The sequence below is a fragment of the Brevundimonas sp. UBA5866 genome, from assembly GCF_002432125.1.
In the GTDB taxonomy this organism is placed as follows: Bacteria; Pseudomonadota; Alphaproteobacteria; order Caulobacterales; family Caulobacteraceae; genus Brevundimonas.
Genome location: NZ_DJFS01000053.1, coordinates 1 through 50318, shown reverse-complemented (window position 1 = coordinate 50318; position 50318 = coordinate 1). Strand labels below are relative to the sequence as shown.

General features: G+C 63.8%; 57 protein-coding genes and 1 tRNA gene. 24 read left to right on the top strand and 34 right to left on the bottom strand.

The window, feature by feature from the left end; genetic code table 11:
* Together B3H86_RS06265 and B3H86_RS06260 are read right to left on the bottom strand one after the other, a co-directional pair.
* On the bottom strand, positions 1-373 hold a 373-nt coding region (locus B3H86_RS06265; protein ID WP_292052080.1), incomplete at its 3' end, for a hypothetical protein.
* A complete protein-coding gene (locus B3H86_RS06260) occupies positions 373-828 on the bottom strand; it encodes a hypothetical protein (protein ID WP_292052078.1) in 456 nt (151 codons plus the stop codon). The genes B3H86_RS06260 and B3H86_RS06265, both read right to left, overlap by 1 nt.
* A gap of 377 nt (positions 829-1205) precedes the next feature.
* Between B3H86_RS06260 and B3H86_RS06255 the strand changes: the two genes are divergently transcribed.
* The 9 genes from B3H86_RS06255 to B3H86_RS06215 all read left to right on the top strand — a co-directional run bounded on the left by B3H86_RS06255 (position 1206) and on the right by B3H86_RS06215 (position 8169).
* A complete protein-coding gene (locus tag B3H86_RS06255) occupies positions 1206-1913 on the top strand; it encodes a LexA family protein (RefSeq protein ID WP_292052076.1) in 708 nt (235 codons plus the stop codon).
* Between the two features lie 192 nt (positions 1914-2105).
* Complete coding sequence (locus tag B3H86_RS06250; RefSeq protein WP_292052074.1) at positions 2106-2324, top strand: hypothetical protein; 219 nt, start codon at positions 2106-2108, stop codon at positions 2322-2324.
* A gap of 97 nt (positions 2325-2421) precedes the next feature.
* Entirely contained in the window at positions 2422-4116 is a 1695-nt protein-coding gene (locus tag B3H86_RS06245) for a ParB/RepB/Spo0J family partition protein (protein ID WP_292052072.1), read from the top strand.
* Complete coding sequence (locus B3H86_RS06240; RefSeq protein WP_292052070.1) at positions 4113-4502, top strand: hypothetical protein; 390 nt, start codon at positions 4113-4115, stop codon at positions 4500-4502. Before B3H86_RS06245 ends, B3H86_RS06240 begins: the two co-directional genes overlap by 4 nt.
* A complete protein-coding gene (locus B3H86_RS06235) occupies positions 4502-4846 on the top strand; it encodes a hypothetical protein (RefSeq protein WP_292052068.1) in 345 nt (114 codons plus the stop codon). The genes B3H86_RS06240 and B3H86_RS06235 overlap by 1 nt, the downstream gene beginning before the upstream one ends.
* Entirely contained in the window at positions 4843-5970 is a 1128-nt protein-coding gene (gene dnaN, locus B3H86_RS06230; RefSeq protein WP_292052066.1) for a DNA polymerase III subunit beta, read from the top strand. The genes B3H86_RS06235 and dnaN overlap by 4 nt, the downstream gene beginning before the upstream one ends.
* Positions 5971-5972: 2 nt before the next feature.
* Positions 5973-6101, top strand: coding sequence for a hypothetical protein (locus B3H86_RS06225; protein ID WP_292052064.1), 129 nt, complete (start codon positions 5973-5975; stop codon positions 6099-6101).
* Positions 6098-6385, top strand: a complete 288-nt coding sequence (locus B3H86_RS06220) for a DUF2312 domain-containing protein (RefSeq protein WP_292052062.1) — start codon at positions 6098-6100, stop codon at positions 6383-6385. Before B3H86_RS06225 ends, B3H86_RS06220 begins: the two co-directional genes overlap by 4 nt.
* Positions 6386-6933: 548 nt before the next feature.
* Complete coding sequence (locus B3H86_RS06215) at positions 6934-8169, top strand: tyrosine-type recombinase/integrase (protein WP_292052060.1); 1236 nt, start codon at positions 6934-6936, stop codon at positions 8167-8169.
* 464 nt (positions 8170-8633) lie between these two features.
* On the opposite strand, the gene B3H86_RS06210 is transcribed toward B3H86_RS06215, so the two are convergent.
* Positions 8634-9368 carry an NYN domain-containing protein gene (locus tag B3H86_RS06210; RefSeq protein WP_292052059.1) on the bottom strand — a complete coding sequence of 245 codons (735 nt, stop codon included), beginning with the start codon at positions 9366-9368 and terminating at the stop codon, positions 8634-8636.
* A 319-nt stretch (positions 9369-9687) separates the two neighbouring features.
* On the opposite strand from B3H86_RS06210, the gene B3H86_RS06205 reads away from it, so the two are divergent.
* A tRNA-Val gene (locus tag B3H86_RS06205) sits at positions 9688-9806 on the top strand.
* A 96-nt stretch (positions 9807-9902) separates the two neighbouring features.
* On the opposite strand, the gene B3H86_RS06200 is transcribed toward B3H86_RS06205, so the two are convergent.
* The 12 genes from B3H86_RS06200 to B3H86_RS06145 form a co-directional block, all read right to left on the bottom strand.
* The gene (locus B3H86_RS06200) at positions 9903-11951 is read right to left on the bottom strand and encodes a TonB-dependent receptor (RefSeq protein WP_312821095.1); all 2049 of its coding nucleotides are present in this window, start codon (positions 11949-11951) and stop codon (positions 9903-9905) included.
* 194 nt (positions 11952-12145) lie between these two features.
* A complete protein-coding gene (locus tag B3H86_RS06195; protein ID WP_292052057.1) occupies positions 12146-12430 on the bottom strand; it encodes a hypothetical protein in 285 nt (94 codons plus the stop codon).
* A 159-nt stretch (positions 12431-12589) separates the two neighbouring features.
* Positions 12590-13471: a peptidase gene (locus B3H86_RS06190; protein ID WP_292052055.1), complete on the bottom strand. Its 882-nt coding sequence runs from the start codon at positions 13469-13471 to the stop codon at positions 12590-12592.
* A gap of 122 nt (positions 13472-13593) precedes the next feature.
* Positions 13594-14220 carry a bifunctional phosphoribosyl-AMP cyclohydrolase/phosphoribosyl-ATP diphosphatase HisIE gene (gene hisIE / locus B3H86_RS06185; RefSeq protein ID WP_292052053.1) on the bottom strand — a complete coding sequence of 209 codons (627 nt, stop codon included), beginning with the start codon at positions 14218-14220 and terminating at the stop codon, positions 13594-13596.
* A complete protein-coding gene (gene hisF, locus B3H86_RS06180) occupies positions 14217-14984 on the bottom strand; it encodes an imidazole glycerol phosphate synthase subunit HisF (RefSeq protein ID WP_292052051.1) in 768 nt (255 codons plus the stop codon). Before hisF ends, hisIE begins: the two co-directional genes overlap by 4 nt.
* 31 nt (positions 14985-15015) lie before the next feature.
* Positions 15016-15747 carry a 1-(5-phosphoribosyl)-5-[(5-phosphoribosylamino)methylideneamino]imidazole-4-carboxamide isomerase gene (hisA, locus tag B3H86_RS06175; RefSeq protein WP_292052049.1) on the bottom strand — a complete coding sequence of 244 codons (732 nt, stop codon included), beginning with the start codon at positions 15745-15747 and terminating at the stop codon, positions 15016-15018.
* Complete coding sequence (gene hisH / locus B3H86_RS06170; protein WP_292052047.1) at positions 15744-16349, bottom strand: imidazole glycerol phosphate synthase subunit HisH; 606 nt, start codon at positions 16347-16349, stop codon at positions 15744-15746. Before hisH ends, hisA begins: the two co-directional genes overlap by 4 nt.
* A complete protein-coding gene (hisB, locus tag B3H86_RS06165) occupies positions 16346-17770 on the bottom strand; it encodes an imidazoleglycerol-phosphate dehydratase HisB (RefSeq protein WP_292052046.1) in 1425 nt (474 codons plus the stop codon). Before hisB ends, hisH begins: the two co-directional genes overlap by 4 nt.
* Positions 17767-18462, bottom strand: a complete 696-nt coding sequence (gene hisD / locus B3H86_RS06160) for a histidinol dehydrogenase (RefSeq protein ID WP_292052044.1) — start codon at positions 18460-18462, stop codon at positions 17767-17769. The genes hisB and hisD overlap by 4 nt, the downstream gene beginning before the upstream one ends.
* Positions 18459-19004 (bottom strand): histidinol dehydrogenase, encoded by a 546-nt coding sequence (locus tag B3H86_RS06155; RefSeq protein ID WP_422653073.1) that lies wholly within the window; start codon positions 19002-19004, stop codon positions 18459-18461. The genes hisD and B3H86_RS06155 overlap by 4 nt, the downstream gene beginning before the upstream one ends.
* A 107-nt stretch (positions 19005-19111) precedes the next feature.
* Positions 19112-19990, bottom strand: coding sequence for an ATP phosphoribosyltransferase (gene hisG, locus B3H86_RS06150; RefSeq protein WP_292052040.1), 879 nt, complete (start codon positions 19988-19990; stop codon positions 19112-19114).
* 24 nt (positions 19991-20014) lie between these two features.
* Complete coding sequence (locus B3H86_RS06145) at positions 20015-20326, bottom strand: YerC/YecD family TrpR-related protein (protein ID WP_292052038.1); 312 nt, start codon at positions 20324-20326, stop codon at positions 20015-20017.
* A gap of 172 nt (positions 20327-20498) precedes the next feature.
* Here B3H86_RS06145 and B3H86_RS06140 point away from each other — a divergent pair, with 172 nt between their 5' ends.
* Both B3H86_RS06140 and B3H86_RS06135 read left to right on the top strand, forming a co-directional pair.
* Positions 20499-22763, top strand: coding sequence for a TonB-dependent receptor (locus B3H86_RS06140; protein WP_292052036.1), 2265 nt, complete (start codon positions 20499-20501; stop codon positions 22761-22763).
* Positions 22764-22843: 80 nt separating this feature from the next.
* Positions 22844-23521 carry a Fe2+-dependent dioxygenase gene (locus B3H86_RS06135; protein ID WP_292052035.1) on the top strand — a complete coding sequence of 226 codons (678 nt, stop codon included), beginning with the start codon at positions 22844-22846 and terminating at the stop codon, positions 23519-23521.
* On the opposite strand, the gene B3H86_RS06130 is transcribed toward B3H86_RS06135, so the two are convergent.
* The 6 genes from B3H86_RS06130 to B3H86_RS06105 form a co-directional block, all read right to left on the bottom strand.
* Positions 23518-24876 (bottom strand): sulfite reductase subunit alpha, encoded by a 1359-nt coding sequence (locus B3H86_RS06130; protein ID WP_292052032.1) that lies wholly within the window; start codon positions 24874-24876, stop codon positions 23518-23520. The genes B3H86_RS06135 and B3H86_RS06130 overlap by 4 nt on opposite strands.
* 19 nt (positions 24877-24895) lie before the next feature.
* Positions 24896-25969, bottom strand: a complete 1074-nt coding sequence (locus tag B3H86_RS06125; protein WP_292052030.1) for an FAD:protein FMN transferase — start codon at positions 25967-25969, stop codon at positions 24896-24898.
* Positions 25970-25971: 2 nt separating this feature from the next.
* Complete coding sequence (locus B3H86_RS06120) at positions 25972-26772, bottom strand: DUF4198 domain-containing protein (protein WP_292052028.1); 801 nt, start codon at positions 26770-26772, stop codon at positions 25972-25974.
* A gap of 10 nt (positions 26773-26782) precedes the next feature.
* Positions 26783-27295: a DUF2271 domain-containing protein gene (locus B3H86_RS06115; protein ID WP_292052026.1), complete on the bottom strand. Its 513-nt coding sequence runs from the start codon at positions 27293-27295 to the stop codon at positions 26783-26785.
* Between the two features lie 13 nt (positions 27296-27308).
* Entirely contained in the window at positions 27309-27974 is a 666-nt protein-coding gene (locus tag B3H86_RS06110; RefSeq protein ID WP_292052024.1) for a PepSY-associated TM helix domain-containing protein, read from the bottom strand.
* 81 nt (positions 27975-28055) lie between these two features.
* Positions 28056-29453, bottom strand: a complete 1398-nt coding sequence (locus B3H86_RS06105; protein ID WP_292052021.1) for a glutamate ligase domain-containing protein — start codon at positions 29451-29453, stop codon at positions 28056-28058.
* Positions 29454-29534: 81 nt separating this feature from the next.
* Between B3H86_RS06105 and B3H86_RS06100 the strand changes: the two genes are divergently transcribed.
* Positions 29535-30371 (top strand): LD-carboxypeptidase, encoded by an 837-nt coding sequence (locus B3H86_RS06100; protein WP_292052020.1) that lies wholly within the window; start codon positions 29535-29537, stop codon positions 30369-30371.
* 3 nt (positions 30372-30374) lie between these two features.
* Here the strand turns inward: B3H86_RS06100 and B3H86_RS06095 are convergent, their stop codons facing one another.
* Both B3H86_RS06095 and B3H86_RS06090 read right to left on the bottom strand, forming a co-directional pair.
* Positions 30375-30896, bottom strand: a complete 522-nt coding sequence (locus B3H86_RS06095; RefSeq protein WP_292052018.1) for a retropepsin-like aspartic protease family protein — start codon at positions 30894-30896, stop codon at positions 30375-30377.
* 76 nt (positions 30897-30972) lie between these two features.
* Positions 30973-31185: a DUF1289 domain-containing protein gene (locus B3H86_RS06090; protein ID WP_292052016.1), complete on the bottom strand. Its 213-nt coding sequence runs from the start codon at positions 31183-31185 to the stop codon at positions 30973-30975.
* A 188-nt stretch (positions 31186-31373) separates the two neighbouring features.
* Between B3H86_RS06090 and B3H86_RS06085 the strand changes: the two genes are divergently transcribed.
* Together B3H86_RS06085 and B3H86_RS06080 are read left to right on the top strand one after the other, a co-directional pair.
* Complete coding sequence (locus B3H86_RS06085; RefSeq protein WP_242914469.1) at positions 31374-31532, top strand: hypothetical protein; 159 nt, start codon at positions 31374-31376, stop codon at positions 31530-31532.
* 135 nt (positions 31533-31667) lie between these two features.
* On the top strand, positions 31668-32465 hold the full coding sequence (locus B3H86_RS06080) for a crotonase/enoyl-CoA hydratase family protein (protein ID WP_292052013.1): 798 nt from the start codon (positions 31668-31670) through the stop codon (positions 32463-32465).
* A gap of 6 nt (positions 32466-32471) precedes the next feature.
* Here B3H86_RS06080 and B3H86_RS06075 read toward each other — a convergent pair whose 3' ends face one another.
* Genes B3H86_RS06075 through B3H86_RS06060 form a run of 4 tightly spaced genes read right to left on the bottom strand, consistent with a single transcriptional unit; the run spans position 32472 to position 36497 of the window.
* Positions 32472-33521, bottom strand: a complete 1050-nt coding sequence (locus B3H86_RS06075; protein ID WP_292052011.1) for a hypothetical protein — start codon at positions 33519-33521, stop codon at positions 32472-32474.
* 23 nt (positions 33522-33544) lie between these two features.
* The gene (locus B3H86_RS06070; RefSeq protein WP_292052008.1) at positions 33545-34555 is read right to left on the bottom strand and encodes an HlyD family secretion protein; all 1011 of its coding nucleotides are present in this window, start codon (positions 34553-34555) and stop codon (positions 33545-33547) included.
* A 23-nt stretch (positions 34556-34578) separates the two neighbouring features.
* The gene (locus B3H86_RS06065; RefSeq protein ID WP_292052006.1) at positions 34579-35328 is read right to left on the bottom strand and encodes an ABC transporter ATP-binding protein; all 750 of its coding nucleotides are present in this window, start codon (positions 35326-35328) and stop codon (positions 34579-34581) included.
* The gene (locus B3H86_RS06060) at positions 35325-36497 is read right to left on the bottom strand and encodes an ABC transporter permease (RefSeq protein WP_292052004.1); all 1173 of its coding nucleotides are present in this window, start codon (positions 36495-36497) and stop codon (positions 35325-35327) included. Before B3H86_RS06060 ends, B3H86_RS06065 begins: the two co-directional genes overlap by 4 nt.
* 212 nt (positions 36498-36709) lie before the next feature.
* Between B3H86_RS06060 and B3H86_RS06055 the strand changes: the two genes are divergently transcribed.
* From B3H86_RS06055 to B3H86_RS06045, 3 genes are all read left to right on the top strand, one after another.
* Positions 36710-38806 (top strand): S46 family peptidase, encoded by a 2097-nt coding sequence (locus B3H86_RS06055; RefSeq protein WP_292052001.1) that lies wholly within the window; start codon positions 36710-36712, stop codon positions 38804-38806.
* 91 nt (positions 38807-38897) lie between these two features.
* Positions 38898-40973, top strand: coding sequence for a S46 family peptidase (locus tag B3H86_RS06050; RefSeq protein ID WP_292052000.1), 2076 nt, complete (start codon positions 38898-38900; stop codon positions 40971-40973).
* An 11-nt stretch (positions 40974-40984) separates the two neighbouring features.
* Complete coding sequence (locus B3H86_RS06045; protein ID WP_312821112.1) at positions 40985-41506, top strand: GNAT family N-acetyltransferase; 522 nt, start codon at positions 40985-40987, stop codon at positions 41504-41506.
* A 39-nt stretch (positions 41507-41545) separates the two neighbouring features.
* On the opposite strand, the gene pgsA is transcribed toward B3H86_RS06045, so the two are convergent.
* The 5 genes from pgsA to B3H86_RS06020 form a co-directional block, all read right to left on the bottom strand.
* Entirely contained in the window at positions 41546-42178 is a 633-nt protein-coding gene (gene pgsA / locus B3H86_RS06040) for a CDP-diacylglycerol--glycerol-3-phosphate 3-phosphatidyltransferase (protein WP_292051995.1), read from the bottom strand.
* 87 nt (positions 42179-42265) lie between these two features.
* A complete protein-coding gene (locus B3H86_RS06035) occupies positions 42266-42886 on the bottom strand; it encodes a carbonic anhydrase (RefSeq protein ID WP_292051993.1) in 621 nt (206 codons plus the stop codon).
* A gap of 56 nt (positions 42887-42942) precedes the next feature.
* Positions 42943-44808 (bottom strand): excinuclease ABC subunit UvrC, encoded by a 1866-nt coding sequence (gene uvrC / locus B3H86_RS06030; RefSeq protein ID WP_292051990.1) that lies wholly within the window; start codon positions 44806-44808, stop codon positions 42943-42945.
* A gap of 16 nt (positions 44809-44824) precedes the next feature.
* A complete protein-coding gene (locus B3H86_RS06025) occupies positions 44825-45271 on the bottom strand; it encodes a DMT family transporter (protein ID WP_292051988.1) in 447 nt (148 codons plus the stop codon).
* Between the two features lie 7 nt (positions 45272-45278).
* The gene (locus tag B3H86_RS06020) at positions 45279-45752 is read right to left on the bottom strand and encodes an NUDIX domain-containing protein (protein WP_292051986.1); all 474 of its coding nucleotides are present in this window, start codon (positions 45750-45752) and stop codon (positions 45279-45281) included.
* Between the two features lie 154 nt (positions 45753-45906).
* Between B3H86_RS06020 and B3H86_RS06015 the strand changes: the two genes are divergently transcribed.
* The 6 genes from B3H86_RS06015 (at position 45907) to B3H86_RS05990 (ending at position 48888) form a co-directional block, all read left to right on the top strand.
* Positions 45907-46311 carry a dihydroneopterin aldolase gene (locus B3H86_RS06015; protein ID WP_292051984.1) on the top strand — a complete coding sequence of 135 codons (405 nt, stop codon included), beginning with the start codon at positions 45907-45909 and terminating at the stop codon, positions 46309-46311.
* Positions 46308-47078 carry an SDR family oxidoreductase gene (locus B3H86_RS06010; protein WP_292051982.1) on the top strand — a complete coding sequence of 257 codons (771 nt, stop codon included), beginning with the start codon at positions 46308-46310 and terminating at the stop codon, positions 47076-47078. The genes B3H86_RS06015 and B3H86_RS06010 overlap by 4 nt, the downstream gene beginning before the upstream one ends.
* A gap of 97 nt (positions 47079-47175) precedes the next feature.
* Positions 47176-47712 carry a 6-pyruvoyl trahydropterin synthase family protein gene (locus B3H86_RS06005; protein WP_292051980.1) on the top strand — a complete coding sequence of 179 codons (537 nt, stop codon included), beginning with the start codon at positions 47176-47178 and terminating at the stop codon, positions 47710-47712.
* Positions 47709-48098, top strand: a complete 390-nt coding sequence (folB, locus tag B3H86_RS06000) for a dihydroneopterin aldolase (RefSeq protein ID WP_292051978.1) — start codon at positions 47709-47711, stop codon at positions 48096-48098. Before B3H86_RS06005 ends, folB begins: the two co-directional genes overlap by 4 nt.
* Positions 48099-48166: 68 nt before the next feature.
* On the top strand, positions 48167-48538 hold the full coding sequence (locus B3H86_RS05995; protein ID WP_292051976.1) for a serine/threonine protein kinase: 372 nt from the start codon (positions 48167-48169) through the stop codon (positions 48536-48538).
* Between the two features lie 62 nt (positions 48539-48600).
* Positions 48601-48888: a GNAT family N-acetyltransferase gene (locus tag B3H86_RS05990; protein WP_292051974.1), complete on the top strand. Its 288-nt coding sequence runs from the start codon at positions 48601-48603 to the stop codon at positions 48886-48888.
* A 15-nt stretch (positions 48889-48903) separates the two neighbouring features.
* Here B3H86_RS05990 and B3H86_RS05985 read toward each other — a convergent pair whose 3' ends face one another.
* Both B3H86_RS05985 and B3H86_RS05980 read right to left on the bottom strand, forming a co-directional pair.
* Positions 48904-49227 (bottom strand): hypothetical protein, encoded by a 324-nt coding sequence (locus B3H86_RS05985; RefSeq protein ID WP_292051972.1) that lies wholly within the window; start codon positions 49225-49227, stop codon positions 48904-48906.
* Between the two features lie 145 nt (positions 49228-49372).
* Positions 49373-49585: a hypothetical protein gene (locus B3H86_RS05980; RefSeq protein WP_292051971.1), complete on the bottom strand. Its 213-nt coding sequence runs from the start codon at positions 49583-49585 to the stop codon at positions 49373-49375.
* Between the last annotated feature and the right edge of the window lie 733 nt (positions 49586-50318).

The window sequence follows — 50318 nt, the reverse complement described above, 5'->3', positions numbered from 1 at the left end:
CGCCGGGACATCGCGGCGCGACGTCCAGCATTCGGACAATGATGGTCGCATGGTCCAGCGACATGCCGGCTGCGACCAGCACGGTCCGCAGACGGCCATCGTCGCCATAGCGCACACGCGGTTTGCGCCTGGGCGCGACCTCGATGACCTCGGCGGACTGGCGCGGCTTCGGTTGCGTGGTGGCCACCCTTGCAGGCGCTGCCTTCTCCCTGACGCTCGGAACCCCGGACGCCGGGTCCAGATCCAGCCCGTCGTAAAGGCGGCGCAGGTCGATTTCGGTCGCGCCGGTCATGCGTGCGACTGCCGACCACGAATAGCCGCGGCCGCGCAGGTTCAGCACATAGTTGGCGCTGATCTCGGATGCCCGAACCATCAGGCCCCCCGCTTCAGCAGGGGCTTCAGAGAGGCCTCGACATCGGCCAGATGGCCCATGCCCTCGCGCACGACATCCATCAGATGTGCCGCCTCGACCGGATCGATCTCCCCGTCATTGGCCAGGGATTCGCGGATGCGCCGTTGCAGCAGCGCGGCGGTTTCGGTGACCTCGCTGGATTCGTCGCGCAGCTCGCCCACCGTGCCGGTATGGGGCCGCGCCACGGTCAGCGCCTGGCTGATGACCGGACGGCCGCAATAGGCCTCCAGACAGTCCTGGATATCCAGCGGCAGCATGTCCGCAGCGCGCGGGTTCTGACAGCGCGACAACTGCTGGACCGAATAGGGCCGACACTCTTCCTTGCAGGCCGCCGCGGCTTCCTCCAGCCCGCCGCATTCGGCGATCAGCTGACGGGTCTTCATCTTCAGCCAGTTTCTGCGGGCCTGCGGGTTCATGCTGCCACCCCCGACGACGAACCGGGTTCGTCCGTTCGCGAGACGTTCTGCCCGGCTTTCTCGTTCGCGCCAGTTGCATCGTGCGCCACAGTGCAACCCGCACTTGCCGAGGAGGTCACCATGTCCGCCAGTGCTGCGCGGCAGGCTATGAAGTTCCGGACGGTCGGGGAGCTTTCACCCGACTTCCAGCGTTGCCAGTTGCTGCGATGCAATCCAGCCCTGGCAAGCACGGCGACCGGCTGAAGGTCGTGCGCCTCGCACTCGCTCTCGAATTCAACGATAGGATCTAGCATGTGCGCAGAATGTTCAGGAATGCACACAAGGTCAAGTGCATTAATGCGCATTTCCTCGCGTGCATTTTTGCGGGATGTTCGCGCATGACGACTGCTGCCGATATTCGTGCGTGGATGCGGGACACGATGACCGCGACCGGACTGACCATCCGGGAATGGGCGAGCCGCTCTGGCGTGGCTCCCTCCACCATCAGCCGCGCCCTCAATGCTGACTACGAGTTCGTCACTTCCGGACGTACCCTCGAAAAACTGGCCCGTGGGGCGGGTGTCAAAGCCATGCCGTTTTCGGCTATCGAGGCTCCCCCACCGGCGCTGGGACTGCTTCCGATCCGGAGCACGGTCCAGGCCGGTGCATGGCTGGAGACCGATTTGTCAGATCAATCAGAGGCAGAGCACTATCCCGCCGCTCCTGACCCCCGATTCCCGTTGCAAACGCAATGGCTGTCGAGAGTTCAGGGCGAATCCATGAACGCACTGGAGCGCAACGGACGCCCGGCAGGACTCTATCCTGGTGACCTCGTTCATTGCGTTGACGTCGAGGCGATCGATTACCGACCGCGCACTGGCGATATCGTCGAAGTCGAACGAATACGCGCTCAGGGCGGGGTCCGGGAGCTCACCCTCAAAGAGGTCGAGGTCACGCCAAGGGGGCTCCTGCTCTGGCCGAGATCAACCCTCGCAAAATGGTCCAGCCCGATCGAGCTGGCCCCCGTTTCGGCCAACGATCACAGCGATCCGGACATCGAAGTCCGCATTCGCGGATGGGTCATCGGCGTCATCAGAAGGTTCTGACGAGCCGGGGCCTGATCGCAAGGTAGGGTGCCCCCATGTCTGCATTGTGCGCATTTATGCACTTGACTGCATTCGTGCAGTTATGCACACATAGGGCGTCCGCAGCGGTCGAGCGCCTTTTCCCGACCCCTCCCGCGCCGCCGTTTCCCTGACGGCACTGCTGCGGACACCCCTTTCATGGAGCGTGTCCGCATGACCACCCTCTCAGACCAGCGCAACATCCAGTCGGCCCGCGACAGCGCCTTCTGTGCCGCGCACAACCTCACGAGCGCCGATGCCTTCGCCGGCTGCTCGCCCGTCCGCACGGCCCGCTATCTGGCCGATGCGGAAGCATGCCTTCAGGCTGCGCTGGACCGCGTGCGCGAGATGCGCCGCATCCGCTCCACCCACAGCGATCTGATGGCGGCCTGAGCCATGAACATGCTGGTGGGCCTGCACGGCGGCCATCTGCTGCTCGCCCTGGTCGCAGCCCTGTTTCTCCTCAACATCCCGCAACGGAAACGCTGACATGACCTCAGCCCTGTCCCTGCTTGCCGTCCAGAACGCGCCGGTGTTGCGCGCGCTCGACCGCCGCCCCGAGGGCGGATGGACCCTCAGCGACCTTGCCGCACACATCGGACGCGACAAGTCCAACCTGTCCAAGACCCTCTCCAGGCTGGAAGACGAAGGGCTGGCCAGGTCCAACCCTCTGACGTTCGGCCTGACCGACGCGGGCCTCGCGCAATTGACGATGATCGACCGGGCCGAAGGCGCGACGAGTGACGAACCCGGTTCGCCTGACGGACTGGTCTGGTTGCGCCACGCCCAGATCCAGCCCGACCCCGACAACGCCCGACGCGACTGGGACAGCTCTGAAGCCGTCGAGGCGCTCGACGCCCTGCGCGCCGACATCGTCGCCAATGGCCTGCTGCAGAATCTCGTGGTGCGTGGCCCTGACGCGAACGGCCAATACATCCTGGTCGGCGGCGAGCGCCGCTGGCGCGCGATCGGCGCGGCCATCGCGGACGGCGACATCGAGTTCGACACGCCGTTCGCCTGCCGCCTGCTGGAAACCGATGACCTTGGCTACCGGCTGGCCGCACTGGCCGAGAACCTGCAACGCCGCAACCTCAATCCGCTTGAAAAGGCGAAGGCTTACGAGGGGCTGGCCGAGGCGGGCCTGTCCAACAAGGACATCGCCGACCGCATCGGCGCGACCCCGGAACACGTCCAGCAACACCGCCGTTTCCTGCAGCTGGACGAGGCCGACCAACTGCGCATGACCCTGCCCAGGGACGATCCGCGCCACCTGTCGGTCCGTGATGCCCGCCAGAAGCTGGCGAACGNNGCGAACAGGGCACAGGACGCCGAGTCCGCAGCCGCACAGGCCGAGCAGGACGCCAGGATCACGCCCGAGATCAGACTGGCCATGGCCGAGTTTGCGCACCGCCTCGCCGGCGAAGCCAACTACACCTATGCCGATCTTGCCGTGGCCGCCGAGGCTCGAAGCCATCCGGTCGCGATGGCCCTGTCCGAACTGGGATGGATGCTCTTTAGCGAAGCGCCGAACACCTATGGCAACGCCCTGGGCTATCATTCGGCGCGCATCAGCTACACGGCGGTGAACCATCTGCCCGCATGGCGCAACTCTACGGATGTCGCGCAGCGTGATGCCGGCCTGGCCGATGCCTATGCGGCGCTGGGCATCGATGCGCCGTCGACGGGTTACGTCACCGCATGGCTCAATCCGCCGACCGAACCGACCCCCGAAGGCGCAGTCATCATCGCCGAGGCCAGGGCGCGCGTGCGGGCCGCCGAGGCGCGGACACGGCAGGAGGAAGAGGACCGCAAGGCCCGCGCCGCGCGCTGGGCCAGGGCGCGGCAGACCCACGCCGCCCTGCTGGCCGCGAAGAGCGCCGAGGCGGCTGACATCACCCGGACCACGAGGGACGTCGCCGAAGCTGTCGATCATCCCCTGCCATGGGCCATGACCGCATCGGGCGTCATTCAGGATGCCAATGGCGAGACCGTGACCCGACTGGTCCAGTGGGGCTTGCCCGACGATCAGGACATGACAGTGGCCCAGATCATCATCCTGTCGGTCAATCACGCTGCCGGCCTCGAGACGCCTCCGGTCATCGCCGCGCAGGAGACCGCCGACGCCGAAGAGAACGGCGCTGCCGAGGAAGAGGACGGACACGAGGACGGGGACGCAGACCAATGAACCGCCAGACCGTCCAGTCGACCCTTCCGGCCCCCGCCATTCCCGCCCACATCATCAGAGGACCTGCCGTGTCGCGCGACATCCGCTTTGCCCTGCTGCCCTCGCTCGCCCCCGGCGCCAGGGCGACCGTTTTCGCCACGCTCGAAGCGATGGAATCCAGCATCCACCGTCGCCGTGACGGTCAGGCGATCGAGTTGTCCGAGATCGAGGACGTCGAGACGACGCACCGCTCGGACATCTCGCGCGTCATCGAGATCTGGGCGCTGGACGTCGGCAACGACCGCGACCGCCTGATCGGGTTTGCCTATCTGGCCGAGAAGGGCAGGGCGGCGCTGGAAGCGGCCCTGCACAAGACGCGCAACGCCTATGCGCAGGTGGCCGCCTGATGTCCGCGCTCGTGACCAGCAACCGCGACCTGTCCGATCAGGGAAACCGTACCCAGGCCCGCTACGAGCTGAACCGCGCGCTCGACCGCAACGACGCCAGACTGCTCGCCGACTGGGCCAGGGACTGGGGAGAGGCCGCGCTCGGCATGTCCGATGTCGGGGCCGCCTATCAGACCCCCGCTGTTGTGACATTGCTTGCCAACCAGCTCGCGCGGGACGCTGAGCGGTTGCTCGCAGCATCCGCCAAGGAAGGCACGACCGTCGCTGACCTGGCTGACGACATCTTGCGCAACTTTCGCGCAGCCGATGGCCTCAAAGACACTCTCTCAGGATACGAAGAATGAAGATCACCGTCGAGAAAGCCGACCTTCATCGGGCGACGGGCCGTGTCGCCAGTGCAGTCGAGCGCCGCACCACCATTCCGGTGCTGGCCAATGTCAAGCTGGCTGCCGACAAGGGCGCGCTGACCATCACCGCCACCGATCTGGACATCGAGATTGCCGAGACCGTTCCGGCCCGGATCGATGTGCCGGGCCAGATCACGGTCAGCGCCGGCACCCTGTCGGAGATCGCCCGCAACGCCCCCAATGGCGCAGAGATCGCCATCAGCTGCAACGAGGCAGAGGACCCGCGCGCGACCGTTCGCTTCGGTCGATCGCGCTACCAGCTGCCGGTCCTGCCCGCCGCCGAGTTCCCGACGCGCGAGGGCATCCAGGGCATCCGCATCACCCTGCCTGCGGCCGAGCTTTTCCGCCTGTTCGACTATGTGCATTTCGCCCAGAGCAACGAGGAGACCCGTTACTACCTCAATGGCACCTATCTGCATGCCTGCACCGACAATGGCGGGGTGATGCTGCGCACCGTCGCCACGGACGGCCACCGCCTGGTCATCAACCAGACGCCCTGCGACGCCGCCAGGGACATGGCCGGCGTGATCGTGCCCCGCAAGGCAGTCAGCGAGATGCGCCGCATCCTCGGCGAGCTGCGCGAGGACGTGACGCTCTGCGTCAACGCCCAGGGCGTGCAGCTGCTGACCGAGACCGGCCACCTCATCACCAAGACAGTCGACGGGGCCTTCCCGGATTATGCGCGTATCGTGCCGATGGACTGGAAGCATGAGACCGAGGTCGATCGCGCCCTGCTGAAGGAGGCGATCAAGCGCGTCTCCCTCATCACGGCCGAGAAGTCGCGCCCGATCAAGTTTACCATCGATGACGGCCTGCTGACCCTGACGGTCCGCAACATGGAGGCCGGGGCCGCCCACGAGGAGCTCGAGGTCACAAGCGAGGCCATCGGCTTCGAGACCGGCTTCAACGCCAAATACATCCTCGACATCCTCGACCAGACGGACGCCGACCGCATGCTGCTGCGCCTGTCCGATCCGGCTTCCCCCGCCCGGCTGGACCCGATTCCGGGGACCAAGCACGCCGACCACCTCGTCAATGTCGTCATGCCGCTGAGGGTCTGACCATGCGCCGCATCACCAGGGACCTGCTCGCAGGCCTCGCCACACTCGCCTTCATCAGCACCGCCTTCGTCGGCGCTGCCCACATCCAGCCCCTCGCGGAAGCGACCGCTCACGAGGCTCGCCAGGCATGACCGGACACCCGATCTCGAACGAAGCCCCGTTTGAAAACCCGGACGTCATGACGGCTGCCGCCCAGGGCCGCCTGCGCACCATCATCGAGCGCATCGAGCGGCTCGAGGAGGACAAGAAGGCCGTCATGGAGGACATGAAGGCGGTCTTCGCCGAGGCCAAGGGCGAAGGCTACGACGTCAAGGTCCTGCGCAAGGTCATCCGCATCCGCAAGCAGGACCGCGCCAAGCGTCAGGAGGAAGAGGCCATCCTCGATCTGTACCTCTCGGCACTGGGTGAAACCTGATGCTGCACGCCAATCACGCTGAGATTCGGTTAGCTAACTGCGTTACAGCCTCCGCCTCCTGCTTCCATCCGCTTCGGATAGCGTCTTGCGCTATCTGCTCGAACTGGCCTTTCAGATCAGAAGCAATCTCTGGCCTGTCTTTTGTAATCGCAGCAACGACAGCCGCAATTACTGCTGTTGTAATAGTCTGGTTCAACTTCAAATTCTCCGCGAGAGTGGACGAATGGAACACTAAGCACTTCAGCTTGGAGAGCAATACAACTCGGACTGGTCGGTCCCTGACCCAGTTGAGCGAGGGCAGCCATGTCTGAGGTACGAAACCCGAAACCTTTGCGAGCCAGCTTGAGGCCCAGTCCCGACCAGTGGACTGACGACGAAGCCATGACCCTCGCAGAAGCTGTGGCTGTCTTCTTTCCCAACGGCCCGCTGACCATTTCCAGCCTGCGTACCGAGATCCGCAAGGGCCGTCTGTTGACAGCCGAGGTGGCTGGACGCCTCTATGTTACCCCCGCCCGCATCAGGGCACTTTTCGAGCCTCGCCCGACGTCATGCCAAGACCCACAAAAGGACCACGGCTGTTCCTCCGCAAAGCCCGCCCCGACAAGCGGCAGGCATCCGTCTGGGTTATCCGAGACGGAACGAAGGAGATTGGCACAGGATGCGGCCCGAGCGAGGTTGAAGCAGCTGGGCTCAAACTCGCCCAGTACATCCAGTCGAAGTGGACGCCGCAGCCCGCCAGCGGCACCAACGGTCCTGCCGATCCGTCCGACGTACTCATTGCAGACGTCATAAGTCTCTACGCCGAAGGCAAGGCCGCCAAGGCTCCGGACCCCAGGGCGGTCCGCGCCCGCCTTTCGGCCCTGCTGGAGTTCTGGGGCGACAAGACGGTCGCGGACATTCGCCGCTCTTCGTGCGAAGCCTATGTCGCCCACCGTATCCTCCAGCCGATCAAGATGGCGAAAGACCCGGCCACGGCGCGTCGGGTCACCGACCAGGGCGCGCGCCGCGAATTGGAAGACCTTTCAGCAGCCATCGGTTACTGGCACGACGAGCACCCGCTGACGCGCCGGCCCAAGGTCGTGCTGCCGCCCAAAGCCGAAAGCACCAGAGACGCGCTATCGCGCAGCGAGGCAGCGCGGTTGCTGCTGGCATCCATGGGCTGGCGCTACAATCCGGCCACCGGCAAATGGAAGCGCCTTCCCAAGTCCAGCCGCCTCAACCGTGCGCACCTGCGCCGCTTCATCCTGATCGGCCTCTATACGGGTACGCGGCCGGGGGTGATCCCCAAGCTGTTGTGGTCGGAATCGCCGACGCAGGCCTGGGTCGATCTGGAAGAGGGGATCATCTATCGCCGCGGCAAGGCCGAGCGAGAGCAGCGCACCAAACGGCGACCGCTTGTCATGATCCCCGGACGCCTGCTGTCGCACCTGCGCCGCTGGCATGACCTGGACATGGCCGCGAATGCCCAGCTGCGCGAGAACCACCTCAAGGCAGGCGGCAGCCCCGCGACTGTACCGACCATCACCAGCGTTCTGCACCATGGCGGCCGACCGCTGGCCGGTCGGGTGCGAACCGGGTTCGAGGGCGCAGTACGCGACGCCGGTCTGTCCGAGGACGTTACACCACACTGGATGCGCCACACCTGCGCCACCTGGCTCATGGAGCGTAACGTCCAGACCTGGGAAGCCGCCGGCTACACCGGCATGTCGGTCAAAACGCTCGAAGATTGCTACGGCCACCACAGGCCGAATTATCAAGCAAACGCTCGCAAAGCATTGCGTTAAGGTCTAGGACGCGGACTAAAATATGCGCGAGAAACTCTCCGCGAAACGAATCTACATCAACGGTAAGTCGTAACACTCGATAACATAGCAGTGTCTTGGTATGGACACCGGAGTGATAGTGTGATTCAAGAAGATGTGGGTGGCACTCGCCGCTCTCAGTTTACCGTTCCGCGTCAACGAACTGGGTAGCTGCGGCAGTGAGAGACCACAGTCTCCCACCGGCCGAACCGATAGCGCCTATAAGAGCAAACGCTCACCGCTCTCGGCCAAGAACAAGCAACACGTGCCATCTTGATTCTCCTTTAGGAACCCGGGTGAAAGCCCGGGGCTCCGAGGACGCTCCATTACGCCTCGTATTCTGCGACATTGGAGCATTGGAGAAAAAAGCGGCGAGTGCCTAAGTTAGGTAATCATGCACATCGAGCGCGGAGTCAACTGGGCGTGCCACGATTATTTATAGTTCATCAATCTTTGTGAGAATTTCCTCCGAGAGGCATGTCTTTTGCAGCTAATAAGGCTTCGTCCAGCGAAGTACTTCGACGAGCCTTTTGCCTCTCGCGACTGCGCCGCTGCTTCTCTCGACGTCTTTCCTCGGGCGTCGGGATAGGTGACAATCGCAAGTCACTGTGTTCAATCAGCTCTGGGCGACAGGGGCGTCCCATAGTGTCCAGATAGACGCGAATGCCTTCACGTCTTGCAAATTTGAAGGCGGGGACAAAGTCCGCATCTGCAGTCACCACAACTAGCGAACGAACGGTGTCCTTTAATGCTAATCGAGCGATATCCAGGCCGATCCGGATATCAACGCCCTTCTGTCGTAGGTTCGGCTTCAGATCTGAAGCCGCGAGCGACCGAGGTTCCTTGCTGATCTTGCTGATTGACGAGTCGCTTACTCGCCAACCGCTAGATAGTACATCACCCATCCTGAGTGCGAAATCAGGCGTAGCTTTCAGCTCCGCCTGCAATTTGACAGACGAAGCATAGGTATCTGTGGCTTGCAAATCGAGCACTGACCCGTCGATCGGGTTGACCAGCTGTGCTTGAGAAGGAGGTGCGTCATAGAAATAAATGCGCAGAAGATCGCACTCGGCAAAAGCCGGGTGCGCCCGTATCCGCTCGCACTCGGCGATGATATCGGCCGAGGTGGGGGCACGCTTTTCGCGTGCCCAGATAACTTTTTGGACGAACCCGCCGTCCATGCATATAGCGAATCGAGGCTTGAACACCTGATTCAGCTATCACGATTTTTTGGGAAAGTAACGACCGCCCGCCCGTGGCGTCCCCGTAGGTGCGCGCTTCATATGTTTGACGGGCGAGCGATCTGTTTACACCGCGTGTTTAGGCGGTACGCGCGGTCACTGTCAATGCATGTGGATAACATTGGGTTTCACTGATTTAACGTTTTGTGCTGAGGGGGCCCACTCCGTGTTAGACGAGTCAATGCGGAGTCGCTTCCGCATCAGTTGCGCTGGCTCCCCCTCCAGCCCCCCCCAGAAACCCCCCAGAAACCCCTGAAAAGAACGTGAACGTAACTGGGGGGCATTGAACGAGAAGTGCCGATAAACACTGGATTTGACGCGGTGTGCCTTTCGTTGACATCGTAGGGGTCACAGGTTCAATCCCTGTCGCGTCCACCATTCTCTCCACACAGTTCCGATCGGCTTCACAGCGCGTACTGGCGCGTGGAACTGCGATTACGAAAAAGCCCGCTGTTTCCGGCGGGCCTTTTGTTTTCAGTATGTCAGCCGCACTCCGGCACGCCAGGTCCGCGGGGCTGTATATCCAGCGATGCCGGTAGCGGTTTGGGATGTCTGGACATCCTCATCCATCAGGTTGTCGACGGCGACCCAGAGCGCGGCATGGTCCAGAGCCTGCCATGCGGCGCGGGCGTCCAGTGTCCATGCCGCCTTCAGGACACGGCTGTTCAGATCGTCGTCAAAGCGGTCTGATTCGTAGCGGCCATCCACGCCAAGATGCAGACGCTCCGCCGCCTGCCAGTCCAGACCCAGCACGGCACTCCATCGAGGCGCTTGGGCGGGGCGCAAGCCTGTGAGTTGGGGGGCACTGTCGTCACCGTCCATCTCGGCATCGGTCCATGACACTGCACCTCTGGCGTCCAGTCCTTCGGCCAGTCTGGCCTTGAGGCTCAGTTCAATACCGGTCGCATCGATGGTGCCGGCATTCTGGCGCTGGCGCAGGACGCCGCCTGCGGGCACAAAACCCGCGCGCGGGAAGGTACCGGGTCCTTGTGCTAGGGTCACATTGACGATGGCGTCCTCGATCCGGTTCCAGAACAGGCTGGCATTGGCTTCGATGCGATCATTGGCAAAGCCCAGTCCCGCTTCCACACCCTTCAGGGTTTCGGGCGACAGGGCGGCGTTGGCCTCTGTCAGATCGTTCCCCACGCGGAATGGCCTGTGCAGTTCATTCAGGCTGGCCGGACGGAAACCAGAATAGGCCGCGCCGCGCAGGCTCCAGCCTTGGCCCAGGGCGCGGCGCGCGGCCAGTCGGGCGCTGAATACGGTGTCCGAACGCTTGTCTTCCGTTTCGTCCAGCGTGACAGAGCCGTTTTGCAGGTCATCCTCGAAGCGGAAGCCCGCGTTGTTGGTCCATTGATCCACGCGGATGCCGCCGGCAAGAAGCCACGGCCCCTTGTCCCACGATCCGTCCAGATACAGTCCCGCGACGGATGCCTCGCCCCCGGCTTTGCGGCCACGGGTGAAGACACCATTCATGAACCGAAAGCGCTCCTGGGTTTCGCCTTCGAAAAAGCGGGCATCGGCACCGATTTCCCATTCCAGACGCCCGCTCAAGACGTCGTCCTGACGGCGCAGGGCGACATTGGCCCCGCGCCCTCGCGCAGGTGTGCGGTATTGTTCATTGGCGGGGGTGACTGCGTTGCGGTCAGCGGACACGGCTCCCGAACTGTTGAACAGGTTGCTGTGGTTCTGCCATGCCTGAAGCCGCCATCCCGAGCGGCCATTGGCGGGGGCGCGGGCCAGTGTCGCCGACAGGCTGTTGCCTGAAGCATTGGCGCGGTTGTTGCCCAGCCCCGATCCGCGGTCCTCTTCCCATGTGGCCGCCCGGACCGACAACCGGATATTGTCGGTGACATTGACATCCAGACGCCCGGACAGAGCCTCGGCGGTGAGATCCATAGGAACATCGGCGCGCCCGGCCTGCGTGCCCCGGACCGGCACATAGCCATCCGACGTCTCGTGCAGACCCGACACCGTCAGGGCAAACCGTTCGTTGCCGACCGAGGCCGTGCCGGATGCCCGCAAACCGCCGCGTTCGGCAATGGAAATATCCAATACCCCGCCATCGGCATCTTTCTCGCGAAGGGCGACCACACCCGTCAGCGTCCCTGCGCCATAGGGGCCTGCGCCTGCGCCACGGATCACATCGATGCCGGACAGGCTTTCCGGGGCGGACTGGGCCCAGATCACCCATCCTCCAAAGGGATCATTCAGCGGCACGCCATCCAGTGTCACCAGCGCGCGACCCGCACCGCTTGGGGCGATGGCTCTCAGGGACAGGCCCTGGGTCGTCGGGTTCGCGCTCAGGCTAGTGGTGCGGCGGAACAGGGAAACGGCAGGGATGGCGCGCAGGGCCTCGTCGGCACGTACGCTGGCCGCGATCTCGGACTGCCCCAGCCGCACCACGGAAAAGGCTGCCTCGGACGCTGCCGGAGGCAGGCGGGCGGCTGTAACGACCACATCGGAAACCTGTACCGCTTCGTCCTGCGGTGACTGGGGCGGGATGGGGAGGTCAAACAACACAGCAGTCTCCGGTAAACTCTGAACAGGCCACAGTGGGGGTATCATTCCACTGTTCTGTATCGGCCAATACGCAAAACTGATGGCATCACCATCTCGTATGGCGGGCAAAAACGCACAGGGTTCAGGCATGAAAAAGCCCCGCTGACAAAAAGTCGGCGGGGCTGATTCTGGACCTTTAAGGTCCGGCGACCCGATTAGTGGGTAGCAGCCGGAGCTTGCGGGTTGTTGGCGTTGTCGCGGATAGCGTCAGCCTTTTGTTCGGCGTTGGCTTCAACAGCGTCAGCCTGGGCGTTCAGAGCGTCCGTAGCAGCTTGGGTGCTGGCAGCGTCAGCCTGGTTTTCCAGTTGGGTCACAGCCACATCGGCTTGTGCCTCAACGGCGTCGGCCTTGGCATCGGCTTCCTTCTCGGCAGCGTTCTGGCAGGCGGCCAGGCCGGTCATGGCGGCGACGGAGATGGCGGCGAGTACGATCTTGCGCATAGGAGCTCCTTGCGGGTTGAAAGGCAAAAAAGATAAACGCCGATTTACCGGTTCGGTTCACGCGGGCGTGATAAGTTTTTTACTTCCTGACCCGAACTCGCCCCAAATACGCCACTGTAGAACCGTTGTGACCCTTATGGGGCGAGCCGTTTAACGCCCTTATTGAACTTCGCTGATCGTCAGACGGCCCGGGATCATTTCGCCGCTGTAAGAGCCAACCCAGACGTCATAGACGCCGTCGGAAGCATCGCTGAAGACGACGCGCGGATTGCCGTTGCCACCGCTGTCGTCGTCGCAATACCACGAACCATCGGGCCCATTGATCATCAGGGTGGTGTCAGCCTTGGCCGTGAAGGCAAAGGTCAGGGGGAAGTTACCCGCATCGCGATAGGTGACCTCATAGTCCGGCGACGAAGAGACAAAGCCCGCGCAGGAACCATCCACCGAGGCAGCCTGGATATTGCCGCCCGCAGTCATTTCGATCGAGTGCGGATCAGGCGTGAAGCCCGACCGCAGAATGATCTCGCCGAAATTAGCCTGGGCGCTCATGTCGATGGCCGCCGAGGCACCCGTACCTTCCGAGATTTCGGAAATGTGCAATTCGGCGGCGACCGAAGATCCGCCGACTGCGCCCACCCAGATTGCATAATTGCCCGAGCGCGGATTCTCGAAGCCGATTTCAGGATCAAGGCCATTGGTGTCGTCATTGCACTGCCAGCGACCCTGCGGATCACGAACGACCAATGAGGTGTCCTCGTCCGAGGTGGCGCGGATGTACAGCGGCATCTCACCGGCGGTGTAGTTCAGGACATAGTCGGGATTGCCGCCGATCTGACCTATACATCCCGTAGCATTCACGCGTGAGGCATCGATGGCACCGCCCGCCGTCACGGACAGCTTGTGCGGATCGGGGGTGAAACCGGAGGACAGGCGTACGCTGCCGTATACGGGCGTACCGCGCGAGTCCTGAGCCTGAACCGACGTTGCCAACGGTGCCAATAGAATGGCAGCAGCCAGCACAGGACGGATCAATCGCGACATATCTTATCTCCGAGACGAACAATTATGTTCGAAAACGGACTCCTATTAGTCTGAACCGTGTGCGGGCTCAAAACACGCCAATGTTACCGCTGATCTCCTAGGGACCCGGACGGGCACCAAGCCTATTTTTCGCGGGCGTGAAGAACGTCGAGCACGTCCTGCAGCTTCATGCCGCGCGCATACAACAGAACCAGCAGGTGATAGATCAGATCGGCGGCCTCGCTGGCGACTTCCTCGTCGGGACCCGCCGTGGCGGCAAGGGCGGTTTCTACACCTTCCTCGCCCACTTTCTGCGAAATCCGCTTTACCCCTTTTTCGACCAGTCGCGCGGTCCAGCTTTCAGCGGGATCTGCCTTTGCACGCACAGCGATCGTGCGTTCCAGCTTGGCCAGTTGCCCGACGCCAGGCGCTGCCTCGTCGCCAAAACAGGAGACGCGGTTCAGATGGCAGGCGTTGGCGTTGACCGGGCGAACCTTCACCACCACCGCGTCGGCGTCACAGTCGGGCGTCACCGACACCACATTGAGAAAGTCGCCCGACGTCTCGCCCTTGCGCCAGCGCCCGCCGCGCGAGCGCGAGAAGAAGGTCGCCTGACCGCTCTCCAAGGTTTCCTTCAGGGCTGCCTCGTCCATATAGGCGAGGGTCAGCACCTGAAGGGTATCCGCATCCTGCACCACGGCGGGGATCAGACCGTTACCCTTGGCGAAGTCGATGGCGGACACATCCACACTGTTCTTGAGTTCGTTCATATCCGTACCTCCACCCCGTTCCGGTCGAGGTAGGTTTTAAGATCGGGAATGGCGATGGCACCGGAGTGGAAGACACTGGCGGCCAATGCGCCGGAAACATCGGCATCCTTGAACGCCGACAGGAAATGTTCGGGCGCGCCCGCTCCGCCGGATGCGACCAGCGGAATGGTCAGACGCTCGCGGGCGACGGTCAGTTGGGCGATGTCATAGCCTTTGCGCACGCCGTCCTGATCGATGCAGTTCAGCACGATCTCGCCCGCGCCGAGGGTCTGCGCCTCGATGATCCAGTCCATCGTCAGCTTGCCCGCGCCGCGGCGGGCGTTGGGATCGCCGGTGTATTTGTGGACCTTCCACTCGCCGTCCTGAAACGCGCTGTCGACGCTGACGACCACGCACTGGCGGCCCAGCCTTTCGGCCATTTCACCGATCAGCTCGGGGCGCTCCAGCGCGGGCGAGTTGATCGACACCTTGTCCGCCCCGTGGTCGAGGCAGCGCGCGGCCTGTTCGACCGTGCGGATGCCGCCCGCGACACAGAAAGGAATGTCCAGCAGGCGGGCGATGTCCTGCACCCACGAATAGTCCAGGGTGCGGCCTTCGGGACTGGCGGTGATGTCGTAGAAGACCAACTCGTCCGCGCCCGCATCGCGGTAACGGGCGGCCAGTTCGGCGGCGTCGCCCATATCGCGGTGGCCCTCGAAGCGGACGCCTTTGACGACACGACCGTCCTTCACATCAAGGCAGGGAATGATACGGCGGGCGGTCATTGAACCCCGCTCCTATAGAAAAGTCCGGTCATCAGGCCACGGCCTTGATGGCTTCGGCCACGGTGAACCGGCCTTCATAGATGGCGCGTCCGGTGATGGCCCCGTCGCAGCCGATGTCGCGCGCGGCCTTCAGGTCCTTCACCGTGGCGACACCGCCCGAAGCCTGCAGCTTCAGATCCGGACGGCGGCGCAGGGCCTCGCTCAGCAGGTCGGTGTTCACACCCGTCAGGGCACCATCACGGCTGACGTCGGTCATCAGCACATGGCGCAGAAGTTCGGGCGGATAGCGGTCCAGCACCGTCCAAAGATCCACGCCCGCCGACTGGGTCCAGCCCTTGAGCGCGGGCACGGGCAGTCCGTCCTCGTATTTGACGTCGAGGGCGAGGGTGATGGATTCCGGACCGAACTGGTCCAGCCAGGCCAGCACCTGATCGGTGTTGGTTACGGCCAGCGAGCCGACCACAACGCGGGTGACGCCGTTGTCGAGAAGGCGTTTCACGTCGTCTTCGGTGCGCACGCCGCCGCCGCACTGGATCTTCACATCCACGGCCTTGGCCATCTCACCGACCAGTTCGTACTGGCGGGCGGCACCGGCCTTGGCCCCGTCCAGATCGACGATGTGGGCCCATTCCGCGCCCTCGGCGGCGAATGCGGCAAGGCGGCTGGCGGGGTTTTCGTCGTAACGGGTGACCTTGTCGAAATCGCCGTGCATCAGACGCACCGCGACACCGTCTTTCAGGTCAATGGCGGGATAGATGATCATGCGGGCAACCCGAGGAAGTTTTTGAGGATACGCGCGCCGGTCTTGGCCGAGCGCTCGGGGTGGAACTGGCAGCCCCAGCGGTTCTTGTGGTTGATCACGGCGGGGACAGGCAGGCCGCCATAGTCGGCGGCTGAAATGGTCGCCTCGCCATCGGGGCAGACGAAGCCGTGGACGAAATAGGCCCATTCGCCATCCGTCACGCCGTCCAGGACTGGATCGTCGCGGCGCTTGCTCAGGCGGCTCCAGCCCATGTGGGGCGAGGGCAGGGAGGGGCGCGGCGCGATGGCCGTCACGCGGCCGGGGATCAGGCCCAGCATCGGCACGTCGCCGTCCTCGTCGGACGCCTCGAACAGCAGTTGCTGGCCAAGGCAGACGCCCATGAGCGGGCGCTCGAAGGCGCGCAGGGCATCGACAAGCCCCAAAGCCTCCAGCCGCTTCATGGCATAGCCCGCAGCCCCAACACCCGGCAGGATGACGCGCTCGGCATCCGCCACGTCCGCCGGATCGGCGGTCACGCGCACCCGTGCGCCCAGCCGCTCCAGCGCGAAACGCACCGAGGCGACATTGCCCGAGCCGTAACCGATCAGGGTGACGTCGCTCACAGGACACCCTTGGTGCTGGGAATGGCGTCGCCCTCGACCTTGATGGCCTGACGCAGCGCGCGGCCAAAGCCCTTGTAGCAGGCCTCGGTCTTGTGGTGGTCGTCGGAGCCGGTGACCTTGATGTGGACGGCTGCCCCCAGATGCTCGGCCAGCGAGCGGAAGACGTGGGCCGTCAGGTCGGTGCGGTATTCACCGATGTAGGGCGTATCGAACGTGCCCTCGAACACCTGATAGGGACGGCCCGACAGGTCGATGGAGACAACCGCATTGGCCTCGTCCATCGGCAGGACAAAGCCATAGCGCTGGATGCCCTTGCGCTCGCCCAGCGCCTGTTTCAGCGCTTGGCCGAGGGCAATGGCGCTATCTTCGATCGTGTGGTGCGGATCGGTGAACAGGTCGCCCTCGCACTTGAGGCGCAGCGAGAAGCCGCCGTGGGCCGCGATCTGCTCCAGCATGTGGTCAAAGAAACCGACGCCGGTCTCGATCTTCACCGGACCGGCTTCATCAAGGTTCACCGTACAGACGATGCGGGTTTCCTTGGTGTCGCGGACCGACTGGCCGATACGCGGGGCGCGCACCTTGCCGACATTCATGCCGAAGGCGGCCAGCAGGCGATCATTGATTTCGGCCTTCAGCGATACAGGCAGGCGCAGGCGTTCTTCCGACACATCGGCGGCAATGCCGAAGGTCTTGAGTTGGGCCAGCGCCGCTTCGATGTCTTCGGGGCGGGCGATGATCACGGGGCCGACGCCCTGATCCACCGGCATGATGCGCGACAGCTCGCGCACCAGACGGTCGCGCTCGCGGCGGACACCGGCGATGCGCTCGGCATTCTCCAGCATGCGCGACGGGTCCAGCGCCTGCTGCGCCAGTTTCACCAGCGGGGCGGGCAGGGCATAGGGCTCGATCACCGAGGCCAGACGGTCCAGCGTCTGCGGCTGGGCCAGGGCGGCCCCCACGCGGGCACCGGCTAGACCGTAGGCCAGCGACAGGCTGCGCAGGACGATCAGGTTCGGCACGTCCTTGATGATGGTGGCGGCGGACGGAGCGTCGGAAAACTCGATCACGCCCTCGTCGATGACCAGCAGGGCCGGAGCCACGCGCCGGGCCATCTCGGCGATGGCTTCGACCGAACCGATGGCGCGGGCCACCACGGCGATGTCATCACCCTTGGCCGGATAGATGGATTGCAGGCGGGCATAGGGCTCGGCCTTGGGGGCCTCGACCGAACCGCCTTCCTTCAGCGCCAAACGCCAGACCAGCTCCAGTGCGTGGGTCAGGCCACGCACCGGCAGGACCTGATCGGTCTCTACGCCATAGATTTCGGCCATGCGCGCGGCCAGAGCCGACGGGCTGGACGGATAGTTGTCGAGACCGTCATTGGCCGCGACCAGCGGGGCAAAGGGGGCAGGCAGGCTCATGCCTCGCTCCTGTAATCTGCGGCGCGGGCGTGGGCTTCCAGCCCTTCCAGACGCGCGAGGCGGGCGGCGATGGGGCCGAGGGTGCGGGCACCCTCCTCATTGACGTACTGCACCGACATGGAGGTCATGAAGCTGGCGGTGGTGATACCGCCCAGCGTACGCGCCCCGCCATCGGTCGGCAGGACGTGGCTGGGGCCAGCGGCATAGTCGCCCAGCGTCTCGGCGGCCCAGCCACCGACGAATATGGCACCTGCGGCCTCGATACGGTCCACCAGATCACCGGCATCTTCGGTCTGGAGCGCAAGGTGTTCGGGGCCGTACATGTTGATGGCCTCGATCACATCGTCCGGATTGCGGGCCAGGATGGCGCGGGCTTCACCCAGAGACGCGCGGGCGATCTCGGCGCGCGGCAGGGTGGCAACCTGTTCCTCGACCTCTTCCAGAATAGCCTGAAGGGCGGTCTTGGTGGTGGCGACGAGGATGACCTGCGCGTCCTTGTCGTGTTCCGCTTGAGACAAGAGGTCGGCGGCGGCAACGACCGGATCGGCGGCGCTGTCGGCCACGACCATCAGTTCGGACGGACCGGCGGGCATGTCGACGGCAGGACCGGCGGGAAGGGCGTTGGCCTGTTTCTTGGCCTCGGCCACATAGGCATTGCCGGGGCCAAACAGCTTGTCACAGCGCGGGATCACGCCGTCCTCAAGCTCGACNNCGTCAGTCGAACGATCGACCCCCCCCCCCCCCCTTCCCGGGGGGGGGGGGGGGGGGCTCCCTCCCCCCCTCCGATGGCCCAGAGGGCATCGAGGCCCGCCTCTGCGGCGGCGAGGATCATGGCGGGGTGAACACTGCCGTCCTTCGACGGCGGGGTCACGGCGACGCGGGTCTTCACGCCCGCCACCTGCGCCGGAATGGCCTGCATCAGCAGCGACGAGAACAGAGGCGCGGTACCGCCCGGCACATAGATGCCCGCCGCACCGATGGCGCGCCAAGCGAGCTTGGAGCGGACGCCCGCGGTGGTTTCCACCAGTTCGGTGTCCGAAGGCTTGGTGGCCTGATGGAAGATACGGATGTTTTCCGCCGCCATGCGGATGGCGCGGGTGTCGGCAGGGGCCAGCTGGTCGCGGGCCGCGCTGATCGTCTCGTTATTGATCGGGATACGGCGCGGGGGTGCGCCATCCAGCTTCACGCACCAGTCGGTTACGGCGGCACCGCCACGCAGGGCGACGTCCTGCATGATTTCGCGCACGACACTGGTGACGTCGGCGGCGACGCGCTGTGCGGGACGGGCCAGAGCCTCGTGCTTCTGCGCCTCGTCCAGTTGGGACCAGTCGAACGTCTTCATCACATCATCTTCTCGATGGGCAGGACGAGGATGGCCGAGGCACCGACGGCCTTCAGCTTCTCCAGCGTTTCCCAGAATACGGCTTCCTGACAGACGGCGTGGACGGCCACGGCGTCGTCACGTCCGGCCAGCGGCATGATGGTCGGCGACCCAGCCCCCGGCAGGATGGCGATGATCTCGTCCAGCGCCGCGCGCGGGGCGTTCATCATGACGTATTTGGCACCCGAGGATGCAATCACGCCCGACATGCGTTCCATGACGCTTTCCAGAAGGTCGGCCATTTCCGGCTCGGGAGCCTTGGGCGACTTGATCAGGACGGCTTGGGAATCGAACACGGTGTTGCGGGCGACAAGGCCGTTGGCCTCCAGCGTCGCGCCGGTCGAGACCAGATCGCAGATGGCGGCAGCCAGCTTCATACGCGGGGCGACTTCCACCGCGCCGCGCATCAGCACTACGTCCGCCTTCACGCCCTCGGCTTCCAGATAGCGTTTCAGGATGTTTGGATAGGAGGTGGCGATACGCTGGCCTTCCAGATCCTTCGGACCGTTCCACTCACCCGGCAGGGTCGCCAGCTTCAGTGTGCAGCGGCCGAAGCCCAGCGGCATGACCACTTCGGCGTTCGGGCCGCCGTTGCGGCCTTCCTCCAGAACGTTCTCGCCCACGATACCCAGATCGCAGACGCCATCGGCCACGAAGGTGGGGATGTCGTCGTCACGTACGCGGATCAGGTCGATGGGATAGTTTTCGACGCGGTACAGCAGCTCGTTATGCCCCTTCACCCATTTCAGACCCGCATCGCGGATCAGATCGAGCGAACGGTCGGCCAGACGGCCGGATTTCTGAATGGCGATACGGAGCCGTCCTTGTTGGGTGCTCATGGGATACTCTTTCGGGGCAGGAATTCAGTCAGCGGAGGAAATGCGGTCCAGGGCGATGCGGTAGCCCTGATGCGGCATGTCCTTCAGATAGCGGGCGACGCGGACCACTGTGGTGGGGCTGGCCCCCGCCTCGGCAGCGATCTCGCGGTATGACTTGCCCCCTGCATCCAGAAGGCGCGCGACCTGTAGGCGCTCGGTGAATGCGCGCAGTTCCGCAGGCGTGCAAAGATCAGCCAGCAAGGCTGACATTTCCTCGCGCGTCTGCATGGCCAAAAGGGCGTCCAGCAAGGCGTCGCGTGCGGCTATCTTGGGGTCGTTTACAGCAGGGGCGGTCATTTCGGCTGTTTCACTATGCTGTAACAGTGGAACAGTCAACCGCCGATCTCTCACATGCGCCGAAAAAAGTTCACCGGATAATGAGAACAATTATCAATTAAGCTTGCGACAGAATGCCGCTGTGTTATTGCGAGCGCCTCTCATTTTTAGCGCAACGTGAAGGCGACCCCCGATGACCGATTCCCGTGCTTTGGCGATCAAGGCCCTGTTCCTGGCAGGGGGCGCTGCGGGCGTTCTGGGTGCTGCGCCGGCGATGGCCAATGACGTGACCGATGTGGCGGGCATCAGTCAGGACGCGACCGATCTGGGCACCATCGACGTGCATGGCCGCAAGGTGAAGCGCGAGCCGCACGATCCGCAGTTCGTCGCGCCGCTGGTGGATACGCCGCGTGCCGTGACCGTCATTCCGCAGCAGGTGATCGAACAGTCGGCGGCTATGTCGCTTCAGGACATTCTGGCCAACTCGCCCGGCATCACGATGGGCGCGGGCGAGGGTGGACAGCCGCTGGCCGACCGTCCGGTCATCCGGGGGCAGGCCTCGGGCAACAACATCTTCGTGGACGGCCTGCGCGACAGCGGCGGCCAGCAGCGCGAACTGTTCAACCTCGAACAGGTCGAGGTGGTTAAGGGGCCGGACGCCGTCTATTCGGGCCGTGGCTCGGGCGGGGGCAGCATCAACCTTGCCACCAAACAGCCGCGCCTCAGCAACTTCACCAACGGCTCCATCGGCGTCGGCACCGACGGCTATGTGCGCGGCACGGTCGACGGCAACTGGAAGGTTTCGGACAATGCAGCGCTGCGTCTGAACATCATGGGCGCGCAGGGCGATGTCGCGGGCCGCGACAGCGTCGACTACGACAAATGGGGTCTGGCGGTCGCCTTCGCGGCGGGCCTTGGCACCGACACCACCTTCACCGCCAGCTATTATCACCTGACGTCGAACCAGATGCCCGACTATGGCATCCCGCTGTTCACCAAGACCGGCATCAGCGACGATGACAGCGGCATCCTGAACGTCGACCGCAACGCGTTTTACGGGGTGAAGGACCGCGACTATCTTGAGAACACGGTCGATACCTTCTCGGCCATCTTCCAGCACGAGTTCGACAACGGCCTGCGCCTGCGCAACATCAGCCGCTATTCGGAAACCCTGAACGACTATGTGGTCACCAATCCGGGTGACGGCGGCAATATCACCAATGGCGGGGTGCGGCTGATCGACGGCGTGTGGTGGATGAAGCGCGGCACCAAGTCGCGCTGGAACCCCGTCACCACCATCGCCAATGCCACCGACCTGACGGGCAGTTTCCAGACCGGAGCCATCACCCACAATTTCAATCTGGGTGTCGAGCTGTCGCGCGAGAAGAACCGCAACGCCTCCTATGCGATCACGACCACGGGCGGCTCGGCCTGTCCGTCGCCGATGACGGGCTTTGACTGCACCCCGCTCTATGCGCCCAACACCTCGGACCGCTGGCAGGGCACCATCGAGCGCAATGTCGTCAGCCGCAATACGACCGATACCGTGGCCCTCTATGGCTTTGACTCCATCAACATCGGCGAGAAGTTCATCGTGAACCTCGGCCTGCGCTACGACGACTATTCGGTCGAGGGCGTCGATGCGTCGGGCACGGTTAACGCCCCGGTCTATACCCCGCGCAAGGGTGACTGGAGCTTCACCAACTATCAGGTCGGTCTGGTCTATAAGCCGACCCAGAACACCAGCCTTTACGCCTCGTGGGCCACGTCCTCGACCCCGCCGACGATTTCTGCGGGTGACCAGAACACCGGCAACGGTCAGGGTTCGGGCAATCTGGCAGGACAGCTGCTGGAGCCGGAAGAGACCGAAAGCTTCGAAATCGGTGCCAAGGCCAATCTGTTCGACGACAAGCTGTCGCTCGGTATCGCCGCCTTCCAGCTGACCCGCGAAAACGCCGCCATCCTTGTGGCACCGGACGTCTATGAGCAGGCGGGCGAGGTCGAGGTTAAGGGCGTCGAACTGTCGGTCGCCGGCAACATCACCGACAAGTGGCAGGTGTTCGGCGGCTATACGTGGCAGGATTCCGAACTGGTGAAGGGGGCCTACAACAGCACCGTCGTCGGCGAGCAACTGGCCAATACCCCCGAACATTCGGCCAGCCTTTTCACCACCTACCGCCTGCTGCCCAAGCTGACGGTCGGCGGCGGTGTCTACTACGTCTCCAAATCGTGGGGCGGGAACCAGAACGGCGCAGGCGGCGGTGCCAACCGCGTCTATGCGCCGGAATATACCCGCGTCGATCTGATGGGTTCGTATGACATCAACGAGCGCGCCTCGATCACGGTCAACGTCAAGAACGTGGGTGACGAACGCTACATCATGCGGACCAATGGCGTGCACCACGCCGATGTCGCGCCAGGCCGTTCGGCTCTGGTGACGCTCAACCTGCGCTACTGATACCCCTCAAGTGTCGTGAACTGTGGCCCTGTCATCCATTGGATGGCAGGGTCATTGCTATCGAGAAGGAAGCCTGCGTCATGCTGCTGCACATCCCCGGCGTATTCACCAAGGACGAAGTAAAGGCCTTGCGCGCCATTCTGGATCGCGGACCGTGGGCGGACGGCAATATGACGTCCGGCCACCAGTCCGCGACGGCCAAGCAGAACCTGCAACTGCCCGAGGACAGCGCCGAGGCTAGGGAGGTGCAGGGCATCATCACACAGGCGCTCTACGCCAATCCGATGTTCATGTCGGCGGCTCTGCCGCACACCATCTTCCCGCCGCTGTTCAACCGCTATGAGGGGGGCGGAAACTTTGGCACCCACGTCGACAACGCCATCCGTCAGCGCGGCAATGTGCGTATCCGCAGCGACCTGTCGGCGACCCTCTTCCTGTCCGAACCAGAGGATTATGACGGCGGAGAACTGATCATCGAAGAGATGTACGGCGAGCAGAGCGTGAAACTGCCCGCCGGAGACATGGTGCTCTACCCGTCAAAGAGCCTGCACCGCGTCACGCCCGTGACGCGCGGTGCACGGGTTTCCAGCTTCCTCTGGCTACAGAGCCTGATCCGCGACGATGCCGACCGGGAAAGCCTGTTCCGTATGGATGTGGCCATCCAGCGTCTGAACATCGAGCGCGGTCCCAAGGATCAGGCGGTCATCGAACTGACCGGCGTCTATCACAACCTGCTGCGGCGCTGGTCCGAGGTTTAATAGACGTCGCGGCGATAGCGGCCCGCATCGGTCAAGCCCTGCAGACGCTCTTCGCCCAGCACGGTTTCCAAGGCGGCGTGAACGCCCTTGGACATGCCCTCAAGGCTGCCGCACACGAAGATATAGGCCCCACGGTCGATCCAGCGTTCGATGTCGCGGGCGTTCTCCGAGATCAGGTGCTGGACATAGCGGCCATCGCCCTCGTCACGCGACCATGCTTGATCGACGCGGGCCAGCATCCCCGCAGCCTGAAGCGCCTTCAATTCTTCGCCAAAGAAGTTGTCATGGGCGCTTGTGCGCTCTCCAAACAGCAGCCAGGCCTCGCCTTTGCGCGGTGTTTTCAGATGGGCGCGCAAGCCCGCGATGCCTGTACCGTTGCCGATCAGCAGGATGGGGCTCTGGGCCGGGGCAGGACGGAAATTGCGATTGGCACGGATGCGCATCTGGACCTGATCGCCGACCTCCAGCTGGCGGATCAGCCAGCCGGAACCCCGTCCCGCTTGCCCTTCGGGCGTCGTCATCAGGCGCACACAGAACTCGGCACCGTCATCCGACGGGATCGAGGCCAGAGAATATTCGCGGACAATCCGCTCACCGCTGCCGTCATCCGGCAGGACAAACTCGGCGATATCGCCCGCTTGCCAGTCCGGGGTATGGCCCAGCGGCTGGAAAACCAGATGCCACGCTTCGCCACCGGGGCTGCCGGGGTTGAGGTGTTGGCGGTGAACAAGCTGCCAGGGCTCGTAGCGGGCCGGTCCCCAGACCTGGAGATCGTCGGTTCCGGCAATGGCGGCTAGCTGGTGCTGCCACAGGGCCAGCGACGCCACATCCCCGTTGTCCACATCGATACGGGGATACAGCGCGCTGGCACCGTTTGCGGCGGCCCAGTGATCGATCTGGCGACCGAAGGCGCAATATTGATCGTAACTGCTGTCACCAAGCGCCAGCACGGCATAGCTCAGGTGCGACAGGTCCATCGTGCCCGTCATCACACGTCGCAGAAAACCGGATCCATTATCCGGCGCATCGCCTTCCCCGGTGGTCGAGGCGATGAAGAGTATGCGCCGGGCATTGCCCAGTAAGCTGTCATCCAGTTCCGAAAGGGGCAGGGGCCGCGCCGCCGTTCCCGCCTCCGACAGCGCGCTGGCGGTTTGCCACGCCAGTTCTTCAGCCGTGCCCGTCTGGCTGGCATAGGCTACCAGAACCGTGTCGGCGGCCAGTTGGCCCAATGCTCCGGCGCGCGCGTGCGCGGCACCTTTTTCCCGCATGACCTTGTGCAGGGTCCAGCCGACAAGGGCCAGCCAAAGGCCGACACAGATTGCGGCACCTAGCCAGTGCATGGGGTTATGGGTCACGGACGATATCGAAGGGCCGTCAGGCCTCTTCCTCCATCATAGCCGCATAGGCCGGTGTCATATGCTCGACCGGTCCGTCCGCGGTACGCTCGATAAAGTGGACGGCGATGCCCATTGCCGTCGCCAATTCCGGTCCGTCCCGCGGTCCAAGAACGGTGAAGGCGGTCGCCAGTGCATCGGCCATCATGGCCGAAGCATGGAAGACCGTGACCTGCGCAAGGCCGTTGTCAAGCGGACGCCCCGTCGATCCGTCTATGGTGTGGCTATAGCGGATGCCGTTGTGACTGAAGCTGCGCCGCCAATCGCCGGATGTGGCTACAGCCAGATTGTAAAGTGCCGCCACAGTGCGCGGGGCCGGAGAGCCTTCGACGGCCTCGATCTCGACCCACCAGGGCTGGGCATCGGGCTTGACGCCGACGCCCTTCAGTTCGCCGCCGATCTCGACAAGATGGGAGGTGGCTCCCATCGCCAGCAATCGGTCTGAAACACAGTCTACGGCATGACCCTTGGCGATGCCGGAAAAGTCCAGTTTCATACCGCCCGGCTGCATGGCCGACCGGGTCTCGCGGTTCAGGCGCAGACGGTTCCAGCCGCACAGCGCACGGGCCGCCTCGATCTCGGTATCGGAAGGAACGGGCAAAAGAGCTGGACGTGGGCCGGGCGGACCGAAGCCCCACAGATCGACCAGTGCACCAAGTGTCGGGTCCACGGCACCATTCACATCGTCGGCCACATCGAGCGAGCGGGTCAGCAAGGCCCAGAACGGCTCGGACAGGGACACAAAGCCCGAAGGCGCGGCATTGAAGCGGCTGATCTCGCTGTCATCCACCCAGGGGCTGAACAGGGCGACAATCCGATCCAGTTCCTGGGGGATGGCGGCGCGGAAGGTTTCCAGATCGCTGGCGGGCGGGGCAATCAGGCGCACCTGCCAGCTGGTGCCCATGCTCTCGCCGTCCAGCGACCATATCAGGTCGCTGGGTGGACGCTCCGGCCCCCCGTCGACGCGCGGGATCAACACGCGGTTTTCGCCAAAGTCATTGGCGACAGGATCACCAATGACGATCGGCGCAGGCGTGGAGCTGGAGCGCTTCATGGTTACGGCAGGACTTCGATCGTGCCGTTGTAGGAGGCGTTGGTGCCCGGCTGGCCGTTGGCACCGGGAGTGCGGACCGACGCACCGATCCAGTGCAGACCCGAGGCGGCCCACGTCACCGTGAAGGTGCCATCGGCAGCGGTCTTGGCCGTGATCTCTTCAGGGTTCGAGCGGTAACGCAGGCCTTCGCGGGCGATAGTCACTTCTACGTCGGCTGCCGGTTGGCCGTTCAGCAGCAGTTTGAAGGACGAGGCCTCACCCTCTGCGGCATCGTTCGGGTGTGAAACCGGCACAAGTTCCAGACCCTTGCCCGTTGCAGCCAGAGCCGTCTCGTTCGGGTTGCCGAGCGTCACAAAGGTCTCGGTGCGGGTGAAGGTGCGCACCGGTTGGACATTGGTGGCGTCCGCCGGAATGCCGGTGGCGAACTCGGCTTCCGAGCCACGGAAACGCTTGCGCTCGCCGCCCTGTTCATAGGTGGCCATGAAGCCTTCGACCACATTGGCGACGCGATAGGTGCCTTCCTGCTTCAGTTCGATGTCGAACATGGAGCGGTAGCGGCCCTGGGCGCTGTTCCGGGCTTCGATCCTGGAGCCGTCCGGTGCGATGATTTCCAGACCCGACAGGCGCATGGCGGCGTGATCCGGCTGGAACACGACGTTGGACATGCCGGCGTCAAAACCGACCCAGGCGTCATTGCCCGACAGGACGGTCGAGGTCGGGGCCAGCCATGCGCGGTGGGCCTGTGCGGCCATCGGGGCGGCGAGGGCGGCGGTCAGGGCCAGAAGGGCGAGGGTCTTTTTCATCATCAGATCCTTAGCGGGTCACGGCGACGCGAACGGCGCCCAGTTCGGAAGAGCCCGAGGCATTGGCCGTGTTCGGCCCGCCCCAGCGGAAGGGGACGCGCACGACTTCACGGCCGCCCAGTTCGCGGGCCGCCTCGACAACGATGGTGTAGTTGCCCGCGGGAAGGTTGCGCAGGCGCGAGGCCGGAACCGTGACGGTATGGCGGCCCGGGGCCTTGGTCGGGCCGGACACCCCGTCAGCCGGCAGGGGCATGGCGCGGCCGCCCTTGCGCCACCAGGTACGCATGTCCTTCAGCCAGTCCTTGCCATCACCCTCGGCGTTTCGGGTCTGTTGGTACCAGACGGCCAGAGAACGGTTCATAGACTGGTCCGGATTCTCGATCCAAACCGCCACATAGGGGCGGTGATAGGACGCGCTGGCGATGCGCGGCAGATCGACTGTCACGGTCAGGTTATTGGCCAGTGCCGGAGCCGCTGCAGTCGTCAGTGCGGCAGTGGTCAGGACGAGGGGAAGCTTACGCATGGGAGGGGACTCGTCAGTGAATGAACAACAGGGCGATGATGACGGGGATCAGCAGGCCAAGTCCTACCAATGGCCATGAAGAGGGGCGGCTGCGGGCATGCAGCCAGACCAGCGCCAGACCCGTGACGGTGAAGATCACACAGGCCACGGCGAAAATATCGATGAACCAATACCAGACCAAGCCGCTGTTCCGGCCTTTGTGGAGGTCGTTGAGATAGGCAACGGGGCCGCGGGTCGTCTTTTCATAGACGGCCTCGCCGGTCGTGCGATCCAGCGTCATCCATGCGTCACCGCCGGGCATCGGCAGGGCGACATAGATTTCTTCAGCGGTCGTTTCGGTCGCCTTGCCCGCGATGTTGACGTTAAAGGCGTCCTTGGCCCAGCGGACCATTACATCGGGGGCCGGATCGGTTGTCTCGTCGGGGAAGTCGGCCAGACGCGCCACCAACGGCGCGGGCATCTCGGCGGTGGTTTCCTTCACCACGGGCTCGGCCGGAATCTGGGCGGCGTGGTTCAGGGTGATGCCGGTGATGGCGAACAGCATCATACCGACCATGCTGACGGCAGCCGAAATCCAGTGCCAGCTGTGCAATTGCTTCAGCCAGAAGGAGCGGCGCGCGTTCGGAGCCGCAGTAGTGCGGTCCGGTGCAGCGTTTACGATATCGGCATTCTTGTTCACGGCATGGCCTTGCCATAAGCTGCGAACGATTTGCAATAGTAAATTCGACCTAATCGCCGAAGTGCTGCCTGCCGTTGTGGACTACAGCCGTTTCAAAAGGTCAGCCGCATAGGATGAGAGGGTGTCATCCCGTGCCCCCATCACCAGAATCCGGTCATCGGCCTTGGCCAGCTCGACGATCCGGTCAGCGCACAGGTCGCGGGTGGCCAGCGCCTCGGCCTGGCGACCGGCTTGGCGGATGCCCTCGGCAATGTCGCCTGAAGACACCGAACGGTCGGTGGTGCCGCCGTAATAGACAGGCTCGGGCATCACCAGCACATCGTCAGGCTTCAGCAGCGTGGCGAAGGTGTCGATGAACTCCTGCCTCATCAGCTTCAGCGGGCCAAAGCCGTGCGGCTGGAACATCACCAGCAGTCGCCCGTCGAAGGCGTGCAGGGTTTTCAGCGTGGCGGAAATCTTGTCGGGGTTGTGGGCAAAGTCGTCGATGACAGTGATGCCCTTGGCCGAGGTGCCGACCGTTTCCAGACGGCGGCGGATACCCGCAAAGCTCTCCAGTGCCGTGGCCGCCTCGTCGATGCCCACGCCCAGTGCATTGGCGGCGGCGATGGCGGCGATGGCATTGGCGACATTGTGCGCACCCGGCACCTTCAGGGTGACGGTGCGGGACAGTCCGGCAGCGACCAGTTCAAAGCGGATGCCGTCGGCCAGCGGCTGGATGGCGCGGGCCGCGATGTCGGCCTCGGCCTCACCGAGGGTGAAGGTGCGGACCTTGGTCTCGCCGCTGTCCGCGAGCTGTTGGGCCAGTGCGGCGGTCTCGGTGTTGTCGAGGTTCAGCACTGCCGTATCGGCGCGGCGCACGAAGCCGCCGAACAGGTCGCGTAGCTCTTCCATCGACTTGTGGTCGAGCGAGATGTTCGACACCACGGCGACCGTCGCATTGTAGCGGGCGATGGAGCCGTCTGATTCATCGACCTCGGCGACAAAGGTGTCGTTGCCGCCGACAAGGGCTGAGGCGAAGGGCTGGTCGTCGGTGACGAAATTCTTCATCACCGCCCCGTTCACGACCGTCGGCCTATGGCCGGTCTGGTGCAGGATCCACGCGACCATGCCGGTGATGGTGGATTTGCCCGAAGTGCCCGCCACGCCGACCGAGATCGGGCTGGCGTTGAACAGCTGGCTGAGGAACTGCGGGCGGGTCAGGATGGTGGCCCCGACGCGTTTGGCTGCGGCGATATCGGGCACGGTGTCTTCGATGGCGCCCGATGCGATGACCGTCTGTTCGGCCGAGGTCACGCCTGATCCGTCCTGTGCGAACAGGCCCACGCCGTGGGCGCGCAGCCAGTCAAACTTCTCGGGCGTGCGGCCCTGATCCAGCGCGCGGTCCGATCCGCTGATGCGGTGTCCCTGCGACTGGACGATGAGGGCCAGCGGCATCATGCCCGAGCCGCCGATGCCACAGAAATAATAGTCTTTGTTCATCGGCTTGATTTTGATGCACGAAAACGGGGAATGTCAGATTGTCTGACTAGCACTTCAGACGCCCGAGGCCAGCCCCGACCAATGCATTCTCCGACTTTCCGTATCGGCGTGGTCAACGCCAGTTCCCGACTTGCCCCCGAACGCGGGCAGGCGATCAGCGACTGGGCGGCCCGCATGTGGCCCGATGGCGAGGTCGAGCTGGTGATGCATCCGTCCCTGTATGAGGTGCACGGCCATTTCGGCGGTGACGATGCAACGCGCGCGCAGGCCCTGATCGACTATGCCAATGATCCCTCGCTGGATGCGATCTGGTTCGCACGTGGGGGCTATGGCTCATGCCGGATCGCCGAGGCGGTCATTCCGCACCTGAACGACAACGCCCGCGCCAAACGCTATCTGGGCTATTCGGACGTCGGTACGCTGCTGGCGGCCTTCTACAAGCACGGTATCGGTATCGTGGCCCACGGGCCGATGGCGGCGGACGGATCGCGTAATGACGAAACAGGCCTGCGGGCTGTGAACTGGCTGCGAACGGGCGACACCACGTCCTTAGAGACCAGCCTGCTGGACGACCCGCGTCCGGCGGTGGCCTTCAACCTGACCATCCTCGATCAACTGATCGGTACGCCGGTCGAGCCGGACCTGAGCGGCCACGTCATCATGGTCGAAGAGGTGTCGGAGGCCATGTACCGGATCGACCGGATGATGTTCCACCTGACGGGGCAGGCGTCGGTGCGCCGGTGCGCGGGCATCCGCATGGGGCGTGTGTCGGATGTGACCGAGAACGATCCCGATTTCGGCATGAACGCCCAGGAGATCGCCCGCCATTGGTGCGACCGCGCGGGCATAGCCTATCTGGGCGAGGCGGATATCGGCCACGACCGGAACAACAAGGTGGTGCCTTTCGGTCCGCGCTGAACCTTAGCCCTTCAGGACGATGCCGTCAGGCCGCGCCTCGAAAGCAGAGAGGCGGCCCAGAAAGCTCATGCCCAGCAAGGGCGCAGGCAGTTCACGGTCAACCACCACAGCCTCGACGTCGTTCAGGCGTACGCCCGCGATTGATACATGGCTAAGGATGACAGGCGCAGCCCGGACCGGACCTGCGGCTGTCATCAGGGTTTGGGAAAACTCGCTGTCGTGGGGCGTGACCCCAAGCGTGCGCGCATCCTTGCGACCCAGGGTTACGAGGCTGGCACCGGTATCCACCAGCATGCGCATCTTGCGACCTTCCACGGCGGCTTCGGCCCAGTAATGACCGTCCGCAGCGCGTAAAACGGCAGGCTGCGCCATTGGCGAAGCAGGGTTGGCTGTCAGCGGGACCACCAGCACGGGATCCTGTGCCTGTTCGGCGCTATAGGCCATGCGCAAGGCCCCGACGCACCCCAGCGATGTGATGGCGGCGGCCAGAAATACAACCAGTGAACGCGAGTCGATGCGGATCATGGGGGTGACCCTGCCAGTGGGGGGTTCTTATGTTGTGAACCGACGTGGCGAACAAAAGGTTGACGCCGGATCGGCGTTACCCGCGTAGCGCCGGATCAATCCGTGAAGCTCTTGCAGGCAGAATCTTCATCAGCCGCTCGCGTTCGGGGGCGGGCAGGCGGCTCCACTCGCTGATTTCCTTGAGGGTACGGTAACAGCCCAGACACAGGCCGGATTTGCCATCCACGGTACAGACCATGATGCAGGGCGATGTTACCGGCGGCGGGGGCGAGGGGCGGCTGTCAGGCATGTGCGCCGTCAGTGTGAACTGCTTTTATGACAGCCATGCGACACATGTTCAGAGTCCAGACTATTTTTCTTGACTTTCTCAACCTTGGGTTTATATAGGCTGCATTGACACGAACTGACTTCACAGGGTGAGAGTCCCAAAAAGCAAGCGTGTCTTTCTTTCTCGTTCAACGAAAGGAAGGCGCTCAAATGAACGATAAAAACCGTAAACTTCAGCATGCCATGATGTCTTTTGCATTGTTTGGCGGCATGTTTGTAAACACCAAGCACGTCAACGGTGCCGGCGATCGCGTGATCAGCCATCCATCGAACTTCGTGCCCATCCGGATCAACAAGGCGCGCGCGTAGCCGCGAGACCGTTGATCTGGCATCCGAACCCCGGTCTTTTGGCCGGGGTTTTGTCATTTAAGGGTGGAACCCCTTGCCCCGCAGGCGCGGCTATCCCAAACCAGCGCACCAGTCGTTTTTGCGGAGAAACCAAGCGTGGCCCTGATCCAAGAACAGCGCGAAGGCGCAATCCTTATCTGGACTTTCGTACGTCCCGAGCGACTGAACGCCCTGCCGGACCTGACCGACGGGGATGAAATCGCCGCCCTGTGCGAGCGGGCCAATGCGGATCCGAGCGTCAGCTGTATCGTGCTGACCGGAGAGGGCAGGGCCTTTTCTGCCGGTGGCGACCTGAAGGCGATGAAGGAGCGACGCGATCTGTTTGCCGGATCGGGGGCGGCCATTCGCGAACGTTATCGCCGCGTCGTTCACCGTATCGTCCGCTCGCTTTATGCCCTCGAGATGCCACTGGTTACGGCGGTGAACGGTCCGGCTATGGGGCTGGGCTGCGATATCGCCGGCCTGGGCGATATCCGCATCGCTTCGGACAAGGCCAGCTTCGGCATCCCCTTCATGAAACTGGGGATCATCCCGGGTGACGGCGGTTCATGGCTGCTGCCGCGCAATGTGGGCTATAACCGCGCCGCCGAAATGCTGTTCACGGCCCGCAGCATCGATGCGCAGACCGCGGACCGTTGGGGTCTGGTCAATCGTGTTGTTCCGCACGACACCCTGATGGACGAGGCCATGACCACCGCCCGCCAGATCGCGGCCCAGCCGCCGCAGGCCCTGCGTATGGGCAAGACCCTGCTGCGTCAGGGGCGCGACACCAATTTCGATCAGATGCTGGAAATGAGCGCGGCCATGCAGGCTCTGGCCCATCTGACCGACGACCACATCGAAGGTGTCACCGCCGTTCTGGAAAAACGTCCGGGGACCTTTTCCGGGCGGTAAAGCACGCTATTGCGGGCGGGTGTCGGCGGCCTTGCGCCTTGCCGTGTCCGCCCGCAGTGCCGCATCGGCGGCTTGCCGGATCAGGTCTGCATCCAGGGTAACGGGATCGAAATCGCCGGCCAGATCCAGCCGCTCGGACAGCGCCTTGATCACCTGGCCGTTGGCATAGGAATGCGGCTCGTTGGGATCGTCTGACCGATTGCGCGCGAAACGGCTGACGATGCCGGCCCCCGTCGTGCGGGCCATAGCCAGTTCGGTCAGCTTGGCGCGGTATTCCAGTTCCCAGGGCTTCAGATCGGGAAACACGCCATAGTCGGCGAAATGCTGGGTTTCGTGGGCCAGATAGTTGATCTGGAAATTCTCGTCTTCAAGAGAGCTATAGGCGGGGACGATCGCGTAAATGCCCTCGCTTTTGGCCCATCCCCCCGTGCTGGAACGCTCGCAGGTCATGAAACCGCTCCACCCCCGACTGACGAAATCGTCCAGATAGAAGACAGTGACCTCGTGGGGGCCTTCGGGCAGCTCGACCTGATGGCGCTTTTCGGTCTGGCTCTTCCAAAGCATCAGCTCCAGCAGGCGGCCCGTGCGGCCGCCCAGCGCATAGCCGCCTTCGGACTGTATGCGCGTTATAACGGCCCGCCCCACAGCCGAGGCATCCTCGGGAGCGTCTGCCCCCAACAGATCGGAAAGGCGCTGAATGAGGGCCACCTCTATTTCCGTGCGCCTCGAAGGATCGTTCGTGGCGGCCAGCCAATAGGCGCGATATGCCGCAAGAGCCTTGTCGGCAAAGGGGGCTGTGACTGCTGCATCGAACGTATCATCTGCCGCTGCGAGCCGTGTGCTGACGCAGTCGCGCCATTGCCGATCTTTAAACGACAGTGCGTCGGGAGACAGGGATGCGAGTCCCTGACGGGCTTGTGGCCCGTCAGCCTGAAGAAGCGCCCCATTGATCGCCAGGATGGAAGCGCGCGCCTCGGCCGTGGTTTCGGCGACCGGCTGGGAACTGGCCGGCGTACTCAAGGCCCATGTGGCCAGAAATACCCCCCATAGTTTCATGGCGCGCTCTCTATGTCCTTTGTCTAGCGGCGTGAGGCGGGCTGCATGGCGCGGCTGGCGGGAACACCAGTGCTGGTCTCACGCTTTGCACCGGCGGTCTCGCCCGGCTTCATGAATTTCACCAGCACGCGCTGACCGATCAGCAGCGGGGCATCGCCGACGTCCACGACCACTTCGACCACGCGTTCATCGGTGCGTTGCGACGGATCGTCCGAGGCCAGTTTGCGGGCGCCGAAGACGGCGGCGCGGCGCAGCACCTTGCCGACATAGACCTTGGACGGATCGCTTTCCGGCGTGACCTCGACCTGCTGGTCGGTGGTCACGTTGGGGATGTCGGCCTCGACGATCTCGGCGCGGGCGATGCGCGGGGCTTCCGGCTCCAGATCGAACATGTTCGACACGTTCAGGGTCGAGGCACCGGCACCGGGATTGGCATAGCGGCGCACGATGCGACCGTTGGCGGGGGCGCGGATAACGGTCAGTTCGACGTTATAAGCCGACTGGTCACGACGGGCGCGGTTGGTTTCCACCACAGCCTGTTGCGAGGCCAGACGCGCGCGGGCGGTGGCCACGGCGTCGCGGGCCTGATCCAGACGCTGGGCGGCGACGAAGTTGGTCGCGGCCAGCTGCTCCATGCGGGCCAGCTCGCGCTCGGCGGCGCGGATATCGACCTGAATCTGGTTCAGCTGGCTTTGGGCGCTGGCCAGATCGGCGCTGGCGGTTTGCAGTTGCAGGCGCGGTTCGTCGTCTTCCTGACGGGCCAGAATCTGGCCTTCGGTGACCATGTCGCCTTCCTGCACATAGACGGCGCGGACAACGCCGCCGCGACGGGCCGCGATCTGGATGATGCCGCCCTCGACGTCGATCTTGCCGTTGGCGATGGCAGCATAGGGATTCTCGACCTTGACGGCGGCTTGTTTGGCCTCTTCGGCCTTCTTGGCCTTGGCACCGCTGAACGCCATGAAGCCGACGGCCAGAAGGACGACGAGGACCAGACCGATCCAGAGCCATTTGTTTTTCAGAAAGGCGGGCATTTGGGTTGGTTCCAGAAAGAAAATCAGTGCGAGGCCAGAGCGGCGTCAGGATTGGGTGTGCGACGCTGGTCATCGATGATGACCCCGTCTTCGATATCGATCACGCGGTCGGCCCAGGCTTCGAGGCGCGGGTCGTGGGTCACGCAGATGACGGCGGCCCCGTGTTCGGTCGCGGCGCGGCGCAGCAGGCGGATCACGATCTGGCCGTTTTCGCCGTCCAGCGCCGAGGTCGGCTCGTCCGCGAACAGGATCTGCGGGTCCTTGGCAAGGGCGCGGGCGATGGCCACGCGCTGTTTTTCACCGCCCGAAAGCGCTGCGGGGCGCAGGTTCAGGCGGTGGCCCAGACCCACTTCCTCCAGCGCCAGCTTGGCGCGGGCCTTGGCGGCGTCTGGCGACAGGCCCTGATATTTCAGGACGGTGGTCACCTGTTGCAGGGCCGTCAGCGACGGGAAGAGGTTGAAGCCCTGAAAGATGAAGCCGCAGTGCTCCAGACGGAATTTGTCGATCTGGCCGCCCGACAGCTTCCATAGGCTGGGCTTGTCCAGCGCAGCCACCGTGCCTTCATCAGGGCGCAACAGGCCCGACAGGGCGGCGATCAGCGTCGACTTGCCCGAGCCGGAGGGCCCCATGATCATGGTCAGGTCGCCGTGCTTGGCGTCGATGTCGACGTTCTTCAGCACTTCGATCATGCCGCGGCCGGACTTGTAGCGTTTGACGATGCCCTTGGCCTCGATGGCGGCGTCGCCGTGTTTTCCGTGGGATTTCGTAATCATCGCAGCAGGTCCGCCGGTTGGCTCTTCTTGAGGATGCCCATCGACAGGACGCCGGAGAGCATGGCGATACCGATGAGGAAGGCACCGACGATAAACAGCAGGACGGGGTGTAGCACGATCAGGACGGCCCCCATGCGGGCCAGAGATGACAGGCCCCAGGTCAGCAGGATGGCCGCTATGACGCCGACAATCCCGACCCAAAAGCTGAGCTCGATCACGATCAATCGCAGACTGCCCATGCCGACGCCGAGCGCCCGCAGGGAGGCGAATTCCTTGATGTTGGCCATGATGGCACCGCGCAGGGTCTGCCATGTGATGGCGACACCGATGATCAGACCCATGACCGCACAGCCTGCGACGATGATGACGAGGATACCTTCCTCGAATAGGGCTGTGGCGTTGGCGTCGGCCAGTTGCTGGCGGGTCCAGACCTTCCATTGGCCCTTGCCGAGGTCGTTCAGCTGTGCGGCGACGATGCTGGCGCGGGCCGGGTTTTTGAGTTTGACCATCAAGGGGCCGACGCGCGGTCCGGTATCGGCCTGACCCAGCATACGCAGGGTGTCGCGGCTCATGACGATGGTCGGCTGCATCATGCTGGGATAGCCACGCAGAATGCCCACAACCGTGACGGTCTTTCCGTTGTACAGAGCCTTGTCACCCAGTTTCACGCCCAGCTTGGGAAGGGTCGTCTCGTCCATCGCCACGGTAAAAGGCTGGCGCAAGGCGTCGATCAGTTCTTCGGAATAATCGATGGGGATGGTGACTGCGCCCGGTGTGGTGTCGATGATCTGGGCGGAAACCCAGTTCATCTTGGGCGCGCCCATCTTGGCGCGATCCGCCTGTGACAGGGTCGGGTCCACATCCTTGACCGACTGGAAGCTGCCACCGGCCATGTCGAAGGGTTGGACTTCCTCGACCTCGGGGTGGTTGTACACCTGCGGGATGAAGCGGCGCGGAACGCCGGACGGTCCGCCGAACAGGCTTTTCGCCCCCGGCTGCATCACGATCAGATCGGCGCTGGAACGCTCGATCTGGGCGGTGAAACCCTTGCCGATGCCCAGAAACACGCCGGTCATGGCCAGCACCAGCAGGCCGGACAGGGCAAGCGCCATGACGGCGGCCATATATCTGCGCCACTCGAACAGCAGCGTGGATAGAGCAAGGGACATTCGGTGACAGACCTCGGTAATGTGAGATGATGTCTGGAGGCTGGATGGCTTTTGGCCAAGTTAAATCGAGGTAAGGCTAGGCTTTCATCCCCAAAGCCGTTGGATAAAGGGACTTGGAGCCGGCTGCGAGGTGTGGTTCACCACCACTTACGAGTGAATTCGACACGCGACAGGGCGCTGGGCTCTGTTCCGTTCGTCTGAGGGAGCCCCTTATGTCTCTTCGCCGTAATGTTACCTTCTCGGCCTCGCTGGCCGTTCTTGGCATGGCAATGGCTATGGCCAGTGTCCCGGCGGGTGCTGCCCGCGCCGAAGAAGGTATGTGGACCTTCGACAACTTCCCGATCCAGACCGTAAACCAGACCTATGGCACCCGTATCGACCAGGCATGGCTGGACCGCGTGCGCGAGTCGGCTGTGCGCCTGCAGGGCTGCTCGGCCTCGTTCGTCTCGGGTGAGGGCCTGATCCTGACCAACCACCACTGCGTGGTGTCGTGCATCCAGGACCTGTCATCGGCTGAAAACGACTATGTGAAGAACGGCTGGGTGACGGCCAACCGCGAGGAAGAAAAGAAGTGCCCCGGCCAGACCGCCGAGGTCCTGACCGAGATCGTCGATGTGACCGACCGCGTTCTGGGGGCCGGTGCCGGACTTGAGGGCGGTGCCTTCGTCCGCGCCCGCTCGGCCGAGATCGAAAAGATCCAGAAGGAAGCCTGCGGTGACGACACCAAGCGCACCTGCCAGGTGATCAGCTTCTATCGCGGCGGCCAGTACAAGCTCTACAAGTTCAAGAAGTACGACGATGTGCGTCTGGTGTTCGCACCGGAATTCCAGGCCGCCTTCTTCGGTGGTGACCCCGATAACTTCAACTTCCCGCGCTATGCCCTGGATGCCGCCTTCCTGCGCGCCTATGAGGACGGCAAGCCGGTGTCCTCGCCGGTCCACCTGAAGTGGAACGCCGATGCGCCCAAGGAAGGCGATCCGGTTTTCGTCGCCGGTAACCCGGGCACGACCCAGCGCCTGCTGACCGTGTCGCAGCTGTCGCAGCTGCGTGACCAGCAGCTGCCGGTGACCCTGATCCAGTCGTCGGAACTGCGTGGTCGCCTGACCGAATACGCCACCACCTCGGAAGAAGCCCGCCGCGTTTCGGTGGACCCGATCTTTGGCCTCGAGAACAGCTTCAAGGTCTTCTACGGTCAGGTGGGTGCCCTGACCGATCCGAACTTCTTCGGCAAGAAGGTGGCCGAGGAAACCGAACTGCGCGAGCGCGTGGCCGCCGATCCGGCACTGGCCGAGCGCATTGGCAACCCGTGGGCCGACATGGACGCGGTTGTTGCCACCCAGCGTCGCCTCTACCTGCCGTACCGCCAGCTGGAAGCGGCTGCGGGCCAGCGTTCGTCGCTGTATTCCTATGCCCGCTCGATCGTCCGCGCCTCCAAGGAACGCGCCAAGGAAGCCGGTGAGCGCCGCGCCGGTTACTCCGACGCCGACATCGCCGCGATGGGTCGCCGCCTGTCGCAGGACGTGCCGATCGCCAACGACGTTGAGCGTATCGCCCTCAGCTTCTGGCTGACCAAGACCCGCGAATACCTGACCGCCGACCACCCGCAGGTGAAGGCCCTGATCGGTGCCGAAAACCCCGAGGAACTGGCCACCCGTCTGGTCACCGGCACGCGTCTGGCCGATCCGGCCTTCCGCGCCGAGGCCCTGAACTGGACGCCGGAACAGATCGCCGCTTCGGATGATGCCCTGCTGAAATTCGTCCTGGCCAACGATGACGCCGCACAAGCCGTCCGCGCCCAGTATGAAGCCGAGGTTTCGGCTCCGTCGGCCCGCGCCGCCGAAAAGATTGCCCAGGCCCGCTTCGCCGTTTACGGCACCAACCTGTATCCGGACGCGACCTTCTCCTTGCGTCTGTCGTACGGCTCGGTGAAGGGCTGGACCGAAGGCGACACGACCATCACCCCGTTCACCAACATCGGTGGCCTGTACGAACGCCAGACCGGCGCATCGCCCTATGATGCGTCTGAGCGTTTCATGGCCGCGCGTGACCGCGTGAACAAGAACGCCGTCTACAACTTCGTCTCGACCAACGACATCATCGGCGGCAACTCCGGCTCGCCGGTGATCAACGCCAAGGGTGAGGTGATCGGTGCCGCCTTTGACGGCAATATCCACTCGCTGGGCGGCTCGTTCGGCTATGACGGCGAACTGAACCGCACGGTGACGGTCTCGACCGCCGCCGTCACCGAGGCGCTGCGCAACGTTTACAACCAGCCGCACCTGCTGCGCGAACTGGGCGTGCGTCGCTAAGACGTCCATATAACGTCAGAATGATGCGGAGGGGGTTGCCATTGGCAGCCCCCTCTTGTCTTTTCGGCGCAATTCAGAGGGACACCCTGCCATGCGCCACCTTGCTTTCTTTGCTTCCGCTGCTGTTCTCGCCTTCGCCGCATCGGCGGCCCCGGCCTCTGCCGAGGAGGGCATGTGGACCTATGACAACTTCCCCATCGCCAAGGCCAACCAACAGTTGGGGACCCAAATCGATCAGGGCTTCCTCGACCGCCTGCGCCTGTCGTCGGTGAAGTTCGGGGGATGCTCTGCCGGTCTGATCTCGGGCGAGGGCCTGATCATGACCAACAACCACTGCGTCGCCACCTGTGTCGCCAACCTCTCGACTCCGCAGGTCCAGTATGCCGAAACCGGCTTCCTACCGCGTTCACGCGAGGAAGAGCTGAAATGCCCGGGGGCGACGGCCGAGATCCTGACCGACATTTCCGACGTGACCGAACGCGTCAACAAGGCCGCCGAGGGCCTCGAAGGCCAGGCCTTCACCCGCGCCAAGGAGGCCGAGGCCGCCCGCATCGAAAGCGAAGCCTGCGGCAACGATCCCAAGGTCCGCTGCCAGGTGGTCAGCCTTTATCGCGGCGGCCAGTTCAAGCTGTACACGTTCCGCAAATACGATGACGTGCGTCTGGCATGGGCACCGGAAGACCGCGCGGCGACCTTTGGCGGTGACCTCGATAATTTCTCCTTCCCGCGCTACGCCATCGATGCGGCCTTCGTGCGTGCCTACGAGGACGGAAAGCCGGCAGTGACGCCGATCCACTTCAAGTGGAACGCCGAGCGTCCGGTCGAAGGCACGCCCATCTTCCTGTCGGGCAATCCCGGCTCGACCCAGCGCCTGCTGACGCAGGCCCAGCTGATGACCATCCGTGACGTGGTCCTGCCGATGGACCAGCTGATCGCGTCGGAGCTGCGTGGTCGCCTGATCCGTTATTCGGAAGAGGGCGAAGAACAGGCTTTCATCGCGATGGACCCGATTGTCGGCATCGAGAACACCTACAAGCGCGGTCGTGGCCGTATGGCTGCCCTGATCGATCCGGCCTTTATGGCGGTCAAGGCCGAGGCCGAGGCCGACTTCCGTGCCCGCGCCGCCTCGCAGGAGCCGTGGGCCGCGCTGGAAGCGGTTCAGCCGATTGCCCGTGAGCTCTATGCCCCGATGGCGCTGCTGGAAGGCGGTACCGGCATGGGCACGACCTCGGTCGCCGGTGGCTCCAACCTGTTCAGCTATGCCCGCACTCTGGTCCGTGCCGCCCAGGAACGCGCCAAGCCGTCGGCAGAGCGCCTGCCGGAATATTCCGACAGCCGCCTGAGCGGCGTTCAGGCGCGTCTATTCGCCGAGCGTCCGACCTATCCGGAACTGGAGCAGATCCGTCTGGAATGGTGGATGTCCAAGACCCGCGAATGGCTGACGGTGGACAGCCCCTACATGGCGGCCCTGCTGGGCAAGGAAAGCCCCGAAGGTCTGTCGGCCCGTCTGGTCGAAGGCTCCAAGCTGGCCGATCCGGCTGTGCGCCGCGCCCTGTGGGAAGGCGGTCTTGAAGCCATCATGGCGTCGGACGATCCGATGATCCAGTACGCCCTGCGTGTCGATGCCGACGCCCGCGCCATCCGCACCGACTGGGAAAACCGCGTGCAGGCCCCGACCGATAAGGCCTCCGAGCAGCTGGCGAATGCCCGCTTCGCCGTCTATGGCGACGCCGTTTATCCGGACGCCACCGGCACCCTGCGCCTGACCTATGGCAAGATCGAGGGCTCGGATGTTCCGGGCCAGCGCTTCGGAGCCTTCACCACCTTCTCGGGCCTCTGGGATCGTGCGACGGGGGCCGAGCCTTTCGTCACCACCCCGCGCCTGCAAGCCGCCAAGGACCGGATCGATCCGAACGCGGTCATGAACATGGCGGTTTCGACTGACACCATCGGCGGCTCGTCGGGCTCGCCGGTGCTGAATGCCAAGGGCGAGATTATCGGGGCGAACTTCGACTCCACCGTCCTGACCCAGCGCAACGCCTATGGCTATGACCGCAATACCAACCGCAGTGTCATCGTGACCACCCAGGCCGTCACCGTGGCCCTGCGCGACGTGTACCAGATGGACCATCTGCTGCGCGAACTGGGTGTGCGCCAAGGGAGATAGGGTTGCAGGCGTTGAGTTTCCGTCGGGCTGAACGGGCCGACATTGCCGTACTGCATGGTCTGGTCGAGAGCGCCTATCGCGGTGCCTCGGCCAGGTCCGGCTGGACCCATGAAGCCGATCTGCTGGACGGTCAGAGGACCGACAGGGAAGAACTTGAGGCCATTGTCGCCGATCCGGCGCGACAGCTTTTGCTGGCCCATGCCGGTGATGAGCTGGTCGGCTGTGTATGCATCGAAAAGAAGAACGACGAACGGGCCTATCTGGGCATGCTGACGGTTGATCCCGAAAAGCAGTCCGGGGGGCTTGGCAAACAGCTGATCGCCGCAGCCGAACTGGCGGCCCGCGAGCGGTTTGGAGCCGCAGTCATGGAGATGACCGTCATCGCCCAGCGGCCCGAACTGATCGCCTATTATGAGCGTCGGGGTTATAGCCAGACGTCCGAGACACGGCCCTTCCCGATGGATGATCCGCGCTTCGGTCTGCCCAAGCGGAACGATCTCTACTTTGTGGTCATGGAAAAGGCGCTGGCATAAGCCAGCGCCTTGATCATTTCAGCGAATGAAGCGGGACCCTCAGAGGTCCTGCATCTGCTTCTTGGCGGCAGCGAAATACTGCCAGCCGGTCCAGATGGTGGCGATGGCGGCCAGCCAGATCAGGATGTCGGCGAACAGCTGGAAATGGGCCAGATAGTCGAAGGGCAGGCCGAAACCGTCCCAGTTGCGCGCGAACAGCTGGCATCCCAGAGCCACCATCTGCAGCGTCGTCTTCCACTTGGCGGCCAGCGTGACCGGCAGGGTGATACGCCCCGCCATCGTCTCGCGCAGGGCCGAAACCGCGAACTCGCGGAACAGGATCAGGCCGCAGGGAATGATGATCTGCTGCACCGTGCCCGAGGTCAGGACGCCGAGGATGGCACCGGTCACAAGGATCTTGTCGGCGATCGGATCGAGGATGGCCCCCCAGCGGGTGGTCGCATTCCATTTGCGGGCCAGATAGCCGTCGATCCAGTCGGTCGATGCCGCGATGACGAAAATCCAGAAGCCGATGCGGTACATGGCGAACTGGTCGTCAGGGCTGAGCATGGCCGAAACGAGCGGCCAGCCGCTGGTCGCGCCAGCCAGCAGGATGAACATCACGACGCCGGCAGCCAGACGGATGCCGGTCAGGATGTTGGGTATCGGGTTAGGCTTGTGGGCAGTCGCCATGAGGTATTCCGTCTATGAACCGCTTGGTGTGCCATGCTTTGCGGGCAGAAGCGAGGCCGTGCCGTTTTCGACGACACGGCCCTTGGCTCAGTCCTGGGCCAGCGGCTCGAAACGCTCGCCGTCACCGGCGCGGGTCAGCACGCCGTCAGCAATACCGAAATGCAGGCCGACCAGCTTCAGTTCACCCGCAGTTTCACGCTCGGCGATCCACGGGAAGGTGCGCAGGTTTTCCAGCGACAGTTTGACGATGGCTTCCTCTGCCACGCGCTCGACCTGATCGGCGGGATATTCCTCGCAGACGCGTTTCACGGTCGGCACGCCTTGCTCGACCCACGGCAGGATGAAGTCGCGACAGCTGTCGGGCGCGCCGTTGATCATGGCATTCACGCCGCCACAGCCCGCGTGGCCCATGACCACGATCTGTTTGACGCCCAGAACCTTGACCCCGAACTCCAGCGCGGCCGAGACGCCGTGCAGCTTGCCGTCAGGCTCGTAGGGCGGAACCAGGTTGGCGACGTTGCGCACGACGAAAAGTTCGCCGGGTGCCGTGTCGAAAATCAGCGCGGGATCGGCACGACTGTCTGAGCAGGCAACGATGAGGGTGTGCGGCTTCTGGCCCTTCTCGGCCAGTTGCTCGTACTCAGCTCTCTTGGAGGGCCAGCGGTCCTCACGGAAGCGACGGTAACCTTGGGTGAGCTTGGTAATCATGAAGCGGTTCCTTGCACCCGTGCGCGCTGCACTTCAACCCGCCCTTCGTCGTTTTCTTAGCGATGGAAGAAGGCATGGATGCGCTCGGCCAGAGCCTGACTGACGCCATCCACCTTCACCAGATCGGCAACGGAGGCGCGTGATACGCCTTTGGCCGAGCCGAAGGCGTGGAGCAGCGCCTTCTTGCGACCCGGCCCGACGCCGTCGATCTCGTCGAGCGGATTTTTCTTGATGTCCATGCTGCGGCGCTTGGCGTGCGCGCCATTGGCAAAGCGGTGGGCCTCGTCGCGCAGGCGCTGGATGTAATAAAGGGCAGGGGACTTGAGCGGCAGCATGAAGGGCGGCTTGCCCCGCATGAAGAAATGCTCCTTGCCCGCGTCGCGGTCCGGCCCCTTGGCCACGCCGACGGCGGTGATGTCCGACAGGCCGTATTCGTCCAGCATGGCCAGAACCTCGGCCAGCTGGCCCGCGCCCCCGTCGATCAGAAGCAGGTCGGGACGCTCGGTCTCCTCGCCCGCTTCTTCTTCCTTCACTAGACGGCCAAAGCGGCGGCGCATCACCTCGCGCATCATGCCGTAGTCATCGCCGGGGGTGAGGTCTTCGCCGCGAATGTTGAACTTGCGGTACTGGTTCTTGCGGAAGCCTTCCGGCCCTGCCACCACCATGCCGCCTACGGCATTGGTGCCTTGAATGTGGGCGTTGTCGTAGATCTCGATCCGCTCCGGGCGGCTCTCAAGTCCGAATGCCTCGCAGACCTCGTCGAGGATTTTCGACTGGGCCGAGTTCTCGGCCAGCTTACGGCCCAAAGCCTCGCGGGCATTGGTCAGGGCGTGGTCGATCAGGCTCTTCTTGTTTCCGCGCTTGGGCTGGCTGATCTCGACCTTGTGCTCGGCCTTCATGGCGAAGGCCTCTTCCAGCAGTTCCAGCTCCAAAGGGCGGATGTTCGACAGGATCAGGCGCGGTACCGGCTTGTCCTCATAGAACTGGGCCAGAAACGCCGACAGGACGGTGCCCTCATCGTCGCTGCGGTCCACGCGCGGGAAATAGGCACGCCCGCCCCAGTTCTGGCCCGCGCGGTAAAAGAAGACCTGCACACAGGCCTGACCGCCATCCAGATGCACGGCAAAGACGTCGGCCTCGGCCACACCGTCGGCGTTGACGGATGTTTCCATGGCGATGGTGGACAGGGCGCGGATACGGTCGCGCACGCGCGCGGCGTGTTCGAACTCCATGGCATCCGACGCCGCCTGCATTTCTTGGGACAGGCGGTTGATGACCGCCCGCGACTTGCCGCGCAGAAAGGCCTCGGCCTCGTTGACCAGTTCGCCATAATCCTCAAGGCTGATCTCGCCGGTGCAGGGGGCCGAGCAGCGCTTGATCTGATAGAGCATGCACGGGCGGGTGCGGCTCTCGTACACGCTGTCGGTACAGTTCCTGAGCAGGAAGGCCTTCTGCAGGGTGTTCAGCGTGTTGTTGACTGCCCATGTCGAGGCGAAGGGGCCGAAATAGTCGCCCGGAATCGTGTGCGCGCCGCGATGCTTTCGGACCTGAGGCGCGCGGTGGTCGCGCCGGATCATCAGCTCGGCGAATGACTTGTCGTCGCGCAGCAGGACGTTGAAGCGCGGCTTCAGCTTCTTGATATAGCTGGCTTCCAGCAGCAGGGCTTCGGTCTCGGACGCCGTGACGACCAGCTGCATGGAGCGGGTCAGGCTGACCATCAGGCCGATTCGCTGGGTGTGGAAACGGCCCTGTGCGTATTGGATGACGCGCTTCTTCAGCGACTTGGCCTTGCCGACATAGAGGCACGACCCGTCCTCGCCATACATGCGATAAACGCCCGGTTTGTCCGGTGCGCGGCTGGCCTCGTCGGCGATCAGCGCGGCGGCCTGTAGGGGGATGGGGGCGTCGGTCGTCTCGGTCATCCCCTCTGATATAGGCTCAGCCGCGGCGGACCAGAAGCGCCCCGCCCACAATCAGCGCGATTCCGCCCAAACGGGCCAGGCTGACCGGCTGGGTCGGGGTGCCCAGTGCGCCATAGTGATCGAGGATGACCCCCAGAATCAGCTGACCGGCGACAACCAGTGTCATGGTGGTCGCGACACCCAGCTTTGGGATGCCCCAGGCGATGCTGGTCACGAACAGGCACCCGTAAAGGCCGCCGATCCAGCCCCACCACGGGATGCTGCGCACCGCCTGTCCCTCGGGTTTGACTTGCAGGATCAGGGCGATGACCCCCAGCGCCATAGTGCCGATGATGAAGGAGAAGAAGGCCCCGTTGATGACCGAGCCCATGCCTTGTGACAGGCGGGCGTTGCTGGGCCCCTGAATCGCGGTGAGTGCTCCGGCGACGAGCAAAAGGGCCATTGCGATATAGGTGCCGTTCATCTGGATCTTACCAGTCAGGAGAAGGCGGGGCGTATCCCATGAACTCAGCGATACGCGCACGGGTGGCTTTAGTCGTATCGGGAGGCAGATCATCCGGTGCGAACCAGCCGATCTCGGCGATTTCCCCGTGGCTGGTGCGGTCGCCCGTGTCGAAACTGTCTATATGGAAAACCGCCACATGGTCGCCGGGGAAGAAGCGCTCGTTCGAATGGATCGACTGGAGACGCGGAGAGCCCGTGGCGATCAGTCCGGCCTCCTCACGCAGTTCGCGCACCACGGCAGCGTGCGTGGTCTCGCTCCTGTCCACGCCCCCGCCGGGCAGCCACCAGCCATTCAGATAGGTGTGTTTCACCAGCAGGATACGGCCTTCATCATCGGTCGCAATCGCCCGTACGCCCAAAGTCATGCCACGGCTCAAGCGTGACCAGATGAAGAAAAGGGGACGGGTAAAGGGTTCGATGCGGGTGCGCCAGGTGGTCATGGAATGACGATAGGCCTGACAGTGGTGGCTTGAACAGTGGTCGGTGTGCCTCTATTCGGGGGAGAAACAGGGAGAACTCCAATGGTCGCCATCGCCACCATCTTTGCTTTCATCGCCGTCATCGCCGCTGTGAACTTCTACGAGTTCGGCCGCATTGACTGATATCGGCTCGGGGGCCGGTGTTGCCGACTGGCGCACCGCCCCGGATCAGGTGCGGGTTTTCCTCAGGGATGTGGTCGTTGACCTCAGTGTCGGACTGCATCCGTGGGAGCGCCATCCAGAGCGCCCGACGCGACTTGTGATCAATGTCGAGATGTTCGCCGACTGGCCTTTGCCGGACGGTGGCTTCATCAACTATGACCATGTGCGTAACCGCATTCTCGGCTGGGCCGGACGGCCCCATGTCGAGCTTCTGGAAACCCTGGCCGAAGAAGTGGTCTCGGCCTGTTTTGAACTGCCGCAGGTACAGGCCTGCCGTGTTCAGGTCGCCAAGCCGCAGGTCTTTAACGAAGCGGCCGGTGCGGGCGTCGAACTGTTCCGCCGCAGGCCCCTGTCATGACTGGCAAGGTCCTCCTGATCACCGGGGCGGCCCGCCGCGTGGGGGGGATGCTGGCACAGGGCTTGGCTGCCGACGGGTGGACGGTCGCGCTTCATCACCGCAGCGGAGCCGACGACGCCGAGCGCATCGCCGCCGGGATCGTGGCCAAGGGCGGTAAAGCCTCGACATTTTACGCCGACCTATCCGATGAGCTGAGCCGTGGCGCTCTGGTCGATGCTGTGGTGTCGCGGTTTGGGCGTATCGATGCCCTGATCAACAATGCATCCCTGTTCGAGTACGACACGCTCGACAGCTTGGAGCCGGAGCGCTGGAACGCGCATCTGGCGGCCAATCTGACGGCTCCGGTCTTCCTGATCCGCGATTTTGCGCGTGCCGTGGAAAAGGCGGGCAGCGAGGGGGTCGTGGTCAATGTGCTGGACCACAAGCTGGTCGCGGCCAATCCGGATTTCCTGTCCTATACGGCGGGTAAGGCCGGTCTGGGGGCGCTGACGGCGTCGCTGGCGCTGGGGCTGGCCCCGCACATTCGGATAAATGCGGTGTCGCCGGGTCTGATCCTGCGCAGCGGTGACCAGACCGAGGAAGAATATGAAAAGGCGTGGTCCGATACGCCGCTGGGCCGCGGGACGAGCCTTGACGATATGCTGGCCACGGTGCGGTTCCTGCTGACGACCAAAGGCATCACGGGGCAGGTCATTACCGTCGATGGGGGCGAACATCTGCGCCCGCGCGGTCGGGATGTGGCCTTTGATCCGGCGCTGAAAGGCTGAAAGTCGGACTTTACTTCGCTTTTCGTACAGTGTTGATGCGCGATCCCCTGTTAGCGCCTATATGGGCCGCTGCCCCTATCGTTGATTGAAGTCCTGAATGCCTGCTGTCCGTTTCACCCGCCGCTTTTCGATGGCGCACCGGCTGATTGCCGATGCGGCGTCCAAGTGTGCCGTGCCGCACGGGCATAATGAGTTCGTGTCGGTGACGCTGGAGCCGCTGGCCGAGATCGACTTTGGCAACGCCAACTATGCCGCCAGCTTCGAGCGACTGAAGACCCGCTGGCATGGCTTTGTGGATCGCAGTCTGGATCACGCCTTCCAGTTGAACAGCACCGATCCGCTGCTGGCCTATTTCAAAGAGCATGAGCCGCAGCGCCTGAAACAGGTGCTGGTGGTGGATGGCGATCCGACGACCGAGGCCCTGGTCATCGCCCTGTGGCGCAAGCTAGAAGCCATCATCGCCGCCGAAGGCCTGCCGTTCCGTCTGGCCGAACTGGCCATCGAGGAAACGCCGACCAATACGGTGCTGGCGCGCGGCCTGACCGAGGCCGAGCGCGCGTGGCCCGTGGCCGGATGGTGCGACCGTGCCGATAACAGCATCAATGATATTCTGCCGCCGGAGACATGGGCATGACGGTTTCGGTTCTGCCGCTGTCGGAGGCGCTGCCGCGTCGCCTCGGTATGACGGTGCATGTGCGCGGACTGGAAGTTCAGGCTGGCATCGGCGTGTACGATCATGAAAAGGGTCGTTTGCAGACGCTGGTCGTGGACGTTGAGCTGGATCTCGGGGCTGCGCCCGTGCGCGAGCTGACCGATACGCTGGACTATGATGGCGTCGCGCGCATTGTGCGCTCGCTGGCCGATGGCGAACATATCGAACTGGTCGAGACTTTTGCCGAGCGGATCGCGCTGGGCTGTATGGCTGACGAGCGTGTGCTGGCGGTGCGGGTCAAGGTGGACAAGCCGGGCGCCATTCCGGGCGCGGCGGCGGCAGGTTGTGCGGTTTCCTACGCGCGGTGATTGCCTGTAAGACTGGTGGCGGGCATTGTGCGTACAGGCTGTCCTTTTGAGCAGTCCGGGAGTTTTACATGTCGATCAGGCGCGAGATGAGTGAGTTTAGCCGTCGTGGGCCGATCGTGGACCGTATCGGGCTGTCCGCGACCTATGCGCTGATCCTGCTGACCGTGCCGACTTTCGGGGTGGCGGCGGTGATCGGTCTTGCTGCGGTGCTGTGGGGCGAGCCGGCGAAAGACGATATGGCGCGCAATCACCGCGAGTTTCAGAAGCGGACGCTGCTGGCTGCGCTGGTGACCATCGTGGTCGGGGCCATGCTGGTCATCGTTAACGTCGGTGTCTTTGTGCTGTTTATCGGTCTGATTTGGACGCTGGTGCGGGGCATGCGGGGGCTGAGGGCGCTGCAGCACGGGCGTTTGATCGATAATCCACAGAGCTGGCTTTAAAATTCGGAACGGTGTTCGTCCTCGGGGACTTAAGGTTTCCGTAACTGAGTGCCGAGGTACCGATGGATTTGCGCGACGTCGCCGATAACCAGAGATACGAGCAGGGCTTCGTCGATGCCGATGGCGAGCTACGCGTTGTTTTTGCCGATTATGCCGTGAGGGGCAGGACGCGGATCCTGCTGCACGTCGAGGCCGATCCGGCGCTGAGGGGCACCGGGGCGGCGGGGCAGTTCATGCAGGCTCTGTCCGAACATGCGCGGCATGAAGGGCTGAAGCTGTCGCCGCACTGCGGCTATGCGCGGGCGTGGCTGTCGCGGCACCCGCAGTACCGCGACGTCGTGGAATACTGAGCGTCGGGACGCGCCTCAGGTCGAGGCGCGGTGGACGATGTGTTTGATCGTCTCGGCCTTGGACGGGAGGTCCTCGGACAGACGGCTGGCAATCTCGCGCGCGCCGACGGGGTAGGCGTCGCCGCCCTCGGCGATTTCGCGGGCCATATTTGCGGCCTTGATCAAGGTCTGCTCAAGGGCTTCCACCTGTTCCAGAGCCAGGGCGCGGGCCTCGGCCTGAAGGCGTTTGACGCGCTCGGCTGTCGATTCCGGCTTGCGCATGAGATCGTAAACCTCGGACTCTGGCGAGGAAACGAGGCGCAGATTGGCCCGGTCGGGGTCTTTAATCGGTTCAGACATGGCAGTTTCCCTTCGCTACGGGGCCGCATTTCAGAATGCGGTGTAGCTGAGGGGTTAACTGCGGTTAAGAAGTGCCGGTTCCCTATGGTTACGCTTTGATACGGCTATGCCGCAAGTTTGGCGAAACAGTGTTGCATTTGAGTCTCTAGTCGTTGGCGCGGGGTCTGCCCTTGCGATCCGTGCGCGGGGGGACCGGGCCGTAGCCCTTGATGGCGGCGACCTCGAACAGGAGCTCGACACGGCGGAAGAGCTCGCGGCGCATGCGGCGTTCCTCGGCGGGGGAGATGTAGTCGGGGTGGGTAGGGTCTTCGTGCGGGGCGAGGACCTTTGGCGGTTTTTTGGGCTTGGGGCGGGTCATGGGCGGTTCCGTTTTAAAGGGCTGATGTGCGACCCCCACCCTGCCCTCCCCCAACAGGGGAGGGTTCCGGTTGCGGGCCATCGAGAAACAGGCACGACAAAAGCCACAGCGCCCGTGGGGCGTGTGGTTGGAGGGCAGGCGGGGCGCGCGGGCTTTGCCCGGCGTAAGGTTCAGGTTCCGTTTCGGCAAAGGCACGCGCCCCGCGTGGGTGGTTATTCACCAGCATCCGGCCGCGTCGGGTCGAAAAGGCGGAGCCTTTTGACCGCGGCCAAACTTAACTGAGGCAGGCACCGCTGTTGGCGGTTACTCCCAGTGCCGGTGGCGGGCAGCGGACACCTGCGGCGTCCTGCTGGCACGGTCCGAGTTTCCACCTCAACCCTTGCCGGAGTTCTAGCCCCAACCTTGATGCAGCCCACGCCCTTCAAGAGGCGAGGGTGGCGGCTGGGCCGCCCAGCCCGCGTCGGGTCGAAAAGGCGGAGCCTTTTGACCGCGGGCCACTAAGAATGTGTCGGGATACACGCGCGATTGCGCGGCTTCATCCAACACACCTCGGTGGCCGTTTGGTCGAAGGTTCTTTGTTCTCTCGCCGTGCGGTTCAAGACTAAGGCTTTATCGCAAACTCCATCGGCTCCGTTCGTTCCGGCGGGGGTTGGTCCCCTTGTGGGGGCAAGTCTCAGCCGGAGGGGCGGACCCCGCTCCATCCACTCCCGTCACCGCAGGTCCGCAGGCCTTA

Bases quoted from the DNA above. Each gene is read 5' to 3' on its own strand.
- B3H86_RS06260 (WP_292052078.1), bottom strand. From the start codon at position 828: ATGAACCCGCAGGCCCGCAGAAACTGGCTGAAGATGAAGACCCGTCAG.
- B3H86_RS06255 (WP_292052076.1), top strand. From the start codon at position 1,206: ATGACGACTGCTGCCGATATTCGTGCGTGGATGCGGGACACGATGACC.
- B3H86_RS06250 (WP_292052074.1), top strand. From the start codon at position 2,106: ATGACCACCCTCTCAGACCAGCGCAACATCCAGTCGGCCCGCGACAGC.
- B3H86_RS06240 (WP_292052070.1), top strand. From the start codon at position 4,113: ATGAACCGCCAGACCGTCCAGTCGACCCTTCCGGCCCCCGCCATTCCC.
- B3H86_RS06235 (WP_292052068.1), top strand. From the start codon at position 4,502: ATGTCCGCGCTCGTGACCAGCAACCGCGACCTGTCCGATCAGGGAAAC.
- dnaN (WP_292052066.1), top strand. From the start codon at position 4,843: ATGAAGATCACCGTCGAGAAAGCCGACCTTCATCGGGCGACGGGCCGT.
- B3H86_RS06225 (WP_292052064.1), top strand. From the start codon at position 5,973: ATGCGCCGCATCACCAGGGACCTGCTCGCAGGCCTCGCCACACTCGCC.
- B3H86_RS06220 (WP_292052062.1), top strand. From the start codon at position 6,098: ATGACCGGACACCCGATCTCGAACGAAGCCCCGTTTGAAAACCCGGAC.
- B3H86_RS06215 (WP_292052060.1), top strand. From the start codon at position 6,934: ATGCCAAGACCCACAAAAGGACCACGGCTGTTCCTCCGCAAAGCCCGC.
- B3H86_RS06210 (WP_292052059.1), bottom strand. From the start codon at position 9,368: ATGGACGGCGGGTTCGTCCAAAAAGTTATCTGGGCACGCGAAAAGCGT.
- B3H86_RS06195 (WP_292052057.1), bottom strand. From the start codon at position 12,430: ATGCGCAAGATCGTACTCGCCGCCATCTCCGTCGCCGCCATGACCGGC.
- B3H86_RS06190 (WP_292052055.1), bottom strand. From the start codon at position 13,471: ATGTCGCGATTGATCCGTCCTGTGCTGGCTGCTGCCATTCTATTGGCA.
- hisIE (WP_292052053.1), bottom strand. From the start codon at position 14,220: ATGAACGAACTCAAGAACAGTGTGGATGTGTCCGCCATCGACTTCGCC.
- hisF (WP_292052051.1), bottom strand. From the start codon at position 14,984: ATGACCGCCCGCCGTATCATTCCCTGCCTTGATGTGAAGGACGGTCGT.
- hisA (WP_292052049.1), bottom strand. From the start codon at position 15,747: ATGATCATCTATCCCGCCATTGACCTGAAAGACGGTGTCGCGGTGCGT.
- hisB (WP_292052046.1), bottom strand. From the start codon at position 17,770: ATGAGCCTGCCTGCCCCCTTTGCCCCGCTGGTCGCGGCCAATGACGGT.
- hisG (WP_292052040.1), bottom strand. From the start codon at position 19,990: ATGAGCACCCAACAAGGACGGCTCCGTATCGCCATTCAGAAATCCGGC.
- B3H86_RS06145 (WP_292052038.1), bottom strand. From the start codon at position 20,326: ATGACCGCCCCTGCTGTAAACGACCCCAAGATAGCCGCACGCGACGCC.
- B3H86_RS06140 (WP_292052036.1), top strand. From the start codon at position 20,499: ATGACCGATTCCCGTGCTTTGGCGATCAAGGCCCTGTTCCTGGCAGGG.
- B3H86_RS06135 (WP_292052035.1), top strand. From the start codon at position 22,844: ATGCTGCTGCACATCCCCGGCGTATTCACCAAGGACGAAGTAAAGGCC.
- B3H86_RS06125 (WP_292052030.1), bottom strand. From the start codon at position 25,969: ATGAAGCGCTCCAGCTCCACGCCTGCGCCGATCGTCATTGGTGATCCT.
- B3H86_RS06120 (WP_292052028.1), bottom strand. From the start codon at position 26,772: ATGAAAAAGACCCTCGCCCTTCTGGCCCTGACCGCCGCCCTCGCCGCC.
- B3H86_RS06115 (WP_292052026.1), bottom strand. From the start codon at position 27,295: ATGCGTAAGCTTCCCCTCGTCCTGACCACTGCCGCACTGACGACTGCA.
- B3H86_RS06105 (WP_292052021.1), bottom strand. From the start codon at position 29,453: ATGAACAAAGACTATTATTTCTGTGGCATCGGCGGCTCGGGCATGATG.
- B3H86_RS06100 (WP_292052020.1), top strand. From the start codon at position 29,535: ATGCATTCTCCGACTTTCCGTATCGGCGTGGTCAACGCCAGTTCCCGA.
- B3H86_RS06095 (WP_292052018.1), bottom strand. From the start codon at position 30,896: ATGATCCGCATCGACTCGCGTTCACTGGTTGTATTTCTGGCCGCCGCC.
- B3H86_RS06090 (WP_292052016.1), bottom strand. From the start codon at position 31,185: ATGCCTGACAGCCGCCCCTCGCCCCCGCCGCCGGTAACATCGCCCTGC.
- B3H86_RS06085 (WP_242914469.1), top strand. From the start codon at position 31,374: ATGAACGATAAAAACCGTAAACTTCAGCATGCCATGATGTCTTTTGCA.
- B3H86_RS06075 (WP_292052011.1), bottom strand. From the start codon at position 33,521: ATGAAACTATGGGGGGTATTTCTGGCCACATGGGCCTTGAGTACGCCG.
- B3H86_RS06070 (WP_292052008.1), bottom strand. From the start codon at position 34,555: ATGCCCGCCTTTCTGAAAAACAAATGGCTCTGGATCGGTCTGGTCCTC.
- B3H86_RS06065 (WP_292052006.1), bottom strand. From the start codon at position 35,328: ATGATTACGAAATCCCACGGAAAACACGGCGACGCCGCCATCGAGGCC.
- B3H86_RS06060 (WP_292052004.1), bottom strand. From the start codon at position 36,497: ATGTCCCTTGCTCTATCCACGCTGCTGTTCGAGTGGCGCAGATATATG.
- B3H86_RS06055 (WP_292052001.1), top strand. From the start codon at position 36,710: ATGTCTCTTCGCCGTAATGTTACCTTCTCGGCCTCGCTGGCCGTTCTT.
- B3H86_RS06050 (WP_292052000.1), top strand. From the start codon at position 38,898: ATGCGCCACCTTGCTTTCTTTGCTTCCGCTGCTGTTCTCGCCTTCGCC.
- pgsA (WP_292051995.1), bottom strand. From the start codon at position 42,178: ATGGCGACTGCCCACAAGCCTAACCCGATACCCAACATCCTGACCGGC.
- B3H86_RS06035 (WP_292051993.1), bottom strand. From the start codon at position 42,886: ATGATTACCAAGCTCACCCAAGGTTACCGTCGCTTCCGTGAGGACCGC.
- uvrC (WP_292051990.1), bottom strand. From the start codon at position 44,808: ATGACCGAGACGACCGACGCCCCCATCCCCCTACAGGCCGCCGCGCTG.
- B3H86_RS06025 (WP_292051988.1), bottom strand. From the start codon at position 45,271: ATGAACGGCACCTATATCGCAATGGCCCTTTTGCTCGTCGCCGGAGCA.
- B3H86_RS06020 (WP_292051986.1), bottom strand. From the start codon at position 45,752: ATGACCACCTGGCGCACCCGCATCGAACCCTTTACCCGTCCCCTTTTC.
- B3H86_RS06010 (WP_292051982.1), top strand. From the start codon at position 46,308: ATGACTGGCAAGGTCCTCCTGATCACCGGGGCGGCCCGCCGCGTGGGG.
- B3H86_RS06005 (WP_292051980.1), top strand. From the start codon at position 47,176: ATGCCTGCTGTCCGTTTCACCCGCCGCTTTTCGATGGCGCACCGGCTG.
- folB (WP_292051978.1), top strand. From the start codon at position 47,709: ATGACGGTTTCGGTTCTGCCGCTGTCGGAGGCGCTGCCGCGTCGCCTC.
- B3H86_RS05995 (WP_292051976.1), top strand. From the start codon at position 48,167: ATGTCGATCAGGCGCGAGATGAGTGAGTTTAGCCGTCGTGGGCCGATC.
- B3H86_RS05990 (WP_292051974.1), top strand. From the start codon at position 48,601: ATGGATTTGCGCGACGTCGCCGATAACCAGAGATACGAGCAGGGCTTC.
- B3H86_RS05985 (WP_292051972.1), bottom strand. From the start codon at position 49,227: ATGTCTGAACCGATTAAAGACCCCGACCGGGCCAATCTGCGCCTCGTT.
- B3H86_RS05980 (WP_292051971.1), bottom strand. From the start codon at position 49,585: ATGACCCGCCCCAAGCCCAAAAAACCGCCAAAGGTCCTCGCCCCGCAC.